At 74.3% G+C, this 54,346-nt stretch carries 55 protein-coding genes and 1 pseudogene (1 of these 56 cut by a window edge); 38 read left to right on the top strand and 18 right to left on the bottom strand.

What is annotated here, in order from left to right; translation table 11 throughout:
* A protein-coding gene (gene fbaA, locus ACZDWJ_RS12950; protein WP_463521377.1) for a class II fructose-bisphosphate aldolase crosses the window boundary here: on the top strand, window positions 1–882 show its 3' portion. It extends 153 nt beyond the left edge of the window; only the last 882 of its 1,035 coding nucleotides appear in the window; its start codon lies beyond the left edge, outside the window; the stop codon is at window positions 880–882.
* Between the two features lie 86 nt (window positions 883–968).
* Here fbaA and ACZDWJ_RS12945 read toward each other — a convergent pair whose 3' ends face one another.
* Window positions 969–2,462: a DHA2 family efflux MFS transporter permease subunit gene (locus ACZDWJ_RS12945; protein WP_463521376.1), complete on the bottom strand. Its 1,494-nt coding sequence runs from the start codon at window positions 2,460–2,462 to the stop codon at window positions 969–971.
* Between the two features lie 87 nt (window positions 2,463–2,549).
* Between ACZDWJ_RS12945 and ACZDWJ_RS12940 the strand changes: the two genes are divergently transcribed.
* Window positions 2,550–2,975, top strand: coding sequence for a DUF3151 domain-containing protein (locus ACZDWJ_RS12940; protein ID WP_463521375.1), 426 nt, complete (start codon window positions 2,550–2,552; stop codon window positions 2,973–2,975).
* On the opposite strand, the gene ACZDWJ_RS12935 is transcribed toward ACZDWJ_RS12940, so the two are convergent.
* Window positions 2,942–3,862: a LysR family transcriptional regulator gene (locus ACZDWJ_RS12935; RefSeq protein ID WP_463521374.1), complete on the bottom strand. Its 921-nt coding sequence runs from the start codon at window positions 3,860–3,862 to the stop codon at window positions 2,942–2,944. The genes ACZDWJ_RS12940 and ACZDWJ_RS12935 overlap by 34 nt on opposite strands.
* Before the next feature lie 101 nt (window positions 3,863–3,963).
* Here ACZDWJ_RS12935 and ACZDWJ_RS12930 point away from each other — a divergent pair, with 101 nt between their 5' ends.
* Window positions 3,964–4,968 (top strand): YeiH family protein, encoded by a 1,005-nt coding sequence (locus tag ACZDWJ_RS12930; RefSeq protein WP_463521373.1) that lies wholly within the window; start codon window positions 3,964–3,966, stop codon window positions 4,966–4,968.
* Window positions 4,969–4,980: 12 nt separating this feature from the next.
* Here the strand turns inward: ACZDWJ_RS12930 and lysS are convergent, their stop codons facing one another.
* Window positions 4,981–6,789, bottom strand: coding sequence for a lysine--tRNA ligase (gene lysS, locus ACZDWJ_RS12925; protein ID WP_463521372.1), 1,809 nt, complete (start codon window positions 6,787–6,789; stop codon window positions 4,981–4,983).
* 57 nt (window positions 6,790–6,846) lie between these two features.
* On the opposite strand from lysS, the gene ACZDWJ_RS12920 reads away from it, so the two are divergent.
* The gene (locus ACZDWJ_RS12920) at window positions 6,847–7,839 is read left to right on the top strand and encodes a helix-turn-helix transcriptional regulator (protein ID WP_463521371.1); all 993 of its coding nucleotides are present in this window, start codon (window positions 6,847–6,849) and stop codon (window positions 7,837–7,839) included.
* Between the two features lie 3 nt (window positions 7,840–7,842).
* Here the strand turns inward: ACZDWJ_RS12920 and ACZDWJ_RS12915 are convergent, their stop codons facing one another.
* Entirely contained in the window at window positions 7,843–8,763 is a 921-nt protein-coding gene (locus ACZDWJ_RS12915) for a diacylglycerol/lipid kinase family protein (protein WP_463521370.1), read from the bottom strand.
* Window positions 8,764–8,949: 186 nt separating this feature from the next.
* Here ACZDWJ_RS12915 and ACZDWJ_RS12910 point away from each other — a divergent pair, with 186 nt between their 5' ends.
* The 3 genes from ACZDWJ_RS12910 to purB are packed head-to-tail and all read left to right on the top strand — an operon-like array spanning window position 8,950 to window position 13,025.
* On the top strand, window positions 8,950–10,248 hold the full coding sequence (locus ACZDWJ_RS12910) for an adenylosuccinate synthase (protein WP_463521369.1): 1,299 nt from the start codon (window positions 8,950–8,952) through the stop codon (window positions 10,246–10,248).
* Between the two features lie 46 nt (window positions 10,249–10,294).
* On the top strand, window positions 10,295–11,554 hold the full coding sequence (gene purD / locus ACZDWJ_RS12905; RefSeq protein WP_463521368.1) for a phosphoribosylamine--glycine ligase: 1,260 nt from the start codon (window positions 10,295–10,297) through the stop codon (window positions 11,552–11,554).
* Between the two features lie 52 nt (window positions 11,555–11,606).
* A complete protein-coding gene (gene purB, locus ACZDWJ_RS12900; protein WP_463521367.1) occupies window positions 11,607–13,025 on the top strand; it encodes an adenylosuccinate lyase in 1,419 nt (472 codons plus the stop codon).
* A gap of 7 nt (window positions 13,026–13,032) precedes the next feature.
* Here purB and ACZDWJ_RS12895 read toward each other — a convergent pair whose 3' ends face one another.
* The 3 genes from ACZDWJ_RS12895 to ACZDWJ_RS12885 all read right to left on the bottom strand — a co-directional run bounded on the left by ACZDWJ_RS12895 (window position 13,033) and on the right by ACZDWJ_RS12885 (window position 15,928).
* Window positions 13,033–13,803, bottom strand: a complete 771-nt coding sequence (locus ACZDWJ_RS12895) for a class I SAM-dependent DNA methyltransferase (protein ID WP_463521366.1) — start codon at window positions 13,801–13,803, stop codon at window positions 13,033–13,035.
* A 47-nt stretch (window positions 13,804–13,850) separates the two neighbouring features.
* The gene (locus ACZDWJ_RS12890) at window positions 13,851–14,234 is read right to left on the bottom strand and encodes a hypothetical protein (protein WP_463521365.1); all 384 of its coding nucleotides are present in this window, start codon (window positions 14,232–14,234) and stop codon (window positions 13,851–13,853) included.
* A 242-nt stretch (window positions 14,235–14,476) separates the two neighbouring features.
* Complete coding sequence (locus ACZDWJ_RS12885; RefSeq protein ID WP_463521364.1) at window positions 14,477–15,928, bottom strand: MFS transporter; 1,452 nt, start codon at window positions 15,926–15,928, stop codon at window positions 14,477–14,479.
* Window positions 15,929–16,048: 120 nt separating this feature from the next.
* Between ACZDWJ_RS12885 and ACZDWJ_RS12880 the strand changes: the two genes are divergently transcribed.
* The 4 genes from ACZDWJ_RS12880 to ACZDWJ_RS12865 are packed head-to-tail and all read left to right on the top strand — an operon-like array spanning window position 16,049 to window position 18,858.
* The gene (locus ACZDWJ_RS12880; RefSeq protein WP_463521363.1) at window positions 16,049–16,603 is read left to right on the top strand and encodes an RNA polymerase sigma factor; all 555 of its coding nucleotides are present in this window, start codon (window positions 16,049–16,051) and stop codon (window positions 16,601–16,603) included.
* Window positions 16,600–17,277: a hypothetical protein gene (locus ACZDWJ_RS12875; protein WP_463521362.1), complete on the top strand. Its 678-nt coding sequence runs from the start codon at window positions 16,600–16,602 to the stop codon at window positions 17,275–17,277. Before ACZDWJ_RS12880 ends, ACZDWJ_RS12875 begins: the two co-directional genes overlap by 4 nt.
* 41 nt (window positions 17,278–17,318) lie before the next feature.
* A complete protein-coding gene (locus ACZDWJ_RS12870; protein WP_463521361.1) occupies window positions 17,319–17,939 on the top strand; it encodes an antibiotic biosynthesis monooxygenase in 621 nt (206 codons plus the stop codon).
* Between the two features lie 10 nt (window positions 17,940–17,949).
* Window positions 17,950–18,858: a glycoside hydrolase family protein gene (locus tag ACZDWJ_RS12865; RefSeq protein ID WP_463521360.1), complete on the top strand. Its 909-nt coding sequence runs from the start codon at window positions 17,950–17,952 to the stop codon at window positions 18,856–18,858.
* On the opposite strand, the gene ACZDWJ_RS12860 is transcribed toward ACZDWJ_RS12865, so the two are convergent.
* Window positions 18,848–19,813, bottom strand: a complete 966-nt coding sequence (locus ACZDWJ_RS12860) for a sulfotransferase family protein (protein ID WP_463521359.1) — start codon at window positions 19,811–19,813, stop codon at window positions 18,848–18,850. The two genes, ACZDWJ_RS12865 and ACZDWJ_RS12860, sit on opposite strands and share 11 nt — an antisense overlap.
* An 81-nt stretch (window positions 19,814–19,894) precedes the next feature.
* On the bottom strand, window positions 19,895–20,473 hold the full coding sequence (locus tag ACZDWJ_RS12855; RefSeq protein ID WP_463521358.1) for a dienelactone hydrolase family protein: 579 nt from the start codon (window positions 20,471–20,473) through the stop codon (window positions 19,895–19,897).
* 78 nt (window positions 20,474–20,551) lie between these two features.
* On the opposite strand from ACZDWJ_RS12855, the gene ACZDWJ_RS12850 reads away from it, so the two are divergent.
* The 3 genes from ACZDWJ_RS12850 to ACZDWJ_RS12840 are packed head-to-tail and all read left to right on the top strand — an operon-like array spanning window position 20,552 to window position 23,480.
* Entirely contained in the window at window positions 20,552–21,448 is an 897-nt protein-coding gene (locus ACZDWJ_RS12850) for a phosphoribosylaminoimidazolesuccinocarboxamide synthase (protein ID WP_463521357.1), read from the top strand.
* Window positions 21,445–21,858 carry an SRPBCC family protein gene (locus ACZDWJ_RS12845; protein WP_463521356.1) on the top strand — a complete coding sequence of 138 codons (414 nt, stop codon included), beginning with the start codon at window positions 21,445–21,447 and terminating at the stop codon, window positions 21,856–21,858. Before ACZDWJ_RS12850 ends, ACZDWJ_RS12845 begins: the two co-directional genes overlap by 4 nt.
* 35 nt (window positions 21,859–21,893) lie before the next feature.
* Window positions 21,894–23,480: a long-chain-fatty-acid--CoA ligase gene (locus ACZDWJ_RS12840; protein ID WP_463521355.1), complete on the top strand. Its 1,587-nt coding sequence runs from the start codon at window positions 21,894–21,896 to the stop codon at window positions 23,478–23,480.
* A gap of 81 nt (window positions 23,481–23,561) precedes the next feature.
* On the opposite strand, the gene ACZDWJ_RS12835 is transcribed toward ACZDWJ_RS12840, so the two are convergent.
* On the bottom strand, window positions 23,562–24,062 hold the full coding sequence (locus ACZDWJ_RS12835; RefSeq protein WP_463521413.1) for a YflT domain-containing protein: 501 nt from the start codon (window positions 24,060–24,062) through the stop codon (window positions 23,562–23,564).
* A gap of 160 nt (window positions 24,063–24,222) precedes the next feature.
* Here ACZDWJ_RS12835 and ACZDWJ_RS12830 point away from each other — a divergent pair, with 160 nt between their 5' ends.
* The 4 genes from ACZDWJ_RS12830 to ACZDWJ_RS12815 are packed head-to-tail and all read left to right on the top strand — an operon-like array spanning window position 24,223 to window position 25,889.
* Entirely contained in the window at window positions 24,223–24,438 is a 216-nt protein-coding gene (locus ACZDWJ_RS12830) for a hypothetical protein (protein ID WP_463521354.1), read from the top strand.
* Between the two features lie 58 nt (window positions 24,439–24,496).
* Window positions 24,497–24,739, top strand: a complete 243-nt coding sequence (purS, locus tag ACZDWJ_RS12825) for a phosphoribosylformylglycinamidine synthase subunit PurS (protein WP_463521353.1) — start codon at window positions 24,497–24,499, stop codon at window positions 24,737–24,739.
* Window positions 24,736–25,404, top strand: coding sequence for a phosphoribosylformylglycinamidine synthase subunit PurQ (gene purQ, locus ACZDWJ_RS12820; RefSeq protein ID WP_463521352.1), 669 nt, complete (start codon window positions 24,736–24,738; stop codon window positions 25,402–25,404). The genes purS and purQ overlap by 4 nt, the downstream gene beginning before the upstream one ends.
* Window positions 25,401–25,889 (top strand): DUF3817 domain-containing protein, encoded by a 489-nt coding sequence (locus tag ACZDWJ_RS12815; protein WP_463521351.1) that lies wholly within the window; start codon window positions 25,401–25,403, stop codon window positions 25,887–25,889. The genes purQ and ACZDWJ_RS12815 overlap by 4 nt, the downstream gene beginning before the upstream one ends.
* A gap of 103 nt (window positions 25,890–25,992) precedes the next feature.
* Here the strand turns inward: ACZDWJ_RS12815 and ACZDWJ_RS12810 are convergent, their stop codons facing one another.
* Window positions 25,993–27,411: a glycoside hydrolase domain-containing protein gene (locus tag ACZDWJ_RS12810; RefSeq protein WP_463521350.1), complete on the bottom strand. Its 1,419-nt coding sequence runs from the start codon at window positions 27,409–27,411 to the stop codon at window positions 25,993–25,995.
* A gap of 110 nt (window positions 27,412–27,521) precedes the next feature.
* Window positions 27,522–28,988 (bottom strand): MFS transporter, encoded by a 1,467-nt coding sequence (locus ACZDWJ_RS12805; RefSeq protein WP_463521349.1) that lies wholly within the window; start codon window positions 28,986–28,988, stop codon window positions 27,522–27,524.
* 127 nt (window positions 28,989–29,115) lie between these two features.
* On the opposite strand from ACZDWJ_RS12805, the gene ACZDWJ_RS12800 reads away from it, so the two are divergent.
* From ACZDWJ_RS12800 to ACZDWJ_RS12790, 3 genes are all read left to right on the top strand, one after another.
* Complete coding sequence (locus ACZDWJ_RS12800; protein WP_463521348.1) at window positions 29,116–29,667, top strand: TetR/AcrR family transcriptional regulator; 552 nt, start codon at window positions 29,116–29,118, stop codon at window positions 29,665–29,667.
* Between the two features lie 79 nt (window positions 29,668–29,746).
* On the top strand, window positions 29,747–32,014 hold the full coding sequence (purL, locus tag ACZDWJ_RS12795; RefSeq protein WP_463521347.1) for a phosphoribosylformylglycinamidine synthase subunit PurL: 2,268 nt from the start codon (window positions 29,747–29,749) through the stop codon (window positions 32,012–32,014).
* Between the two features lie 17 nt (window positions 32,015–32,031).
* A complete protein-coding gene (locus ACZDWJ_RS12790; protein WP_463521346.1) occupies window positions 32,032–32,838 on the top strand; it encodes an alpha/beta hydrolase family protein in 807 nt (268 codons plus the stop codon).
* A 174-nt stretch (window positions 32,839–33,012) separates the two neighbouring features.
* Here ACZDWJ_RS12790 and ACZDWJ_RS12785 read toward each other — a convergent pair.
* Window positions 33,013–34,050 (bottom strand): annotated as a pseudogene (locus tag ACZDWJ_RS12785) (MFS transporter); the annotation flags it as partial.
* Between the two features lie 82 nt (window positions 34,051–34,132).
* Here ACZDWJ_RS12785 and ACZDWJ_RS12780 point away from each other — a divergent pair.
* Window positions 34,133–34,720, top strand: coding sequence for a helix-turn-helix domain-containing protein (locus ACZDWJ_RS12780; protein ID WP_463521345.1), 588 nt, complete (start codon window positions 34,133–34,135; stop codon window positions 34,718–34,720).
* On the top strand, window positions 34,720–35,088 hold the full coding sequence (locus tag ACZDWJ_RS12775) for a sterol carrier family protein (protein ID WP_463521344.1): 369 nt from the start codon (window positions 34,720–34,722) through the stop codon (window positions 35,086–35,088). Before ACZDWJ_RS12780 ends, ACZDWJ_RS12775 begins: the two co-directional genes overlap by 1 nt.
* A gap of 11 nt (window positions 35,089–35,099) precedes the next feature.
* On the opposite strand, the gene ACZDWJ_RS12770 is transcribed toward ACZDWJ_RS12775, so the two are convergent.
* The gene (locus ACZDWJ_RS12770) at window positions 35,100–35,657 is read right to left on the bottom strand and encodes a TetR family transcriptional regulator (protein WP_463521343.1); all 558 of its coding nucleotides are present in this window, start codon (window positions 35,655–35,657) and stop codon (window positions 35,100–35,102) included.
* A gap of 67 nt (window positions 35,658–35,724) precedes the next feature.
* Complete coding sequence (locus ACZDWJ_RS12765; protein ID WP_463521342.1) at window positions 35,725–36,357, bottom strand: TetR/AcrR family transcriptional regulator; 633 nt, start codon at window positions 36,355–36,357, stop codon at window positions 35,725–35,727.
* Window positions 36,358–36,418: 61 nt separating this feature from the next.
* Between ACZDWJ_RS12765 and ACZDWJ_RS12760 the strand changes: the two genes are divergently transcribed.
* From ACZDWJ_RS12760 to ACZDWJ_RS12740, 5 genes are read left to right on the top strand one after another with little or no spacing between them, the layout of a single operon-like run.
* Window positions 36,419–37,444, top strand: a complete 1,026-nt coding sequence (locus ACZDWJ_RS12760) for an alpha/beta hydrolase (protein WP_463521341.1) — start codon at window positions 36,419–36,421, stop codon at window positions 37,442–37,444.
* Complete coding sequence (locus tag ACZDWJ_RS12755; RefSeq protein WP_463521340.1) at window positions 37,444–38,274, top strand: SDR family NAD(P)-dependent oxidoreductase; 831 nt, start codon at window positions 37,444–37,446, stop codon at window positions 38,272–38,274. Before ACZDWJ_RS12760 ends, ACZDWJ_RS12755 begins: the two co-directional genes overlap by 1 nt.
* Window positions 38,271–39,239 carry a ferritin-like domain-containing protein gene (locus ACZDWJ_RS12750; protein ID WP_463521339.1) on the top strand — a complete coding sequence of 323 codons (969 nt, stop codon included), beginning with the start codon at window positions 38,271–38,273 and terminating at the stop codon, window positions 39,237–39,239. The genes ACZDWJ_RS12755 and ACZDWJ_RS12750 overlap by 4 nt, the downstream gene beginning before the upstream one ends.
* Window positions 39,236–39,877, top strand: coding sequence for an NAD(P)/FAD-dependent oxidoreductase (locus tag ACZDWJ_RS12745; RefSeq protein WP_463521338.1), 642 nt, complete (start codon window positions 39,236–39,238; stop codon window positions 39,875–39,877). The genes ACZDWJ_RS12750 and ACZDWJ_RS12745 overlap by 4 nt, the downstream gene beginning before the upstream one ends.
* Window positions 39,874–41,469 carry a flavin-containing monooxygenase gene (locus ACZDWJ_RS12740; RefSeq protein WP_463521337.1) on the top strand — a complete coding sequence of 532 codons (1,596 nt, stop codon included), beginning with the start codon at window positions 39,874–39,876 and terminating at the stop codon, window positions 41,467–41,469. The genes ACZDWJ_RS12745 and ACZDWJ_RS12740 overlap by 4 nt, the downstream gene beginning before the upstream one ends.
* Here the strand turns inward: ACZDWJ_RS12740 and ACZDWJ_RS12735 are convergent.
* On the bottom strand, window positions 41,391–42,056 hold the full coding sequence (locus ACZDWJ_RS12735; protein WP_463521336.1) for a TetR/AcrR family transcriptional regulator: 666 nt from the start codon (window positions 42,054–42,056) through the stop codon (window positions 41,391–41,393). The two genes, ACZDWJ_RS12740 and ACZDWJ_RS12735, sit on opposite strands and share 79 nt — an antisense overlap.
* Window positions 42,057–42,132: 76 nt before the next feature.
* Between ACZDWJ_RS12735 and ACZDWJ_RS12730 the strand changes: the two genes are divergently transcribed.
* Both ACZDWJ_RS12730 and ACZDWJ_RS12725 read left to right on the top strand, forming a co-directional pair.
* Entirely contained in the window at window positions 42,133–43,395 is a 1,263-nt protein-coding gene (locus ACZDWJ_RS12730) for an oxygenase MpaB family protein (protein WP_463521335.1), read from the top strand.
* Between the two features lie 95 nt (window positions 43,396–43,490).
* Complete coding sequence (locus ACZDWJ_RS12725; RefSeq protein ID WP_463521334.1) at window positions 43,491–43,868, top strand: STAS domain-containing protein; 378 nt, start codon at window positions 43,491–43,493, stop codon at window positions 43,866–43,868.
* A gap of 28 nt (window positions 43,869–43,896) precedes the next feature.
* Here ACZDWJ_RS12725 and ACZDWJ_RS12720 read toward each other — a convergent pair whose 3' ends face one another.
* Entirely contained in the window at window positions 43,897–44,259 is a 363-nt protein-coding gene (locus ACZDWJ_RS12720) for a response regulator transcription factor (RefSeq protein WP_463521333.1), read from the bottom strand.
* 406 nt (window positions 44,260–44,665) lie between these two features.
* On the opposite strand from ACZDWJ_RS12720, the gene ACZDWJ_RS12715 reads away from it, so the two are divergent.
* From ACZDWJ_RS12715 to ACZDWJ_RS12695, 5 genes are all read left to right on the top strand, one after another.
* The gene (locus ACZDWJ_RS12715) at window positions 44,666–45,313 is read left to right on the top strand and encodes a response regulator transcription factor (protein WP_463521332.1); all 648 of its coding nucleotides are present in this window, start codon (window positions 44,666–44,668) and stop codon (window positions 45,311–45,313) included.
* 55 nt (window positions 45,314–45,368) lie between these two features.
* Window positions 45,369–46,463: an NAD(P)H-dependent amine dehydrogenase family protein gene (locus tag ACZDWJ_RS12710; RefSeq protein ID WP_463521331.1), complete on the top strand. Its 1,095-nt coding sequence runs from the start codon at window positions 45,369–45,371 to the stop codon at window positions 46,461–46,463.
* 117 nt (window positions 46,464–46,580) lie between these two features.
* The gene (locus tag ACZDWJ_RS12705; protein WP_463521330.1) at window positions 46,581–47,666 is read left to right on the top strand and encodes a thiamine ABC transporter substrate-binding protein; all 1,086 of its coding nucleotides are present in this window, start codon (window positions 46,581–46,583) and stop codon (window positions 47,664–47,666) included.
* Window positions 47,666–49,300 carry an ABC transporter permease gene (locus tag ACZDWJ_RS12700; RefSeq protein WP_463521329.1) on the top strand — a complete coding sequence of 545 codons (1,635 nt, stop codon included), beginning with the start codon at window positions 47,666–47,668 and terminating at the stop codon, window positions 49,298–49,300. Before ACZDWJ_RS12705 ends, ACZDWJ_RS12700 begins: the two co-directional genes overlap by 1 nt.
* Window positions 49,300–50,286: an ABC transporter ATP-binding protein gene (locus tag ACZDWJ_RS12695; protein ID WP_463521328.1), complete on the top strand. Its 987-nt coding sequence runs from the start codon at window positions 49,300–49,302 to the stop codon at window positions 50,284–50,286. Before ACZDWJ_RS12700 ends, ACZDWJ_RS12695 begins: the two co-directional genes overlap by 1 nt.
* Here ACZDWJ_RS12695 and ACZDWJ_RS12690 read toward each other — a convergent pair.
* Window positions 50,283–50,852: a 2'-5' RNA ligase family protein gene (locus ACZDWJ_RS12690; RefSeq protein ID WP_463521327.1), complete on the bottom strand. Its 570-nt coding sequence runs from the start codon at window positions 50,850–50,852 to the stop codon at window positions 50,283–50,285. The two genes, ACZDWJ_RS12695 and ACZDWJ_RS12690, sit on opposite strands and share 4 nt — an antisense overlap.
* 69 nt (window positions 50,853–50,921) lie before the next feature.
* Here ACZDWJ_RS12690 and ACZDWJ_RS12685 point away from each other — a divergent pair, with 69 nt between their 5' ends.
* From ACZDWJ_RS12685 to ACZDWJ_RS12675, 3 genes are all read left to right on the top strand, one after another.
* Entirely contained in the window at window positions 50,922–52,058 is a 1,137-nt protein-coding gene (locus ACZDWJ_RS12685) for a phosphatase PAP2 family protein (RefSeq protein WP_463521326.1), read from the top strand.
* Window positions 52,059–52,261: 203 nt separating this feature from the next.
* A complete protein-coding gene (locus ACZDWJ_RS12680) occupies window positions 52,262–53,566 on the top strand; it encodes a C40 family peptidase (RefSeq protein WP_463521325.1) in 1,305 nt (434 codons plus the stop codon).
* Between the two features lie 76 nt (window positions 53,567–53,642).
* Window positions 53,643–54,314 carry a class I SAM-dependent methyltransferase gene (locus tag ACZDWJ_RS12675; protein WP_463521324.1) on the top strand — a complete coding sequence of 224 codons (672 nt, stop codon included), beginning with the start codon at window positions 53,643–53,645 and terminating at the stop codon, window positions 54,312–54,314.
* The last annotated feature ends 32 nt before the right edge of the window (window positions 54,315–54,346 follow it).

Raw genomic sequence — 54,346 nt, 5'->3', positions numbered from 1 at the left:
ATCTCCACCGGTGGCGCGGAGTACCTGTCCGGCCCGTCGGTCAAGGACATGGTCACCGGCTCGGTCGCCTTCGCGGCCTACGCCGCCGAGGTCGCCAAGAGCTACCCGGTCAACATCGCGCTGCACACCGACCACTGCCCCAAGGACAAGCTCGACGGCTTCGTGCGTCCGCTGCTGGCCCTCTCCGCCGAGCGCGTCCAGCGCGGCGAGGCCCCGCTGTTCCAGTCGCACATGTGGGACGGCTCCGCGGTGCCGCTGGAGGAGAACCTGCTCATCGCCGAGGAGCTCCTCGAGAAGTCGATCGCCGCGAAGATCATCCTCGAGATCGAGGTGGGCGTCGTCGGCGGCGAGGAGGACGGCGTCGAGAACGAGATCAACGAGAAGCTCTACTCCACCCCCGAGGACGCCATCGCCACCGCGAAGGCGCTCGGCCACGGCGACCGCGGCTACTACATGACCGCGCTGACCTTCGGCAACGTGCACGGCGTCTACAAGCCCGGCGGCGTGAAGCTGCGTCCCTCGGTGCTCAAGGCCGCCCAGGAGGCCGTCGTCTCCGAGTTCGGCCTCGAGGCCGGCAGCAAGCCCTTCCACCTCGTCTTCCACGGCGGCTCGGGCTCCTCGGCCGAGGAGATCGCGGAGGCCGTGAGCTACGGCGTCGTGAAGATGAACATCGACACCGACACCCAGTACGCCTTCACCCGCCCGGTGGCCGCGCACATGTTCAGCAACTACGACGGCGTCCTCAAGGTCGACGGCGAGGTCGGCAACAAGAAGGCCTACGACCCCCGCGCCTGGGGCAAGGCCGCCGAGGCCGGCATGGCCGAGCGCATCGTCGAGGCCTGCCAGCACCTCAGCTCGGCGGGTCGCACGCTCTCGGCCTGATCACCCCCCGCGTCACGCGAACGCCGCCCCGGTCCTCCACGGACCGGGGCGGCGTTCGTCGTACGAGTGCGCTGGCGTCGGGCGGGTCAGCCGCCGTAGCCGGCGTGACGCGGGCGCTCGAAGAGCAGCGCCGCGGCGAGACCGGCGATCAGCACGACGGCCGGGAGCAGCATGGCCTGCGACATCGCGGTGGAGAAGCCCGAGGCGACGGCGTCGGGGAGCGCGACCCCGCCACCGGCGGCGTCCGGGCCGCGACCCTGGAAGGCGCCCAGGCCCTCGGCGGCCAGACGGGCGTCGATGAGCACGGCGATGGCCGCCGAGCCGAGCACCGCACCGACCTGACGGGTCGCGTTGTAGACGCCCGCTCCCGCGCCGGCCTGGTGGATGGGCAGGTTGCGGGTGGCGGTGGCGCTGTTGGGGGCCCAGATGAAGGCGTTGCCGATGCCGAGCAGGACCATCGGCGGCACCAGCCACCACAGGGAGTCCTCGGGCTTCATCTCCTGGGAGAGCCAGGCGATCGCGACGATGGCCGCGGCGAAGCCGAAGCCGGCGATGCGGCGCGGGTGGACGCGGTCGGTGAGACCGCCCACGAAGCGCGCCAGGACGATGGACATGATCGCCATCGGCACCAGCAGCAGCGCCGCGCGGGTGGGGCTCAGGCCGCGCACGACCTGCGCCCAGAGCATGAGCGGGAAGGCCAGCGCGGTGATCGCGAAGCCCATCGCGGTGATGGCGACGTTGGCCAGCGAGAAGTTGCGGTCGCGGAAGAGGCCCAGCGGCACGAGCGGCTCGCGGGTGTTGCGCGACTGCCAGTAGACGAACAGCGCGAAGACGATCAGGCCGGCGCCGATCATCGCCCAGATCCAGGCCGCCCAGCTCTTCTGCTGGCCCTCCTGGATGCCGAAGACGAGCAGGAACATGCCCGCGCCGCTGAGCACGACGCCGAGCCAGTCGAAGCGGTGCTGGCGGGTCTCCAGCGTCGGGACCAGGCGCCAGGCCAGCGCGAAGCCGACCATGCCGACGGGGATGTTGATGAAGAAGATCCACTCCCAGCCCAGCGCGTCGACCAGGACGCCGCCGAGGATCGGGCCCACGAGCGTGGCGACGCCGGCGGTGGCGCCCCACAGCGCCATCGCCTTGCCGCGGCGCTCGGCGGGGAAGATGCGGGTGATGATGGCCATCGTCTGCGGCGTGATCATCGCCGCGCCCAGGCCCTGGACCACGCGAGCGATGATCAGGCCCTCGACCGTGGTGGTGAGGCCGCACCACAGCGAGGCGAGGGTGAAGACCGTGAGCCCGATGAGGTAGAGGCGCTTGGGGCCGAAGCGGTCGCCGAGGCGTCCGGTGATGAGCACCGGGACGGCGTAGGCCAGCAGGTAGGCGCTGGTGACCCAGACGACGCTGTTCACGTCGGCGTCGAGGTCCTCGATGATCGCCGGGGTGGCCACCGAGACGATGGTGGAGTCGACGAGGATCATGAAGAAGCCCAGGCAGAGCGCGAACAGCGCCGGCCATGGGTCCTTCGTCGCAGGCTGCTCGGCGCCGCGGGCGGCGGCCGGTGCGGTGAGGTCCGAGGTCATGGCTGGACCCAACCACCGGGCGCCGACATTCCTTCCCCGGCTCACCCTCGCGGACAGCGCGGTGGGCCCGCGGAGCACAATGACGCCATGAGCCCTGTGGACCTGATGGCCGGCCCCCCGCCCACCCACCTCCCCGAGGACCCCGCCGCCGCCGAGCTGGCCGGTGGCGCCGCGCCGCGCACCGTCGTCCGGGCGCACCCGGAGTCGCCCTTCGCCTGGGCCGCCCTGGCCCAGGAGGCCGTCGACGCCGGGGCCGACGCCGTCGACGTCTACGCCTTCGCGCGCGTCGGCTACCACCGCTCGCTGGACTCCCTGCGCCGCAACGGCTGGAAGGGCCACGGCCCCGTCCCGTGGTCGCACGAGCCCAACCGCGGCTTCCTCACCTGCCTGGCCCTGCTCGCCAAGGCCGCCCGCGCCATCGGCGAGAGCGCCGAGCACGAGCGCTGCGCCGACTTCCTGGCCGACTCCAGCGCCGAGGCCTATGACGTGCTGATGGGCGGTCGCGGGGCCTGACGCGCCAGCCGCAGGAGGTCGGCTGCGATGCCCTCGGGTCGGCGGGCGGCAGGCCACACCGCCCGGAGCGCGCGGTCGAGGTCCAGGCCCTGCGTCGGCACCGCGACCAGCGTGCCGGCGGCGATCTCGGAGGCGACCGCGAGCTCGCTGAGCACCGCGACCGCCCCCTGTGCCGCGGCGGCCTTCACCGCTGCGGTGCTCGCCAGCTCCAGGTGCGAGGCTCCGAGCTCGAGACCGTGCAGCGCCAGTGCCCGCACCAGCGTCTCCCGCGTGCCGGAGCCTGCCTCGCGCAGCACGAGGTCGATGCCGACGAGGTCCGGAGCGCCCACCGGGCCCCGACGGCGCGCCCACGGATGCCCTGGCCCGGCGACCACCACGAGCGCGTCCCGCGCGACGATCGTGGAGTCGACCTCCCGCCCGGGCGGCGTCGGGCCCTCCACGAAGCCCAGCGGCACGCGTCCGGAGCGCACGGCGTCGACGACCTCGGCGGAGTTCGCGACCTCCAGGCGCACGTGGGCGTCAGGACGCAGGCGCCGCAGCCGAGCCAGCCACCCCGGTGCCAGGTGCTCGGCGACGGTGAGGCTCGCGACCACGTCGAGTCCACCGGCCTGCTCGCCGGCGAGAGCGGCGGCCCCCAGCGCGATCCGGTCCAGTGCGTCCAGGGCCTCGCGCGCCCAGGCGACGACGACCTCGCCCTGCGGCGTCAGTCGTGAGCCGCGGGGCCCGCGGGCGAGCAGGGTGAGGCCGAGGCGGCGTTCGAGGCGGGCGATCGCGCGGCTCGCCTGAGGCTGGGTGATCCCGACCACGCGAGCGGCGGCTCCCACCGAGCCGCCCTCGGCCGCGCGGACCACGAGCTCGAGGGCCAGCGGATCGGGTCGCTCGGTCATGATCACAGCGTATGACCACGTGGCCGGGCATGCGCTCTGCGCATGGGCTCAGGCTTGATGGCGGGGTACCGCGATCCCTGCGCTCGGCAGACCCTGGAGGCATGTCCGACGTGCTGCCTCGTTCCCTTCCCGGTCTCGGCCTCGCCCTGGGCGGAGGCGCTGTGGCGCTGCTCGTCCAAGCGCTGGTGCCGGGGCTGGGGGCCACGCTCGTCGCCGTGGTGCTCGGCCTGGCGATGGCGCTGGGGCCGACTCCTCCGGGGGCTCGACTGCGGCCGGGGCTCACGCTCGCCTCGCGGCGGGTGCTGCGGGTCGGTGTGGCGCTGCTCGGCCTGCAGCTCATGCTGGGCGACGTGCTGGCCCTCGGCTGGCCGATGCTGCTCGTCGTCCTGCTCGTGGTCGGAGGCGGGATCGCGGGGACGCTCGCGCTCGCCCGGGTCCTGCGGGTGCCGGACGACCTCGCCCTCCTGGTCGCGTGCGGGTTCTCGATCTGCGGTGCCGCGGCCGTCGGCGCGGTCGACGGCGTGCGGGGTGAGCGAGCCGATCGGGCGCGCGACACCGGCACCGCCGTGGCCCTCGTGGTGCTGCTCGGCAGCGTGTCGATGGTGGTGCTTCCGCTCCTCGCGCGCCTCGCCGGGCTCGACGAGGTCGCCGCCGGCGCCTGGGCGGGCGCGTCGGTCCAGGAGGTCGGTCAGGTGGTCGTCGCCGGTGGGCTGCTCGGCAGCGCGGCGGTGCCCGTCGCGCTCGCGGTCAAGCTCGCGCGTGTGGTGCTGCTGGCCCCGGTGCTCGCGGTCCTGACCGCTCGGCAGCGGCTCGATCGGTCCTCCGTCGCCGACGACGATGCCGCCCGCCGGCCGCCGCTGCTGCCCGGCTTCGTCGCCGTCTTCCTCGCGCTCGCCCTGACGCGGACCCTGCTGGACGTCCCCGCCGGCGTCCTGCACGCCTCCGGCACGGTCCAGGCGCTCGCCCTCGCCGCCGGCATGTTCGCCCTGGGCACCGGGCTCGACCGCGAGGCCCTGCGCCGCGCGGGTCGCCGTCCGATGCTGCTGGCCGCGCTCGCGACGGGCTGGGTGACCCTGCTGGCGCTCCCGGCCGTGGTGCTGGCCTGAGGGGCGCCCGCCTCAGGCCGGCGTGAGCAGACGCCGCACGGTGTCGGCGCCGAGGGCGACGAACAGCGTGGGCAGGCGCGGGCCACGCTCGGCGTCGACGAGCAGGTGGTAGAGGAGCGTGAAGAACCGCTTCTGGTCGGCCTTCACCTCCTCGGTGGGGGCGTCGTCGAGGCCCAGACCGCGGCCGAGCTTCGGGACTCCGTAGATCAGCGTGGTGACCTCGTCGAGGTCGAGCCGGTCGGGGAGCCGGTCGAGCAGGTTGCGCAGCCACAGCTCCTCGTCCTCGTCGAGCGCGGCCAGGCGCGCGGCGTCGGGCTCGGCGCGGACGGTGGTGCGCTCGTCCTCGGGGACGTACTCGCTCATCCAGGTCATCGCCCGACCCAGGCGCGGCTCGAGGTCGGCGACGTCGTCGTGCGGGTGCCCGACGTCGGCGACGATGCGGCCGATGAGCTCGGCGGAGCCGGCGGTGACGTCGGCGACCGACGACAGCAGGCGGAACGGGACGACGACCTTCGGCGTCGGCAGGGTGCCGGCGGCCGCGGTGGCCGAGGCCCGCTCCCAGGCGAGCACCTGGGCGTCACGGCGCGCGGGGTCGGCGGCCTTGCGGCCCAGGGAGTCCCACTCGTCGTAGAGCCGCACGACCTCGGGGCCGAAGTCGACGGTGAAGGCCTGCTTGGGCGCGCGCCGCACGTAGAGCCAGCGCAGCACCGGCGCCTCGAGGATCTGCAGGGCGTCGGCCGCGGTGGGGACGCCGCCGCGCGAGGACGACATCTTCACCTGGCCGCCCGCGCCGACGAAGGAGTAGCCGACGAACGACGGCGCGCGACCGCCGTAGAGCCGCACGAGGTCCTTGCCCACGGTGTAGGAGGAGCCGGGGCTGGCGTGGTCGACGCCGCCGGGCTCGAAGTCGACGCCCTCGAAGGCCCAGCGCATCGGCCAGTCGACCTTCCACACCAGCTTGCCCTCGTCCTGGGTGCGCAGGTTCGTGACGCCCTCGAAGCCGCACGCAGAGCAGGCGTAGGCGAGGTCGGTGGTGGCGTCGTCGTAGGAGACGGCGCGGGTGGTGTCGCGGCCGCACTGGCGGCAGTAGGGCTTGAAGGGGAACCGGGCGAGGTCGCCGGCCGACGCCCCGGAGCCCCCGGGCTCCTCGGGCGCCTCGGACTCCTCGGGCTCGTCGTCCTCGGCGGTCGACTCCTGCTCGGTGGCGCCGAGGTCGGCGGGCGCGGCCTCGGGCGCGGTCTTCTTGGTGCGGTAGCGGGAGAGCACCGCCTCGATCTCGGCGCGCCGCTCGACGGCCAGCAGGATCTGCTCGCGGTAGGCGCCCGCGCGGTACATCTCGGTCTGGGAGACCTCCTCCATCTCCACGCCCATCTCCGCGAGCGAGCGCTGGAGCGGCTCCTTGAAGTGCTCGGCCCAGGACTCGTGGCAGTCCCACGGGTCGGGGACGGCGGAGAGCGGGCGCCCGATGTGCTCGCTCCAGGACGGGTCGACGCCGGCAGGCACCTTGCGGAACCGGTCGTAGTCGTCCCAGCTGTGGAGGTGGCGGACGGGCAGCCCGCGGCGGCGGATCTCCTCGGCGACGAAGTGCACGGTGAGGAACTCCCGCAGGTTGCCCAGGTGCACCGGCCCGGACGGGCTGGCGCCGGACGCGCAGGTGATCACCTGGCCGGGCGCGAGCTCGCCGGCGTGGCGGATGGCGTCGTCGGCGGCGCGGGTGACCCAGTCGCTCGGCTCCTGCCTCGACCTCTGCTTCGGCTTCCGCTCGACCCCCGGCTGCGGCTGGTCGGGGGGAGCGGGGCGGTCGGCGGATCCGTCGGACATGCCGAGAACGCTAGCCGAGCGGCTCCGCCGTCACGAACGCACCGCTACCCTGCGGGCATGCCCGCACAGGCACACTCCGTGATCTCGGCCCTGGGGTTCCCCCGCGCGGTCGCGCGCCTCTACGAGCAGGTCCGCCACCTCTCCGGGCGTCCGGTCGACGCCATCGCCACGGTGCTTCTGCGCACGCCCGAGGAGCTGCGCCGCGACCTCGCGGCCCTCGTCGACGGCGGCCTGGCCTCCATCGACGACGACGACGTCGTGCGGGTGCTGCCCCCGGCCGAGGCGGTGTCGGTGGTGCTGCGCGACGCCGCCGGCAGCGCCGCGTCGGCCCATCGGCGCCTCGAGGACGTCGTCCGCGCCATCCCGTTCCTGAGCACCGCGCCGGTGCGTCCGGCCAACCAGGACGCCGGCGACCTCGTGCCCCTCGACGGCGAGATCAGCAGCGGCGGCGACACCGTCGCGCTGCTGCGTCGTCTGCTGCTGGAGGCCAGCGGCGACGTCCTGTGGCTGCGGCCCGACCAGTTCCGGCTGCCGCACGAGGACGCGATGGCCCAGATCGTCTCCGAGATCGTCGCGACGGGACGCCGCTCGCGGGCGCTCTACCCGGTGCGGGCGATCACCGAGGCCCCGGCCACGATCGAGCACCGGGTCGCGGTCGGCGAGGAGGTCCGCCTGCTGCCCTCGCTGCCGACGCGGATGATCGTCGTCGGCACCAGCCACGTCGTGCTGCCCGAGCCGCTCGGCTTCGAGGCCGAGCCCCGCTCGCTGATCCGCCAGCGCGGCCTGGTGCAGGCCATGACGCTGTGGTTCGAGGCGCTGTGGGAGCGCGCCACCCCGCTGCCGGGCCCCTCGGAGAGCGGCGAGCGCCACGACCTGCGGGTCTTCATCCTCCAGCAGCTGGCCGCCGGCGCCCAGGACGAGCAGATCGCGCGCCTGCTGGGCATCAGCCTGCGCACGGTGCGCCGCCGCGTCGCCGACGTCATGGCCGACCTCGGCGCGGAGTCGCGGTTCCAGGCCGGCGTCGAGGCGGTCCGGCGCGGCTGGCTCTGACCGCTACGGGGCCGGCGGCAGCAGCATCGAGTAGGCGCCCGGCTCGACCCGCCAGGAGCGGTGCCGCTCGGGGCCGTAGATCTCGCCGTCGGCGCTGCACCAGAACTGCTCGCCGGAGACGCTGACCGCGCGGGCGCGGCCGGTCCACACGTCGTCACGCTCGGGGTGGCGGCCCAGCACCAGCCCGGCGACGTAGCCGACGCGGGCGGCGGGGCCGGTGGCGAAGGAGACGAGGACGTCGAGGCGGCCGTCCTCGGGGTCGGCGCCCGGCGTGAGCGCCGTGCCGCCGCCGACGTTCGGGGCGTTGGCCACCGACACCATCAGCACCGGCCGGTCGAGGTCGGCGACGACGACGCCGTCGACCTCCACCCGCAGCCGCACCTGCGGCTCGTCGAGGGCGGTCATCAGCGCGCCGATCGGGTAGCCGAGCCTCTTCAGGCTCACCGGCCCCAGCCGCACCTGGCCGAGGCGGTCCTTCCAGCGGGCGCCGCGCCGGCTGGCCTGCGCCCCGGCCCCGGCGTGCACCTGGTTGACGACGACCTCGCCGACCTCGTCGACGATGAGGTCGACGGGGCGCACCTCGCCGTCGAGCACGACGCGCGCCGCGCCCTCGGGGTCCAGCGGCAGGCCCTGCCCGCGGGCGAAGTCGTTGCCGGTGCCCAGCGGCAGCAGGCCCAGGACGCGGTCGGCGAGCTCGTGGCGCCGGTGCAGCGCGGCCACCACGGCGTGCAGGCTGCCGTCGCCGCCGGCCACGACGATGCGCCGCGAGCCTGCCCGGTGCAGGACGCCGTTGAGCTCGCCGGCGTCGCTGGTGGCGGCCACCTCCACCGAGGTCCCCTCGCGCAGGACCGCGAGGGCGCGGTCGAGCACGACGTCGTCGCCGCTGCCGGCGTCGGCGTTCTTGATGACGAGGAGGGGCTCCACGGGCGGAGACTACCGAGCCCGTGCCGGTCCGTCCCTCGTCCGCTCAGGGGGCCCGGGCCGCGACCTTGGTATCCTCGGGCCGCAAGAGGCCCCGACGCGCTTGCGCCCGGGGTCTCCTGCGTTCTCCGGCCCCGTGCGTCCGCCATCCCCGGCAGGGGCCGACCGCTGTCGAACGAGGAGTGATCCATGCCTGCCATCGCCATCATCGGAGCCCAGTGGGGCGACGAGGGGAAGGGCAAGGCCACCGACCTGCTCGGCTCCAGCGTCGACTACGTGGTGAAGTTCAACGGCGGCAACAACGCGGGCCACACCGTGGTCATCGGGCAGCCCGACGGCAGCCAGGAGAAGTACGCGCTGCACCTGCTGCCCAGCGGCATCCTCACCCCCGGCTGCACGCCGGTCATCGGCAACGGCGTCGTCGTCGACCTCCGGGTGCTGTTCGAGGAGATCGAGGGCCTCGAGGCGCGCGGCGTCGACACCTCCAAGCTCGTCGTGAGCGCCAGCGCCCACGTCATCGCCGACTACAACCGCACCCTCGACAAGATCACCGAGCGGTTCCTCGGCTCGCGTCGTCTCGGCACGACCGGCCGGGGCATCGGCCCCACCTACGCCGACAAGATGAACCGCATCGGCATCCGCGTGCAGGACATCTTCGACGAGTCGATCCTGCGTCAGAAGGTCGAGGGCGCCCTCGAGCTCAAGGGCCAGGTGCTGGCCAAGATCTACAACCGGCGCGCGCCCTCGGTCGACGACACCGTCGCCGAGCTGCTGCAGTACGCCGACCGCCTGCGTCCGATGGTGGCCGACACCGGCCTGCTGCTGAACCAGGCGCTGGACCGCCAGGAGACCGTCCTCCTCGAGGCCGGCCAGGCGACCCTCCTCGACGTCGACCACGGCACCTACCCGTTCGTGACGTCGTCCTCGGCCACCGCGGGCGGCGCCTGCACCGGCTCGGGCATCCCGCCGACGCGCCTGGACCAGGTCATCGGCATCGTCAAGGCCTACACCACCCGCGTCGGCGAGGGCCCGTTCCCCACGGAGCTCTTCGACGACGCCGGCGAGCACCTGCGCAAGGTCGGCGCCGAGTACGGCACCACCACGGGCCGGCCGCGTCGCTGCGGCTGGTACGACGCCGTCATCGCCCGCTACGCCGCGCGGGTCAACGGCGTCACCGACTTCGTGCTCACCAAGCTCGACGTCCTCACCGGCCTGGAGCAGGTGCCGGTCTGCGTGGCCTACGACGTCGGCGGCGTGCGCCACGACGAGATGCCGGTCAACCAGTCCGACTTCCACCACGCCACCCCGATCTTCGAGTACCTCCCCGGCTGGTGGGAGGACATCTCCGAGGCGCGCACCTTCGAGGACCTCCCGAAGAACGCGCAGGACTACGTGCTGGCCGTCGAGCAGCTCTCCGGCGCGCGGATCTCCGCGATCGGCGTCGGCCCCTCGCGCGCCGCCACCGTGGTCCGCCACCCGCTCATCTGATCCCGACCCGCCTGTTCCCGATCCGCCTGAACCGCAGGAGCCCCGCGTGAAGATCCTCGTCCTCGGCACCGGCGGGCGCGAGCACGCCCTGGCGCTGGCGCTCTCCCGCGACCCCGGCGTCACCGAGCTCCACGCGGCGCCGGGCAACCCCGGCATCGGCGCGCTCGCCACGCTGCACGACGTCGACCCGATGGATGGCGCCGCCGTGGCCGCGCTCGCCGCCGACCTCGGCGTCGACCTCGTCGTCGTGGGCCCCGAGGCCCCGCTGGTGGCCGGCGTCGCCGACGCCGTGCGCGCTGCGGGCGTCGCGGTGTTCGGCCCGTCGGGCGAGGCGGCGCGGCTCGAGGGCTCGAAGGCGTTCGCCAAGGACGTCATGGCCGCCGCCGGCGTGCCCACCGCCGGCGCGCGGATCTGCACCACGCCCGAGGAGGTCGCCGCCGCGTTCGACGCCTTCGGCGCCCCGCACGTCGTCAAGGACGACGCCCTGGCCGCGGGCAAGGGCGTCGTGGTCACCAACGACCGCGACGAGGCGCTGGCGCACGCCGCGTCCTGCGCGCGGGTGGTGGTCGAGGAGTTCCTCGACGGTCCCGAGGTCTCGCTGTTCGTCGTCTGCGACGGCGAGCGCGGGCGTCCGCTGCAGCCGGCCCAGGACTTCAAGCGCATCCTCGACGGCGGCCGCGGCCCCAACACCGGCGGCATGGGCTCCTACACGCCGCTCACCTGGACCGATCCCGACCTCACCGCCACGGTGATGGCGCAGGTCGTCGAGCCCACGCTGGCCGAGATGGCGCGCCGCGGCGTGCCGTTCGTCGGCTGCCTCTACGTCGGCCTCGCGCTGACGGCCTCCGGGCCCCGGGTCATCGAGTTCAACGTCCGCTTCGGCGACCCCGACGTCCAGCCGGTGCTGGCCGTCCTGGAGTCGCCGCTGGGCGCGCTGCTGCACGCCGCTGCCCAGGGCCGCCTCCACGAGGTCGAGGCGCCCCGGTTCGCCGACGCCGCCGCCGTCTCGGTCGTGCTCGCCTCCGCGGGCTACCCCGAGTCGTCGTCGAAGGGCGACGTCATCACCGGCGTCGAGGCCGCGGCCGCCACCGCCGACGTCATCCACGCCGGCACCGCGCTCGTCGACGGCGAGCTCGTCACCGCCGGCGGCCGGGTGCTCGCGGTCCGCGCCGTGGGCGCCGACGTCGCCGAGGCCCGCGCCCGGGCGTACGCCGCCGCCGATCACATCGCCTTCGCCGGCCAGCAGCGCCGCTCCGACATCGCCGCCGAGCCGCTCGGCGTCGTCGAGGGCGCCTCGCTGCGCTGAGCCGCAGCCTCCGATCCCGATACCCACGCGACATCCCGAACCGAGGTACCCCGTGAGCGTCCCCAACGTCCTGGCCACCCGCTACGCCGGCGCCGATCTCGCCGAGATCTGGAGCCCCGAGCACAAGATCCGCCTCGAGCGGCAGCTGTGGATCGCGGTGCTCAAGGCCCAGCGCGACCTCGGCATCGAGGTGCCCGACGGCGTCGTCGAGGCCTACGAGGCCGTCGTCGATCAGGTCGACCTCGCCTCGATCGCCGCGCGCGAGCGGGTCACCCGCCACGACGTGAAGGCCCGCATCGAGGAGTTCTGCGCGCTCGCCGGGCACGAGCACATCCACAAGGGCATGACCTCGCGCGACCTCACCGAGAACGTCGAGCAGCTGCAGGTGCGCCAGTCGCTGGCCCTGCTGCGCGACCGCGGCGTCGCCACCCTCGCCCGCCTCGCCCGCCTGGCCGCCGAGCACGAGACCACCGTCATGGCCGGCCGCTCGCACAACGTCGCCGCGCAGGCCACCACGCTGGGCAAGCGGTTCGCCACGATCGCCGACGAGATGCTCATCGCCCTCGAGCGCGTCGAGGAGCTGCTGGCCCGCTACCCGCTGCGCGGCATCAAGGGCCCCATGGGCACCGCCCAGGACATGCTCGACCTCCTCGACGGCGACGAGGCCCGTCTCGCCGACCTCGAGCAGCGCGTCGCCGCCCACCTCGGGTTCGTCCGGGTGCTCACGAGCGTCGGCCAGGTCTACCCCCGCTCGCTGGACTTCGACGTGCTCTCCGCGCTCGTGCAGCTCGTCGCCGGCCCGTCGAACCTCGCCACCACGGTGCGCCTCATGGCCGGCATCGAGCTGGTCACCGAGGGCTTCAAGGAGGGCCAGGTCGGCTCCTCGGCGATGCCGCACAAGATGAACACCCGCTCCTGCGAGCGCGTCAACGGCCTGGCCGTCGTCGTCCGCGGCTACCTCTCGATGGTCGGCGAGCTCGCCGGCGACCAGTGGAACGAGGGCGACGTCTCCTGCTCGGTCGTGCGCCGCGTCGCGCTGCCCGACGCCTTCTTCGCCGCCGACGGCCTCTTCCAGACCTTCCTCACCGTGCTCGACGAGTTCGGCGCGTTCCCGGCCGTCATCCAGCGCGAGCTCGACCGCTACCTGCCGTTCCTGGCCACCACCAAGGTGCTGATGAGCGCGGTGCGCAACGGCGTCGGACGCGAGTCGGCCCACGAGGCCATCAAGGAGCACGCGGTCGGCGTCGCACTCGAGATGCGCCAGGGCCTGGCCGTCAACGACCTCTTCGAGCGACTCGCCGCCGACGAGCGTCTCGGCCTGACCCGCGCCCAGATCGACGCGCTGGTCGCCGAGCCGATCGCCTTCACCGGTGCCGCCGTCGCCCAGACCCAGGAGGTCTGCCGCCGGGTCGCCGAGCTGGTGTCGCGGCACCCCGAGGCGGCGTCCTACAGCCCCGGCGACATCCTCTAGTCCGGTCTCAGCCGGCCGCTGCGTCGAGCCGCCACACCGAGACGGTGCTGGTGGACGACGCCGTCACCGGCGTGCCGTGCCAGTCGGCGTGGCGCGACTCCAGGGTCATCCCGGCCAGGCGGGCCATCAGGTCCATCTCGGCCGGCCACACGTAGCGGAAGCGGCCGGTGCCGTAGCGGGCGGTGCCGTCGGCCGTGCCCGTGCCGTCCGAGTCGGGGTCGGTGCGGTAGTGGTGGGAGATCACCGACTGCGTGACGACGTCGATCTCGTCGACCACCTGATGTCCGGGGCCGTGGCTCTCGACCACCAGGCCGCCGGAGAGCCGCTGCAGCGACGGGATCCACATCTCGACGACGAACCGCCCGCCCGGACGCAGGTGGCGGGCGGCGTTCGCGAAGGCCGCCACCTGCTCGTCCTGACGTCGGAGGTTGCCGAGGGTGTTGAAGACCAGCACCACCAGCGACGCCGTGCCGGGCTCGCCGACCGTGGCCGAGGCCATGTCGCCGATCGTCACCTCCAGCGCCTCCCCGCCGGGCTTCTCGCGCAGCCGCTCCACCATCGGGGCCGACAGCTCGATGCCGCGCACCGTCAGGCCACGCGCTGCCAGCGGGAGTGCGATGCGGCCGGTGCCGATCGCCAGCTCGACGACCTCGCCGCCCTCGGCGAGCGCCTCGAGACGGTCGATCGTCGGGTCGAGCACGTCCGGCTCGAACATCGGGGCGTGGTCGTCGTCGTAGCGCTGCGCGGTGTCGGCGTCCCAGAGATCGCTGCTGGTCACGCTCCCGAGCCTGCCCTGCGCCAAGCCACCCCGTCGACCGCTTGTCGCTACGCGCTGGCCTCGCGCGGGACGCTGAGGCGCGGGATGCCGCCGAGGCCGAGGCGGTAGCGCAGCCGGTCGCCGTAGGTCTCCAGGGCGTCCCACAGCTCGCGGTGCGCGGCCCAGGGCAGCGGCTCCGAGCCGCGCTGCCAGGTCTCGCCGAAGGCGATCCACACCGGCACGAAGTGGGCGGCGTCGTCCCAGGCGCCGCGCTTGGCGGCCAGCATCCGGCGGCGGATCTGGAACGCGGCACGCGGCCCGTCGACGTGCACCGGCGCGGTGGCCACCGGCCATACCCACAGATCGAGGGAGCCGAGGTGCACCTCGAGGTCGCGCAGCACCGACGGGTCGACCAGGACGGTCGCCACGTTCTCGTGCGGTTCGCGACGCATGGCCCCACGCTCTCCGGCGATCCTCGAGGAGTCAAGGCGCACGTCCAGCCCACGGCCGAGACGGCCGCGGGCTGGGGTGCTGGTGGTGGTTGAGCGAGGTGTCAGGGTGCTGGGGTCTCGACCACCGGCGGCGGCCCACCGACGCGGCGGTCCAGACGACCGCTCTCGTGGCTGCGCCTCTCAGGGCGAGGACGACCCGGAGGCCGCCGCCGGAGAGGGCCCCCCAGCGACCCGCAGGAGGATCACGCCCGCCGCAGGTCCAGCCGCCACGATCGCACCGCCATCGCCCAGGCGAGCAGCAGCAGCCCCGCGCCGACGAGCAGGGCGACGCGGATGGCGGCGTCGGCGGAGTGCGAGCCGAGGACGCCCTCGTAGGCGGTGACGAGCACCGCGGCGCCGATGGAGGCGCCGATGCGCTGGCCGGTCTGCACCGCACCGCCCGCGGCGCCGCCCATGCGCGGCGGCACCTCGGCGAGGGTGAGGGTGAAGTTGGGGGAGACGACCGCGCCGGAGCCGAGGCCCGCGATCAGCAGCAGCGGCGCGAGCCAGGGCCAGAGCGGGTCGCGGCCGATGGCGAGGAACGCAGTGGCGAGGATGCCCAGGATCATCACGGTGAGCGCGATGACCGTGATGACGCGGCCGCGATCGGAGACGAAGCGGGCGGCGAGCGGGGAGCCGGCCGAGGAGCCGACGGCGAACGGCACGATCAGCAGCGCGGCCTGCAGCGGCGTGCGTCCGAGCTCGTTCTGCAGGTAGAGCGAGAGCACGAGCAGCAGTCCGGTGAAGCCGGTGAAGAAGAGGGCCCCGACCGCGAGGCCGTTGAGGTAGCCGGGCAGCCGCCCGAGCAGCTCGAGGTCGAGCAGCGGCGGGTGCCCGCGGCGGGCGGTGCGCCGCTCCCAGGCGACGAAGCCCCAGGCGGCGATCGGCACGCCGATCAGCAGCACCAGCGGCCCGTGGACGCCGGCCTCCAGGCGCACCACGGGGTACAGCAGGCACAGGACGGTGACGCCGAGCAGAGCAGCCCCGACGACGTCGATGCGGGCGTCGGGACGCGAGCCGTCGGCGGCGCGGGGCCGGGCCGGCACCATGACGACGACGGCCACGAGCGCCACGATGCCGATCGGCACGTTGACCAGGAACAGGTACCGCCAGCCGGAGCCCTCCCCGGCGAGCGCGAGGATCAGCCCGCCGATCACCGGCCCGGTGGCCGAGGCGGCCGACACGGTGAAGCCGAACAGGCCGAAGGCGGTCGCGCGCTCGCGGCCGGTGAACAGCTGTTGGATGAGGCCGGAGTTCTGCGGCGTCAGCAGGCCGGCGCTCGCACCCTGCAGCAGCCGGGCGACGACGACGAGCTCGGCGGTGGGCGCCAGGCCGACGGCGGCGCTGGTGAGGACGAACAGCGAGAGGCCCACCAGCATCAGCCGGCGCCGACCGTAGGCGTCGCCCAGCCTGCCGCCGGCGACGAGCACCAGCCCGAACGCCAGCGCATAGCCGGAGACGACCCACTGGATGGTGCCGGTGGTGGTGTCGAGGCCCCGCTGCATCGAGGGGATCGCGACGTTGACGATCGAGACGTCGAGCAGCGCCATGAAGCCGATGACCAGCGAGACGCCGAGGATCCGCCAGCGCCGGGGATGCGGCGCGTCGGGTGCCGGAGCGGGGGCAGGGGCCGGGGTCTCGACGTGCTCGCTCACGTCCACCACTCTGCCTCGCGACGCGCGCGTCCACGCATCCGGAGGGGTTGTCCGGAACCGATCCGCGCCCGATCCGGATCGGGCTGCAACGATGTCGGCGTGGCCGGACACTTCCCGGGTGTGACCACCACCGAGACCCGCGAGCAGCGCTACGAGCGCCTCTACGTGGGCCACTTCGACGCCGTCCTCGGCTTCGCGATCCGCCGCACCCAGCGGCCGGAGGACGCCGCCGACGCCACGGCCGAGACGCTCCTCATCGCCTGGCGACGCCTCGACCACGTGCCCGACGGCCCCGCAGCCCGTCCGTGGCTCTACGGCGTCGCGCGCCGGGTGCTGGCCAACCAGCACCGCGGCGAGCGCCGTCGCACGGCGCTGGGCGAGCGGCTGCGTCGCGATCTCGCCGCGGCCTGGCCCGACATCGCCGACCGCGTCGTCCACGAGCAGACCGTCGTCGACGCCATGCAGCGCCTCAGCGCCCGCGACCAGGAGGTGCTCGCCCTGCACCTGTGGGAGGGGCTGACCGCGCAGGAGATCTGCGAGGTCCTCGGCCTCGCCGGCGCCGTCGTCCGGCCCCGGCTCTCCCGCGCCCGCGCACGACTGCGCGAGCTGCTCGGCGAGGAGCCCCGCCCCACCGCCCACCCCACCGTCCACGTCCTCACCCGGGAGACCCGATGAACCCACTGCTCACCGACGACGCCGTCGCCGACCTGCCCCTGCACGAGGCCCGCGCCGCCCTGCTCGCCGAGATCCTGCGCACGCCCGCGCCCGCCGGCCGCCGCGTCCCGATGGCGGTGGCGTCGGCCGCTGCGGTGGCCGCCGCCGCGGCGGTCGTCGGGCTGGTCGTCACGCTCCCGGGCTCCGACGCCGACCGCGCGTCCGACCGTGGGCCCGACCAGGCCACCACGGGCGTCGCCGCCTCCGGGTCCGCCGCGGCCGAGCCCCGCCCGGTCACCAGCATCCGCGGCGACCTCGTCTCCGCGACCGACTGGACGGTGGTCTACACGCGGCTGACGATCCCCGAGCTCGCCCTCGACGGGCCGCGCACCGACGTGGTGGCCGATGGCGCTGCCACGGTGCGCCTGCGGAGCGCCGGCACCGACCACGACGTCGTCATGCGGCGTCGCCCGGCGGACGCCTACGACGCCGCGCTCCAGCGTCTGCGCGAGCGCGCCGACGCTCCTCCGGCGTCGGTCACCGTCCTGGGTCGCACCGGCCTGCGCTTCGAGATCGACGGCCGCACCGTGCTCGTCGCACCGCCGGTCGACGGACGCTGGTGGCAGGTCGAGGGCGACGACGCCACCACCGCCGAGGTGCTCGCCCTGGCTCGCCGGGTGCGCGAGGTCCGCTGAGGGTTGGCCCGGCGCCGGGCGGGCGTGCCAGCCTTCTCCGCATGGGCACCCCGGTCACCGTCTCGATCACCCGCCACCTCGATCCCGGCCGCGAGGCCGAGATGGTGGCGTGGCTGGAGGCCGGCACCGCGCTGGCCCACCGGTTCCCCGGCTTCCTCGGCTCGGGTTGGGTGCGTCCGGAGGCCGACTCGGAGACCTGGCACATGCTCTACCGCTTCGCCGACGCCGAGTCGCTGGCCGCCTGGGAGGGATCCCATGAGCGGCAGTGGTGGCGCGACTCCGCCTCGGGGCTCGGCCTGGTGGAGTCGCGCGTCGAGCGCCGCACCGGCATCGAGGACTGGTTCGACGACCCCACCACCCGCGACGTCCGCGACCTGCGCCTGGCCAGTCCGCCGCCGCGCTGGAAGCAGGCGTCGGTGATCTTCCTGGTGTTCTACCCGCTCAGCGTGGTGGCCAACTGGGTCTTCAGCCACTCCAGCGTCGTCGGCCTGCCGCTGCCCGTGCGGGTGCTCTGCACCGTGCTGGTGATGACGCCGATCATGACGTACGCAGCCCTGCCCTGGATCACGCGTCGCATGGAGTGGTGGCTGCAGGGACGCCCGGCGCCCTGGCGGCGGACGGCTCCTGCGGACGCGCCAATGTCGAGCGCCTCGCACGACTAAACTCGCGGCCATGACCACCGTCGTCAGCCTTCCCGTCCCGCAGCCCGGGCTGCCGACCGACGTCGTGGTGCCCGCGCCCGCGGCCGGTCCCGGCAACTGGGCGGGCGCGGCGAGCGCGGTGCTCGTCGACGGCGTCTTCTGGCTGACCTACCGGGTGCGTCGCCCGCTCACCGAGGGCCGCGGCGTCAGCGTCGTGGTGGCGCGCTCCGAGGACGGCGTGCGGTTCACCGAGGTCGCCACGGTGCACCGCGACGCCTTCGGCTGCGAGTCCTTCGAGCGCCCCGTGCTGGTGCCGGTCGACGGCGTCGGCTGGCGGCTCTACCTCTCCTGCGCGACCCCCGGCTCGAAGCACTGGTGGGTCGACAGCCTCACCGCCGCCACCCCCGAGGGCCTGCCCGACGGCGAGCGTCGCGTGGTGCTGCCCGGCGACGAGGCGGTCGCCGTCAAGGACCCCGTCGTCGAGCGCACGGCCGAGGGCTGGCGGATGTGGCTGTGCTGCCACCCGCTCACCGAGCCCGGCCACGAGGACCGCATGACCACCCGGCTGCTGACCTCCGCCGACGGCCTGCTCTGGGACGACCACGGCACGGTGCTCGCCGGCCGCCCAGGCGCCTGGGACGAGCGGGGCGCGCGCGTCACCACCGTCGTCTCGCAGGACCCGCTCGTGGTGCTCTACGACGGCCGCCCCGACGCCGCGTCGAACTGGTTCGAGACCACCGGCGTCGCCCGCTTCGACGGCGAGCGCCTGGTGGCCGACGACGCCGCGCCGCTGCGCTCCCCGCACTCCGACGGCGCCTGGCGCTACGCCTCGGCGGTGCCGCTGCCCGACGGCGGCACCCGGGTCTACCTCGAGGCCGCGCGGCCCGACGGCGCCCACGATCTCCTCACCCAGCTGCTGCCGGGGCCGGTCACCCCCTGAGGGCGCGCCGCTGGTCGAAGGAGCCGCGGCTGGCCGTGGAGGTCCAGTCGGAGAAGTCCTCGCCGAGCGTCTCGGCCAGCAGGGCGACGTCCTCGGCGATGCCGGGGACCAGCGCGCCGCGCTCCTCGGGCGTGAGCAGCGGACGATGCGCCTCGCGGCGCCCGCCGAGGTGCGTGATCAGGTGCGGGCTCACGGCCCGCCACACCTCGGGCGGCGCGAACTGGCCGGCCCACGCCCCCGCGCGCACCGCCGGCCCGACCAGGCGGGTGCGCAGCCCCGGCGCCACGTAGTGCCGGGCGTTGTCGCGCGGGATCTCCCGCACCACGCCCTCGGCGACCCCGAGGAACCGGCAGGCGCGATCGACGGCTCCGGCGGGGTCGTCGACCAGCTCGCGGTAGCGCAGCACCAGCACCCGCTCGCGGTCGACGAGGGTGAGCAGATCGGCGAGCTGCTCGCCGTAGCGACCGAGCTCGCGGTAGCGCCAGAACGGGGCGTGGCCGGCGGCGATCCGCTCGGCCTCGCGTGCGTAGGCCGACAGGAAGGAGGGGTCGGGCTCGAGGCCGTCGCACCACAGGTGCATCCAGTTGGAGTACGCGCGGTCGATGGGGTCGCGCACGACCGCGATCAGCCGGACGTCGGGCAGCGCCTCGGCGATCCGACGCCGCGCCGAGCGGCTCCACAGGTAGAAGGGCGTGCTCTCGCCACGGACGGCGTGCTCGGGCGCGGAGGCGAAGAGCGCGGCGTAGTCGTCGCGGCGCCAGATCCACTCCTGCTGGGAGTGGGCGTCGCCCGGGCCGGTCCAGTGCGGCGGCGGGGCGTCGTCGCAGAGCCAGAACTTCGGCTCCTTGGGGTCGGTGACGAAGACCTGCGGGTGCTGGGCCAGCGCCGCGTGCAGCGCGGTGGTGCCGGCCTTGGGCGCGCCGATGATGAGGAAGTCGGGGCGGGGCTCGCGCACGGGGCTCCTCGGGTCGGCGTCATCTGCTCGAAGTCGAGCGACTCACTACCCTATCGGCCTGCGGGCGTGCCGTCCCCGGGATCACAGCGGTGCGAGGAACGCCACCACCCGCTCGAGCAGCAGCGCCGTGGCCGCGGGGTCGTGGTCGGGCAGCGAGGAGTCGAGGAAGAGGTGCTCCTCGCCCGGGTAGACGAACAGCTCGGCGGCGGGGGAGGACGCCGCGAGCTCGCGGGCGGCGGGGAGGTCCTCGTCGAAGAACTCGTCGCGCTCCTTGCCGTGCACCTGCACCGGGACGTCGGCGGGCCAGGCGCCGGCCGAGCCCTCGACCTCCCCGACGGGCAGGCACGAGCAGAGCAGCAGGGCGCCGCGGGCGCCCGGCCGGGTCTGCGCGAGCCGCTGGGCGATGGTGACGCCGAAGGAGATGCCGGCGTGGACGACGTCGGCCGGCAGCGCGTCGACCGCGGCCAGGCCCCGGGCGCGGACGACGTCGAAGCCGGTCTCGCGGGCGTAGGCGAAGCCCTCCTCGATCGTGGCGAAGGTGCGGCCCTCGAAGAGATCGGGCGTGTGCACCTCGTGGCCGGCGGCGCGCAGCGCGTCGGCGAGGGCGAGTACGCCGGGGGTGAGGCCCTGGACGTGGTGGTGGAGCAGAACGGTGGCCATGGCGGTCCTTCCGAGAGGCGGGTCTCGGACGCTAGTCCACGCCGCCGACAGCGCGCACCGTCCGCCTAGGCTGGGGCCGTGGCCGACATCGTCCTCCCGCCCGCGCCGGCGATCCCCGGCACCGCCCACCTCCACTCGGGGAAGGTGCGCGACCTCTACGAGATCACCGAGGGCGAGCACGCCGGCCAGCTGCTGATGGTGGCCAGCGACCGCATCTCGATCTTCGACTTCGTGCTCGACACGACCATCCCCGACAAGGGCGAGATCCTCACCCGCATGTCGCTGTGGTGGTTCGAGCAGCTCGCCGACCTCGTGCCCCACCACGTGCTCTCCACCGACGTGCCCGAGTCCGTGCGCGGCCGCGCCGTGGTGTGCGAGCGGCTGGCGATGTTCCCGGTGGAGTGCGTGGCGCGCGGCTACCTCACCGGCTCGGGCCTGCTCGACTATCGCGACACGGGAGAGGTGTGCGGCATCCCCCTCCCGGCGGGCCTCGTCGACGGCAGCGCGCTCCCCGAGCCGATCTTCACCCCGGCCACGAAGGCCGACCTCGGCGATCACGACGAGAACGTCGACTACGCCGCTGTCGAGGCCACCGTCGGCGCCGGGACCGCCGCCGCGCTGCGCGACCTCACCCTCGCCGTCTACGGCCGCGCCGAGGCGCTGGCCCGCGAGCGCGGCATCATCCTGGCCGACACCAAGCTGGAGTTCGGGGCGCGCGCCGACGGCACGATCGTGGTGGGCGACGAGGTGCTCACCCCCGACTCCTCGCGCTTCTGGCCCGCCGACGACTGGCGCCCCGGCCAGCCGCAGCCGTCCTACGACAAGCAGATCGTGCGCAACTGGGCGCTCTCGCCGGAGTCCGGCTGGGACCGCTCCACCGGCGAAGCCCCGCCGCCGCTCCCTCCGGAGGTCGTCGAGCGCACCCGCAGCCGCTACGTCGAGGCCTACGAGCTGCTGACGGGGGAGCAGTGGTGAGCGGCGTCCGCTTCGAGGTGCCCACCGACGTCGCCTGCGCCTACCTCGCCGACCCCCACAACCGGCCGCGCTGGCAGTCGAGCCTGCGCCGCGTCGACGACGTCACCGGGCCGGTCGGCGTCGGCCAGACCTGGATCGACGTCACCGTCCCCGGCCTGCGTCCGCGCATGGAGACCACCGCGCTCGACGCTCCCGTCGACGGCGGACCGGGCAGCTGGACCGAGATCGGCACGATGGGCCCCTACTCCGCGGAGCTGACGCTCGACTTCGTCCCCGACGGCCCGGGCGCCTGCCTGGTGACGCCGCGGTTCGTCATCCGCGGGCCCGGCGGGTTCCTCCTGAACCGCATCGCGCCGGCCACCGTGCGCAGCGACCTGAGACGTGCAGCCCGTCTCGTGACCGCCGGGTAGGTTGGCGCCACCACCCCTAGAGTGACGGAGGCCACGTGACCGCGTTCAACCTCTCCAGCCTGCTGGAGGACAGCGCCCGCACCCATCCCGAGCGCACCGCCATCGTCTTCGGAGAGACCCGTCTCTCCTACGCCCAGGTCGACGCGCTGTCGAGCCAGGTCGCGAACGCCCTGGTCGAGCGCGGCATCGAGCACGGCGACAAGGTCGCGCTCACCTGTGTGAACATCCCGTGGTTCACGGTCGTCTACTACGGCATCCTCAAGGCCGGCGCCACCGTCGTCCCGCTGAACGTGCTGCTCAAGGGACGCGAGGTGGCCTACCACCTGAAGGACTCCGACGCGAAGGCCTACGTCTGCTTCCAGGGCACCCCCGAGCTCGCCATCGGCGCCGAGGGCTGGGCCGGCTTCAACGAGGTCGAGGGCTGCGAGCACTTCCTGCTCATCACCGCCGACCCCGCCGCCCCCTCGCCCATCGAGGGTGCGCAGACGCTGGGCGCAGCGCTCGCCGGCCAGGCGCCGACCTTCACCTCGGTCGCCACCGACGAGGACGACACCGCGGTCATCCTCTACACCTCCGGCACCACCGGCCAGCCCAAGGGCGCCGAGCTGCGCCACCGCAACATGCGCGACAACGCCCTGGTCAGCGCCGACACCTTCGGCGCGAACGCCGAGCAGCCCGACACGTTCCTGTGCGTGCTGCCGCTGTTCCACTCCTTCGGCCAGACGGTCGTGCAGAACACCGGCTTCGCCTTCGGCGGCACCGTCGTCATGCTGCCCCGCTTCGAGGCCGGCCCGGCGCTGCAGCTGATGCTCAAGGAGTCGGTCACGTTCTTCGCCGGAGTGCCGACGATGTACTGGGGCCTGCTCAACGCGCTCAGCGAGGCCGAGGCGGCCGGCGACTCCAACGTCGACGTCGCCACGATCAAGGCGAACCTGCGCGTCGCCGCGGCCGGCGGCTCGGCGCTCCCCGTCGAGGTGCACAAGAGCTTCGAGAAGCGCTTCGGCGTCACGATCCTCGAGGGCTACGGCCTCTCGGAGACCTCGCCGGTCGCGTCGTTCTCGCCCTTCGGCGAGCCGGTGCGCGTCGGCTCGATCGGCCGCCCGATCCCCGGCGTCGAGATGGAGCTCCTGCAGGCCGACTCCTGGGAGCCGGTGGAGTGGACCGAGGACGCGGTCGGCGAGATCGCGATCAAGGGCCACAACATCATGAAGGGCTACTACGGCCGGCCCGAGGCCACCGCCGAGGTCATCAGCCCTGACGGCTGGTTCCGCTCCGGCGACCTCGGCCGCCGCGACGCCGACGGCTACTACTACATCGTCGACCGGTCCAAGGACATGATCATCCGCGGCGGGTTCAACGTGTACCCGCGCGAGATCGAGGAGGTCCTGCTCACCCACCCCGCCGTCTCGCTGGCCGCCGTCATCGGCGTCCCGCACGAGAGCCACGGCGAGGAGATCAAGGCCTACGTGATCCTCGAGAGCGGCGCCGAGGCCACGCCCGAGGAGATCGTCGCCTGGGGCAAGGAGCAGATGGCGGCCTACAAGTACCCGCGCCTGGTCGAGATCGTGCCGAGCCTGCCGATGACGGCCACCGGCAAGATCCTCAAGCGCGAGCTGTCCTGACGCTCAGGCCTTCACAGCACGACGGCCCCGCACCCGAGGAGGGTGCGGGGCCGTCGTGCTGTGCGTGGAGGGGAGCGCCGCTCAGGCGAACGGGTTCGGCATCGCGCCGGGCAGCTGGCTCAGGGTCTGGCGCGCCTGGGCGGCGACCTTGTGCTCGACGAGCACCTCGTAGCGGGTCGCGACGACCTGGGTGACCGAGGAGAAGTCGCGCTGGCCGCGGGTCATCGCGTAGCCGACCAGGGCGAAGATCGTGCCGAACAGGGCGCCGAGGATCATCGCGGAGATGATCGTGGCGAAGGCGCCGCCGTCGGTGAAGGCGGAGAACAGCACGCCGAGCAGCAGGCCGAACCACAGGCCCGACGCCACGCCGCTCATCGCGACGCGGCCGGTGGTGAGGCGGCCGGTGATGCGCTCGACGCGCTTGAGGTCGGTGCCGACGATCATGCAGTGCTGGACGGGGAAGCGCTGGTCGGAGAGGAAGTCGACCGCTCGCTGGGCCGCGGCGTAGTCGTCGTAGACGGCCAGCGACTGCGGGAACTCCAGCCGGAGCGGGGAGGTGGTGGCGCGTCCGGGGCTCGACATGCTCATGACCCCAGTGTGCCCGGTGCCCGGTGGATCGACGCCCCGCAGGCTGAGAGCGGCCGGGCCAACTCGCTGTGAGATGCCTGAGGGCTCCCTGATTTCACCTGCGACCCGACCTTCGACCCTGGGAAACGGCCCGTCGGTCGGGCACCGTGGAGAGATGGAGAGCCCACCCCCTGACGCGACCGCCCCCCGCCCGCGTCGTCGACGCACCGTCATGGTGACCGCCGGGCTGTGCGCCTCGGCGAGCGTCATGGCCGCGATGCTCGTCACCCAGGACGACTCCGCGCGCGGCGACGACCAGCCCGCCTCGTCCACGTCGGCCGCGGCCGGCGTGCTCGACGCCGACGACGGCCCGGACACCCCGGACGCCTGACCCCGTGCCGGGCCCTAGAATCGGATCCGGCCACCGATCCATCACCCAGGAGCCCTCCGTGCCCCGAGTCGTCGTCGACGTCATGCCCAAGCCCGAGATCCTCGACCCGCAGGGGAAGGCCGTCCTCGGCGCCCTGCCGCGGCTCGGGTTCTCCGGCGTCACCGAGGTCCGTCAGGGCAAGCGGTTCGAGCTGGAGGTCGCCCACGTCGACGACGCCGTGCTCGCCGAGGTCGAGAAGATGGCCGAGACCCTGCTCTCGAACCCGGTCATCGAGAGCTACCGCGTGCGGGTCGAGCAGTGAAGGTCGGCGTCGTCACCTTCCCGGGCTCGCTCGACGACGTCGACGCCCGTCGGGCCGTCCGCCTCGGCGGGCACGAGGCCGTGGCGCTGTGGCACGGCGACCACGACCTGCGCGGCGTCGACGCCGTGGTGCTCCCCGGCGGCTTCTCCTACGGCGACTACCTGCGCTGCGGTGCGATCTCGCGGTTCAGCCCGGTCATGACCGAGGTCATCGCCGCCGCCGAGCGCGGCATGCCGGTGCTCGGCATCTGCAACGGCTTCCAGATCCTCTGCGAGTCCCACCTGCTGCCCGGCGCGCTCATCCGCAACGACCACCGGCACTTCGTGTGCCGCGACCAGCGGCTGCGCATCGAGAGCACCGACACCCCCTGGACCCGCGGCTACGAGCAGGGCCAGGAGATCACGATCGTCCTGAAGAACGGCGAGGGCGGCTTCGTCGCCGACGCCGAGACGCTGGACCGCCTCGAGGGCGAGGGCCAGGTCGTGGCGCGCTACCTCGAGGTCAACCCGAACGGCTCGATGCGCGACATCGCCGGCATCCGCAACGCCCGCGGCAACGTCGTCGGCCTGATGCCGCACCCCGAGCACTCCGTCGAGGAGCTCACCGGCTCGGGCACCGACGGCCTGGCGTTCTTCGCCGGTCTCGCGGAGTCGGTGCTGTCGTGACCGCCGGCACCGAGACCACCTCGGCCGCGCGGACGCTGCCCGGCCCGCTGGTGTGGTTCCGTCGCATCGCCACCGCCGAGGCCATCACCTGGGCGCTGCTGCTCACCGGCATGGTGCTGAAGTACTCCGGCGTCACCGACCTGGGCGTGCGCGTCTTCGGCATGGTGCACGGCGTCGTGTTCATCGGCTTCTGCCTCTCCACGGTGCTCGTGGCCATCGACCAGCGCTGGCCCGCGGGCCGGCTCGTGCTCGGCCTGGCGTCCTCGATCCCGCCGTTCGTCACGATCTGGTTCGACCGCCGCTCCGAGCGCCTGGGCCACCTGGCCGCGTCGTGGCGGCTGCTCGCCGAGGCGCCCGCCTCGGCCCCCGAGCGGCTCGCCGCGTGGCTGCTGCGGCACCCGGTGCGCGGCGTCGTCGTCGGCGTCGTCGCGGTGGCGGTGCTCACCGCCGTCGCGCTCGTCGTCGGTCCGCCGTTCCAGAAGTAGCCTCCGCACCGCACCGCGGCAGGCAGACCGCAGCACACAGAACGGGCGGCGTCCGCATGGACGCCGCCCGTCTGCTGCTCCCCTGGAGGGTGGTCCGGTCGGCTCAGCCGCGCTGGCCCTTCTGCAGGACCCGCCACATCGCCGGGGTGACGATGCCGCTCTGCTTGGCGCCGATCCGCTTCTGGTAGGCCTTGAGCGCCGTCTCGGTGGTCTGGTCGAGGACGCCGGTGATCGGCAGGCTGATCGTCGAGCTCGACGCGTTGAGCGCCCGCTGCACGCGTCGCACGGCCGCGCTGCCGCTGCCGACCTTGAGCAGCCGCTGGGTGCCGCGGGAGAGCAGCGCCATCTGGTCCTCGCGGGTCAGCACCGCCTGCGAGCGGTGGCCGACCGAGCGCTGCCAGGCGTTGAGCGCCTTGGTGAACGTCGCCGACCAGCGGCCGTTGAGGCTGGCCTTGTAGAGCCCGGCCTCGCTGAGCAGGCACTGCGCGGCGCGCATGCGGGTCGGGGACGGCGCGGTCGTGGTGCCGTCGGAGGCGGTGGTGGGCGGCGTCAGGGTCGGGTAGTCGTCGAAGTCGATGCGGGTGCCGCCGCAGTGCGCACGCTCGGCGGCGGCGCGGGCGCCGCGGCCGAGGTCGAGCCAGTTGCGGTCGATGTTGATCCGCACGCCGCCCCAGGTCTCGTCGTGGCCGCCCTGGTACTGCTTGACGCGCTTGCGCGGCGTCCAGCCGTCGCTGCGCAGGTAGGTGCGCTCGACGCTGCTGTTGGCCGCGCCGTCCCAGCGGGCCACCCAGAGCTGGTCGGGCAGGGTGATGAGGCCGGGGCGGTTCGCGCGGACGTCGTCGAGCATCTTGATGCCCGAGCCGGCCGAGGAGTAGAAGCCCGAGACGTAGTCGAGGGCGTGGAGCCGGTCGGTCCAGCCGCCGAGGAAGCGCAGGGCCGACTCGCGGCAGGCGGTCTGGGTGGTGTCGAAGGCCTCGAGGTCGTACCAGAGGGTGCTGCCGGGGACGATGCCCAGCGCCTGCGCCGCCTTGACCGCCTTGGACGCCTCCGCGATGCCCTGGGCGCGAGCCTTCGCGTAAGGCGAGCCGGTGCCCTTCGTCGCGATGATCGTCGGGTCGTCGGAGTAGCGCGGGAACCGCGACGCGCAGGAGGCCTGCGGGCCGAGGGTGATGGCGAGGATGCGCCAGCCGCGGGCCAGCTGGGTGGAGACCCAGGCCGGCGTCAGGTTCGGCTGGCTGCGGCAGGCGCGGGAGTTGCCCGAGACGTAGACGCCGACGGCGGTGAACGGCGAGGAGGCCCACCAGGCGTCCATGGCCTTCTGGCTCGGGGTGAGGCACTGGTCGAAGCCGTAGCCGGTGAGGCTGCCGGGCGTCACCGGGTTGGTGCGGGCGGCGGCCAGGGCGGTGGCGTCCGAGGTCCCGACGACGCCGTCGACGCCGGCGACGCTCAGCGCGCCGACCCCGAGGAGGCCGACGACGAGCAGGCCGGAGAGCCGGCGGACGAGGGTGTTCCGAGCACGCATGCGGGCATCTGATCACACGAGTCACACCCGTCACAGCCAGACGCCGGAACTACAAGGCTGTAGTTCCGGCGTCCGGTGTCGGGGCGGGGTTCGTGCAGGTCAGCGGGCCCTCAGGCCGCCTCGACCGCCAGCTCGGCCTCCGCGGCGATCGGCTCCGGAGCGAGCGCGCCGACGCGGGCGCGGCGCTCGCGCAGCACCAGGGCCAGGGCGGCCAGCACGGCGAGCCCGCCGAGGCTCGCGGCCACCAGGAACGCGCCGGACAGACCGGGCACGATCTCGCCGGGTCGGGCGCCGGCGGCGTACACCGACACGATCGCCGCGACGCCGATGGCACCGCCGAGCTGCTGCATGGTCTGCAGCAGGCCGGAGGCGGCGCCGGCGTGCTCGGGCTCCACGCCGATCAGCACCGTGGTGGTGATCGGCATGAACATCAGGCCCGCGCCGAGGCCGTTGAGCACCATCGGCAGCAGCACGGCCGCCGCATAGGTGGAGCCGACGTCGAGGCGACTGAGCAGCACGTAGCTCGTGGTCACCGAGAGGCTGCCCAGCAGCATCAGCGGCGCCGCGCCGAAGCGCGCCACCAGGCGCGGGGTGATCCGGCTGACGGTGAAGATCGAGAGGCTCAGCGGCAGGAACGCCAGGCCGGTCTCGACCGGGCCGAGCCCGAGCACGCCCTCGTCGAACTGCACGACGAGGAAGAACACCGCCAGCTGGCCGGCCATGAGCATCGCCATCATCGCCAGGGCGGCGACGCGCCGCGGGTCGCGCAGCAGCGCCGGCTGGATGATCGGGTGGGCGATGCGGGTCTCGGTGCGGGCCAGCACGAGCAGCAGCACCGCGCCGACCGCGAGGCCGCCGAGGGTGCGGGCCGAGCCCCAGCCGTGCTCGGGGGCGCCGATGAGCGACCAGACGAGGGCCACGGCGCCGAGGGTGGCGCTGGTGGCGCCGACGACGTCGAAGCGGCCCGGGCGGCGGGGGGTCTCGCTGACGACGACGCCGACGAGGGCGAGCACGGCGAGGCCGATGGGCACGTTGATGAACATCGTCCAGCGCCACGAGCCGAGGTCGGTGACGACGCCGCCGAGCAGCAGCCCGAGCGAGGCTCCGCCGGAGGAGACCGCGGCGAAGAGGGCGAAGGCGCGCGCCCGGGCGGCGTCGTCGGGGGCGCTGGTGGTGAGCAGGGCCAGGACGCTCGGGGCCGCGAGGGCGGCGCCGACGCCCTGGGCGGCGCGGGCGGCGATCAGCTGGTCGGGCGACTGCGCGAGCCCGCCGAGCAGGGAGGACAGGGTGAAGACCGCGAGGCCGAGGGTGAAGAGCCGGCGGCGGCCGAGGACGTCGCCGAGGCGCCCGCCGAGGAGCAGCAGGCCGCCGAAGGCGAGGGTGTAGGCGTTGAGGACCCAGGAGAGGGACGCGGGGCCGAAGCCGAGGTCGGTGCCGATGTGGGGCAGCGCGACGTTCACGACGGTGGCGTCGAGCACCAGCATGAGCTGGGCGACGAGCACGACCGCGATGCCCGCGGCGGCGCGGGTGGCGCCCTCGGGCAGGTCGACCGGGAGGTCGCGGGTGTGAGCAGACATGCGAGGGGTGTCCTGTTCTGGCCGGGTGGGCCGACGTAGACTGAGGGTGAAGCGGAGAAGTTCTCCGCATCGAGAAGAACGATACGGAGACAGTCTCCGTTTAGCAAGTGCCCTGGAGGGACCCCTCATGCGTGCCGACGCACAGCGCAACCGGACGCGGATCATCGACACCGCCCGCGAGGTGTTCCGCGAGCAGGGCTACGACGCCTCCCTCGACGAGATCGCCAAGCGCGCCGGCGTCGGCGCGGGCACGCTCTACCGGCACTTCCCGAACCGCGACGCCCTGCTCGACGCGATCATGCAGAGCTGGGTCGAGCGCGTCGACGAGACCACCGAGAAGACCCTCGCCTTCGAGGGCCCGCCCCGCGAGCTGCTGCTGCGCTGGTTCGACGCCTACGTCGGCCTGATCAGCCTCCACAAGGGCGGCCCGGCCAAGATCACCTCCGCCATCGGCGACCCCGACTCCCCGATCCGCACCAAGTGCGAGGTGCTCACCGGCGCCTTCGAGCAGGTCATGGAGCGGCTGCGCGCCGAGGGCGCGCTGCGCGAGGACGTCGACACCGTCCACGCCGCGCGGCTCGTCGGCGGCGTGGCCACCGTCGCCGACAACGGCGACCTCGACGCCGCCACCGTCGCGCCGCTGCTCGAGGTCGTCGCCGACGGCCTGCTGCGCGCCTGATCCCGGCGCGAGCGCGCGCCGGCGTCCGCGGTCGGCGCCCGGGTGCCGCCCCGGGCCGTGCCGCCGGTAGATTGACGCCGTGCTGGACACCGTCGCCGTCGCCGCCACCGATCCCGACCGCGAGCAGCCCTGGGCCGATCTCGGCCTCAAGGCCGACGAGTACGAGCGGATCCGCGAGATCCTCGGGCGCCGGCCCACGAGCTCCGAGCTCGCGATGTACTCGGTCATGTGGAGCGAGCACTGCTCCTACAAGTCCTCCAAGGTGCACCTCAAGCAGTTCTCCGAGATCCCGCAGGAGACCCCGATCGGCCCGATGCTGGCCGGCATCGGCGAGAACGCCGGCGTCATCGACGTCGGCCAGGGCTACGCCGTGAGCTTCAAGGTGGAGTCGCACAACCACCCCAGCTACGTCGAGCCGTACCAGGGCGCCGCCACCGGCGTCGGCGGCATCGTCCGCGACATCATCGCGATGGGCGCGCGCCCGGTGGCGGTCATGGACCCCCTCCGCTTCGGTCCGCTCGACGCCCCCGACACCCACCGCGTGCTGCCCGGGATCGTCGCCGGCGTCGGCGGCTACGGCAACTGCCTCGGCCTGCCCAACATCGGCGGCGAGGCCGTCTTCGACCCCACCTACCTCGGCAACCCGCTCGTCAACGCCCTGTGCGTCGGCGTCCTGCGCCACGAGGACCTCCACCTGGCCAAGGCCAGCGGCGTCGGCAACCAGGTGATCCTCTACGGCGCCAAGACCGGCGGCGACGGCATCGGCGGCGTCTCGGTGCTCGCCTCGGAGACCTTCTCCGAGGACGGCCCGGCCAAGCGTCCGTCGGTGCAGGTCGGCGACCCGTTCATGGAGAAGCTGCTCATCGAGTGCACCCTCGAGATCTTCGCCGCGGGCCTCGTCGCCGGCATCCAGGACCTCGGCGGCGCGGGGCTCTCCTGCGCCACCTCGGAGCTGGCGTCGGCCGGCGACGGCGGCATGCGCGTCGAGCTCGACCGCGTCCCGCTGCGCGACTCCACCCTGGCGCCGGAGGAGATCCTCATGAGCGAGAGCCAGGAGCGGATGATGGCGGTCGTCGAGCCCGACGACGTCGCCGCGTTCCTGGCCATCTGCGCCAAGTGGGAGGTCGACGCCGTCGTCATCGGCGAGGTCACCGACACCGGCCGCCTCGAGATCGACTGGCACGGCGAGCGCGTCGTCGACGTCCCGCCCCGCTCGGTGGCCCACGACGGCCCCACCTACCACCGGCCCTTCGCCCGCCCGGACTCCCAGGACGTCCTGCAGGCCGACGGGGCCGAGGCGCTGCCGCGTCCGGCCTCCGGCGCCGAGCTCGAGCAGACCCTGCTGACGCTCGTCGCCTCGCCGAACCTGTGCGACAAGTCCTGGATCACCGACCAGTACGACCGCTACGTGCGCGGCAACACGGTGCTCTCCCAGCCCAGCGACTCCGGCATGATCCGCATCGACGAGGACACCAACCTCGGCGTCGCGATCTCCACCGACTGCAACGGCCGCTTCGCGCGGCTCGACCCCTACGCCGGCGCCCGTCTGGCGCTCGCGGAGTCCTACCGCAACGTCGCCACCGGCGGCGCCCTGCCGCTGGCCATCTCCGACTGCCTCAACTTCGGCTCGCCGGAGGACCCCGCCGTCATGTGGCAGTTCTCCGAGGCCTGTCGCGGCCTCAAGGACGGCTGCCTCGAGCTCGGCGTCCCGGTCACCGGCGGCAACGTCTCGCTGTACAACCAGACCGGCGAGACCGCGATCCTCCCGACGCCGGTCGTCGCCGTGCTCGGCGTCATCGACGACGTCACCCGCCGCACCCCGTCGGCGTGGAGCGAGGCGGGGGAGACCCTCGTCCTGCTCGGCGAGACCCGCGAGGAGCTGTCGGGCTCGGAGTGGGCCCACGTCGTCCACGGCCACCTCGGCGGCCTGCCGCCGCGCGTCGACCTCGCCGCCGAGAAGGCCCTCGCGGAGCTGCTGCGCGAGGCCGGGCCCCAGCAGGGCCTGCTCACCGCCGCCCACGACCTCTCCGACGGCGGTCTCGCGCAGACCCTCGCCGAGGCCGGGCTGCGGCACATGGTCGGCGCCACCGTCGACCTCTCCGGCGTGGCCGGCGGCGACGCCTTCCTCGCGCTGTTCGCGGAGTCGGCCGGCCGCGTGCTGGTCTCCACCCGCGACGCCGACGCCGTGCTCGCGGCCGCCGAGCGTCACGGCGTCCCGGCCGCCGTCGTCGGCACCACCGGCGGCGACTCCCTGGTGGTCTCCGGTGTCGACGGCGACCTGTTCTCGACCCCGTTGCTGGAGATCCGCTCGCGCTGGATGGCGACGCTGCCCGCCGCCCTCGCCTGATCGCGACCGCTCACCCCATGCGCCGACGCAGCCTGCTCGCCGTCCCGGCCCTCGCCGGGCTGCTGGCCGCCTGCGGCCTCGGCTCGGACCCGGAGGACTCCGACGCCATGCCCGATGGACAGAAGCCCCGCCGCATCACCTACGGCGACGACCCCAGCCAGTTCGGCGAGCTGCACCTGCCCGACTCCGACCCGGTGGGCCTGGCCGTCATCGTCCACGGCGGGTTCTGGCGCGCGCAGTACGGGCTCGACCTCGGCACCCCGCTGGCCCGCTCGCTGGTCTCCCGCGGCTGGGCGGCGTGGAACATCGAGTACCGCCGGGTCGGCAACGGCGGCGGCGTGCCCGCCACGCTCGACGACGTCACGGCCGCGCTGGCGAAGACCGCCGACCTCGACCTCGGCGTCGAGACGATCGTCGGCATCGGCCACTCCGCGGGCGGCCACCTCGTCACCTGGGCCGGCGCCGGCGGCGTCCTGACGCACGTGATCTCGCAGGCCGGCGTCGTCGACCTCGCCACGGCCGCCCAGGAGAACCTCGGCTCAGGGGCGGTCGACGCCTTCCTCGGCCACCCCTACGGCCCGGCCGACGCCGACGTCGATCCGACCGCGATGGTCCCGCTGAAGGTCCCCGTCTGGTGCGTGCACGGGAACGAGGACGCCACCGTCCCGATCAGCCAGTCGGAGGCGTACGTCCGCGCGGCCACCGCCGCCGGCGCCACCGCCGAGCTCGTGCGCGTCGACGGCGACCACTTCGTCGTCATCGACACCGGCTCCGCGGCCTGGAAGCGCACCCTCCAGATCCTCGACGGCATCCTCGCCGGCTGAGTTCGCCCGCCGTGCGGTCCGCCCCGGCCACTGGTCGGGCCGCGGCACGGCCCACACCTGCCGGCTCAGCGTCGGCACCAGGGCGCTGACGCCGCACGCCGCCGCGGCGGCCAGGGTGCCGCCCGTGCCGCCGAGGGTGTGCAGCAGCAGTCCCGCCAGCGCCGGGGCGAGGGGCAGCGAGAGCATCGAGACGAACTGCGTCGAGGACTGGAGCCGGCCGACCATCTCCGGCGGCGTGACGGTGAGGCGGTAGCTGCCCATGCCGGCGTTGCCCGCCGGGTTGAGCGCCAGCACGCCCATGACGGCCAGCGCGATGACGGCCGGGTGCGGCCAGATCGCCATCGGCACGGCCAGCGGCAGCGGGCTCCAGGCGATCGCGATCGTGAGCCGGCCGGTCCGCGTGCGGGCGATCAGGCGCGGTGCCAGCAGGGCGCCCAGGACGCCCGCGACGGCGGAGGCCGTCTCGATGAGGCCGATGTGCAGGGGCGGCACGCCGTCCTCGACCAGCCGCAGCACCACGAGCAGGAACAGGCAGTTCATCGTCAGGTTCGTGAGGCACGACCAGCCCGAGAGCAGGCGGAACAGCGGGTGCCGCGCGAGGTAGACCAGCCCCTCGCGCAGGTCGGCGCGCGCGGACCGGCCGGTCGGGGTGGGGGCCGAGAGGTCGGCCCGCAGGCCCCGCAGCAGCAGGCAGGCGGCGAGGTAGGAGAGCGCGTCGGCGAGCAGCGGCAGCCAGCGGGTGAGGGAGTAGAGGACGCCGCCGATCGGCGCGCCGACCAGGCCGGCGACGTGCTGGCGGCCCTGGTTGAGGCTCAGCGCCCACGGCAGCCGCTCGGCCGGGACGACGGCGCGGACCGCGGAGGTCTCCGCGGGCGAGAGCAGGCCCGCGGCCACGCCGGAGGCCAGTGCCGTCAGCAGCAGCTGGGGGAAGGTGAGCACGCCGAGGATCCCGGCCAGCGCCGCGGCCCCGTAGGCGAGTGCGCCGAGGAGGGCCGCGCCGCGCATGAGCCGGCCGCGGTCGACGCGGTCGGCCAGCACGCCCGCCGGCAGCAGGCAGGCCACGAGGCCGAGCAGGTGGACGGCCTCGACGAGCGCGGCCAGCGCCACCGAGCCGGTGAGCGCGTAGCCGAGGAGCGGGTAGACGAACGTGCTCATCCGCGAGCCGAGCTCGTTGACGGTCTGGCTGATCCAGAGGATCCGGAAGTCGCGCATGTCCCGCACGCTACGGTGCGCAACATCTATTGCGCAATATGTGTTGCGCACTGAGTCATGCGCATCCCGGTAGGGTGCGCGCGTGGCCACCCCCGTCGACGACGTCCGGATCCTGCGCGCCATCGCGCACCCCGTGCGCAACCAGATCCTCGGCGAGCTCGAGGCGGTCGGCTCCCTGCGCGCGGCCGACGTCGCGGCGCGCCTGGGCATCCCGGCCAACCAGGCCTCCTTCCACCTGCGCCAGCTCGCGAAGTACGGCCTGGTCGAGGAGGACGCCGAGGCCGCCCGCGACCGGCGCGACCGCGTCTGGCGCGCGACCGGCGGGGGTCTGGAGGTCGACACCGGCAGCATGGACGCCGAGCCCGGGGGAGCCGCCGCAGCGCGGGTCTACCTCGGTGCGGCCGCGGCCGAGGCGCACCGCCTCGTCGACCTCGCCTACGCCCCGGCCGACGCCGCCTGGGCGCTGGCCGGCGTCCACCGCTCCAGCAGCGACGACCGCCTGCTGCTCACCCCCGAGCAGGCCCGCGCCATGCGTGCCGAGCTCACCGAGCTCGTCGACCGCTGGCGCGAGCAGGGCCGGGCCGGAGGGGAGGGCGGGGACGGCGAGGCAGCGCTCACCTACGTCCTGCTGACGATGCTGCTGCCGCGCCCGACCCTGGGCGACGCCTGATGCCGGCCCGTCTGCGTCCCGCCGACCCGGCCGACGTCGCGGCCGCCCTCGCCCGGCACCGCGCCGGCGCCGCCGAGCGCGCCGACCTCAAGCTGCTGGTCAAGCACGTGCTCGCCGTGCTCGAGACCCGCGCCCCCGGCCGCTCGGTCGAGGTGCGCGTGCCCCCGTTCGCCGCCGTCCAGATCATCGAGGGCGTGCGGCACACCCGCGGCACCCCGCCGGCCGTCGTCGAGACCGACGCGGCCACCCTCATCGCCCTCGCCGCGGGCGAGATCTCCTGGGCCGAGGCGGAGGAGTCGCGCGCAGTGCGCGCCAGCGGGGAGCGCGCCGACCTCGCCCCCTACCTCCCCGTCCTGCCGCCGCCCTGAGCATGTGACGGTCAGGCCGACTCCGGGCGCTCCCGCGCGGCGTAGATCATCCGCTCGTAGTGCTCCATCAGCCGCGCGAGCTCGGCGGAGTCGGCGGTGTCGCGCGCCTGCTGGAAGCCGACGAGGATCGTCATGCCGAGGACGGCGAGGTCGGCGGCGTCGTCGGGTCCGACCATCGCGCCGATGGCGTGGGTGAGGACGGCCACCCGCTCGGCGTCGACGCGGGTCTGCACCGCGGCGACCTCCGGGTCGCGCAGCGCCCACGCCCGCACGCGGGCCTCGAAGGCGTGGGGCAGGGTGATCGAGGTGTGCTTGAGCACGGCGATGGCGTCGTCGGCCTCCGCGATCCGGGCGACGGCCTCGCCGACGACCCGCGTGCTGGCCTCCTCCCAGGCCGCCAGCACGGCCTCGACGAGCGCGCCGAGGCCGTCGAAGTGGTGGTAGAACGAGCCGGTCGTGACGCCGAGGCGCTGGCACAGGGGGCCGACCTTGAGCGCGGCGGCGCCCTGCTCGGTGATCAGCTCGACGGCGGCCTGCACGAAGTGGTCGCGGCGGGTGGGGGTCGCCACGGGAGGCTCCTCGGGTGGGGGACGAGTGAGCCGACTCTAGCCCTCCGGGGTGACCGGCGGCGGGGGCTCACTCGAGGAAGCGCGCCGCCAGCGAGGCCGCGACGCCGTCGAGCTGCTCGAGGAGATCGTCGAGGGTGATGTCGAGGGTGCTGTTGCGCCAGGCGAGCACGACCTCGACGAAGCCGCCGATGCCGAGCAGGGTGTTGATGCGCAGCGAGCGCTCGTCGACGCCGCTGCGCAGGTAGGGCCGGGCCAGCTCGATCATCAGCTCGGTGGCCAGCGCGATCGCCTCGCGGCGCCGCTGCTCGAGGACGGCGCTGCCGGCGTGGTCGCCGAAGAGGATCTGCGCCGGGGCGGGGTCGTCGGTGAGCTCGTGGAGGATCGCGGCCATCGCGGCGCGCACGTGCACCAGCGGCGGCTGGTCGACGACGGCGAGGATCGCCGCGCCCATGCGGTCGAGGGTGGCGTCGCGGACGCGGTCGAAGAGCACGCCGAGGAGGTCGTCGCGGTCGCGGAAGCTCTCGTAGAAGTAGCGGTCGGTGAGCCCGGCCCGCGCGCAGACGCCGCGCATGGTGACCGCGGCCCAGCCCTGCTCGAGCCAGATCTCCCGACCCGCGCCGAGCAGGGTCTCGCGTCGCTCGGCGCGTCGCTCCTCGGCGCTCTTGCCGCCGTAGCGGCGCCGGGCGGTCGAGGTGGTCACGGGCCACATCCTTCCACGCCGCCTATTGACGGCAGGTGCCATCAGATCACATTCTGAGGGCATGCGCCCCCAGATCGACCGACGACGACGTCCGTCGCACCGCAGCCGGGTCCTCGCCACCGCCACCGCCACGACGCTGCGGCCCCTCGCGGTGTCCCTCCCGTCCTCCCGCGCCGGGGTGCTCCTCTCGCGCCGCATCGCCGCCGGCGGTCTGGCCGCCCTCGGCCCGGTGCTGCGCGGCACCCGCGTCGAGCCGCTGCGGCCGGCACCCCGCGCCCACCCCGACGAGCCCGAGGTCCGCGGCGAGTGGGTGCGCGCGGTCGCCGCGGCCGGCACGACGCCGCCCGCCGTCGTGCTCTACCTGCACGGCTCGGGCTTCGCGATCTGCTCCGCCCGCACCCACCGCGGGATCACCTCGCGGATCGCGGCGCTCACCGGCCTGCCGGTGCTCGCCGTCGACTACCGCCTCGCGCCGCGTCACCGCTTCCCGGCCGCCGCAGACGACGTCCGCGCCGCCTGGGACCACCTGCGCGCCGAGGGGCACGAGCGCATCGTCGTGGCCGGCGACTCCGCGGGCGGCCACCTCGCGCTCGACCTCGCGCTGGCCCTGCAGGCCGAGGGACGGCCGGGGCCGACCGCCCTCTGGCTGCTCTCGCCCGTGCTCGACCTCTCCTTCGGCCTGGCCGCGCGCCGCGAGCGCGTGCAGCCCGACCCGATGATCAGCGCCGCGGCCGCCGCCCGCCTCGTCGGCCTCTACGCCGGGGGCGCCGACCCCGCCCACCCGCGGCTGCGTCTTCCGCTGGCCGACGCTGGCCCCGACTTCCCGCCCGTGCTCGTCCAAGCGGGCGGCGCGGAGATGCTGGCCGCCGACGCCGTCGAGTGCGCTCGCCGGCTGAGCGGAGCGGGCGTCGACGTCCGGCTCGACGTCTGGCCCGGCCAGATGCACGTCTTCCAGGCCTTCGCCGGGGTGCTGCCCGAGGCGCGGCGCGCGCTCGAGGACGGCGCCCGGTTCGTCGTCGAGCACGCCGGAGTGGCAGCGTTCGACGCTGCACCGGTCGCCCCCGTCGCGCTGGCCGAGGGCGCCTGATGGCCCGCCGGACGCGTCGTGCCGACGCCGTCGTCACCGGGGCCGGCAGCGGCATCGGACGCGCGCTGGCCCTCGAGCTCGCCGACCGCGGCGGCCGGGTGGTCTGCGCCGACCTCCACGAGGCCACCGCCAAGGAGACCGCCGCGCTCGTCGAGGCCCGTGGCGGGCAGGCGCTCGCCGTCGCCTGCGACGTCTCCTCGCTGCCCGAGGTCGAGGACCTCGCCGCACAGGCCGCGGCCTGGCACGGCGGCGCGCCGACGCTGGTGTGCAACAACGCCGGCATCGGCGCCGGCGGCCGTCTGGTCGGCGACACCCCGTTCGAGGACTGGGAGCGCACGCTGGGCGTCAACCTCTGGGGCGTCATCCACGGCTGTCACGTCTTCGCGCCCCGGCTGCGCGAGGCCGGACGCGGCGGCATCGTCAACGTCGCCTCGGCGGCCGGCTTCACCGCCGCGCCGCGGATGGCGGCCTACAACGTCTCCAAGGCCGGCGTCGTCAGCCTCTCGGAGACGCTGGCCGCCGAGCTCTCCGGCTCCGGCGTCGCCGTCACGGTGCTCTGCCCCACCTTCGTGCGCACCGGCATCTTCGACGGCGAGCTCATCGACTCCCGCGCCGCCGACCTCGCCGCGCGCCTGGCCCGCGTCGTCGGCTTCTCCGCCGAGCGGGTCGCCCGCACCACCCTCGACGCCCACGATTGCGGCCGGCTCTACGTCGTCCCGCAGCTCGACGCCCGTGCCCTCTGGCACGCCAAGCGCCACCTGCCCGTCACCTACACCCGCGTCTCCGGCCTGCTCGGCCGGCTCGCGCCCACCCCGGAGGAGACCCGATGACCACCCGCACCCGCGACGAGGCCCGCGAGGGCGGCGCCGCCTACGACTTCGAGGCGATGCTGCAGACGATCAAGGACAAGCAGTGGTCGCTCGCCGACATCGACTGGGACGCCCCCGGCGCCGAGACGATGACCGACGAGCTGCGCGCGAAGATGACCCCGTTCATGGCCGACCTGGTGTGGATCGAGCACGTCGGCGCCCGCGGCTTCGCCTCCCTGGCCACGAAGGCCCCGACGCCGACGATCGCCGAGATCTACCGCTACTTCCACGCCGAGGAGCAGAAGCACGCCAACGCCGAGCTCGCGCTGATGAGGCGCTGGGGGATGCTCGACGAGGACGGCTCGGTGCCCGAGCCGAACATCAACGTGCGGCTGGCCATCAAGACCCTCGACGACTTCGGCGACTCCCTGCCGCTCTCGGGCCTGGCGACGCTGATCCCGCTGCTGGAGTGCGCGCTGGACGGCGCGCTGGTGAAGTTCCTGCTCGACGAGGTGCAGGATCCCATCTGCCACGACGTCTTCCGGCACATCAACTCCGACGAGGCCCGCCACATCGCCGTCGACTTCCAGGTGCTCGACCTCATCGGCGCCGGGCCCCTGCACACGCTGCTCATCGAGAGCCTGGGCAACCTCAAGCCGCAGGTGGTGCTCGGCCTGATCATCGTGTTCGTCCCGCTCATCAACAAGATGCGCGACAACATCGTGGCGATGGGCCTGCCCGAGCAGCGGCTCTACCACGCGGTCAAGCGCTTCGGCTCGATCGGCGGACGCGGTCCGCACACCCACCGCATCCCGGCCTTCCACGTGCTCAAGGCGCAGGCCGCGATGATCGTCGACCGCAGCTCGCCCTACCACCGCCTGCTCGCCGACCCGCTGGTGAAGGCGACGTCGTTCGTGCCCGCGCGCCTGCTGGGCAAGCCCCAGAGCTGGACCGAGGAGCTCACCCACGAGCCGGTGGCCTCGTGAGCGCCGAGCCCGCGGCGCGTCCGTCCCGGCCCGGACGCACGGCCTCGCGGCCGGGTCGTCGTCCCCGGGTCGCGACGCCGTCCGGCGGCTTCGCCGGGGCCCTCGTGCTCGACGACGGCTGGCGTCGCCTCGACCTCAGCGGCCGTCGTGTCGCGGTGATCGGTCCGGGCCGCGAGGCCGCGCTGGTCACCGCCGCCGTGCTGCGCAGCGCGGCCGCGGTGAAGGTCTTCCAGGAGGAGCCGGACTGGCTGCTGCCGGCGCCCGACGGCCTCGTCGGCTCGGCCGTGGGCGCGACGCTGGCCCGGCTGGGCCGCGCGCCCGCCCTCGACCGGCTGCTGACGCGTCCGGTCGCCCGGGCGCACCTGCGCCGCCACGTCGCCGACCCGTGGATCCGTCGTCTGCTCACCCCCGACCGTCACGGCCATCGCCGGCCCGGCGCCGACCTCGCCTTCCTCGACGCGCTCGCCGACCCGCGCTGCACGCTGGTGGCCTGGCCCGTCTACGCGCTGGTGCCGCAGGGCGTGCGCAGCGCCGAGGGCATCGAGCACCACGTCGACGTGGTCGTCCTCACCCCGGGCTCGCGGATGCGTGCGAGCCTGGCCCCGGCAGCGAGCCCGATCCCCGAGGAGCCCGCATGAGCGCCCGTCCCGCCCCGTCCGCCGAGCGGCCCGAGCAGCCCGAGCAGCCCGAGCACGGCGTCGACCATGAGGTCGCCATCATCGGCGGCGGCTTCTCCGGCATCGGCGCCGCGATCCTGCTCGACCGCGCCGGCTTCGGCGACTACATCGTGCTCGAGGCCGGCGACGGCGTGGGCGGCGCCTGGCACTGGAACACCTACCCCGGCGTCGCGGTCGACATCCCCTCCTTCAGCTACCAGTTCTCCTTCGAGCAGCGCACCGGCTGGTCGCGGGTCTACGCGCCGGGCCAGGAGCTCAAGGCCTACGCCGAGCACTGCGTCGACGCCTACGACGTGCGCCGCCGCATCCGGCTGAACGCGGCCGTCGAGCGGGCCGACTTCGACGACCTCCACGACCGCTGGACGCTCAGCCTCGCCGACGGCTCGCAGGTCACCGCGCGCCACGTCGTGGGCGCCACGGGCGTGCTCACCCAGCCCAAGCCGCCGGCCATCCCGGGCCTGGAGGACTTCGCCGGCACCACCATGCACACCGCGCGGTGGGACCACGACGTCGACCTCGCCGGGCGTCGCGTGGCCGTCATCGGCACCGGCGCCTCCGCGGTGCAGGTGATCCCGGCGATCGCGCCCGACGTCGCCGAGCTCACCGTCTTCCAGCGCACGCCCATCTGGTGCCTGCCCAAGCCGGACCTCCCGCTGGCCGCGCCGGCCCGCCTGGCGCTGCGCGCGCCGGGCGCCCGCCGGGCCGCCCGCCTGGCCAGCCAGGCGTTCGTCGAGGTCACCTTCCCGCTGGCCGCGCACTTCCACGGCCTGGTGCCGACGGCGGCCGTCGGAGAGCGGCTCGGACGCGCGCACCTGCGCCGCGTCGTCCGCGATCCCGAGACCCGCGACCGCCTGACGCCGCGCTACGCGCTGGGCTGCAAGCGGCCGAGCTTCTCCAACGCCTACCTGCAGGCCTTCAACCGCGACAACGTGCACCTGGAGACCTCCGGCATCGAGGCGATCACCCCCACCGGCGTGCGCACCGCCGACGGCGTCGAGCACGAGGTCGACGTGCTCGTCCTCGCCACGGGCTTCCAGGTCTTCGAGCGCGGCAACATGCCGACCTTCGCCGTGCGCGGCGCGGGTGGCGTCGAGCTCGAGGAGTGGTGGGCCGAGCATCGGTTCCAGGCCTACCAGGGCGTCTCGGTGCCCGGCTTCCCGAACCTGTTCACGGTGCTGGGGCCCTACGGCTACAACGGCTCGTCGTACTTCAACCTCATCGAGACGCAGATGGCCCACGTGGTGCGCTGCCTGAAGCGGGCGCGGCGCACCGGCGCCACCCGCGTCGAGGTGACGCCGGAGGCCAACGAGCGGTTCTGGCGCTCGATGCTGGCCCGCCGCGACCACCAGGTCTTCTACGCCGGCGGCTGCGGCGAGGCCCGCAGCTACTACTTCGACGAGCACGGTGACGTGCCCTTCCGGGCCTCCCCGACGCTCGAGACGATGTGGACCAGCCGGCGCTTCGCCCTCGACGACTACCGGTTCTCGACCGCGGCGTCCGGTGCTGCGTCCCCGTCCCCGTCGCCGAGGTCGACGGTGGGCGCGGCCAGGTAGCCCACGCAGAGCGTCGTCATCTCCGCCAGCACGCGACGGCGGAGATCGGCCCGCTCCTCCGCGCCGCGCGCCGGGGGCGGCTCGAGCACCCACTGGGTGGCGAGCGCCTCGACGGCGCCGACGAGCACCCAGGCGCGGGTGAGCGGGTCGATGCCCGGCTGCGCGGCGAGCGTGGCGGCGGTGACGTCGGTGATCCGGCGACGCAGCGCGCTGCGCCGCTCGCGGAACCGGGACGCCGGCAGCTCGGTCATGACCACCCGCAGCACCTCGGGGTCGGCCTCCAGCGCCGCGAGGAGGGCGTCGAGCACGTCGTGCACGGCCGTGGGGCCGCGGCGTCCGAGCCGATCGACGAGGCTGGCGGCGACCCGCTCGGAGACGTCGTCGGCCCAGCGGTCTGTGACGGCCTCGATGATCGACTGCTTGTCGGAGAAGTACTGGTAGAGCGAGCCCGGGCTGATCGCGGCCCGAGTGGCGACGCGGTTGGTGGTGAAGGCGTCGTAGCCGTCGTCGACGAGCACCGCGCGTCCGGCGGCGACGATCCGCTCGACCATCTGACGCGAGCGGGCCTGCCGCGGCTCGCGTCTCACGCCGGCACCTGAGGCGTCCTCGCGGTCATGGATCGCGAGTTTTATGCGAGCAAACACTCGTGTCAACCTGCGAGGCATGACCACAGCCCCCGCTGCCGCCCCGCTCTCCACCGCCGCGCCGCGCCGCCACCGTGTCGCCGAGGCGCGCGGCCGGGCGATGGGACGTCCCCTGCGGGCGATCGCCGGCGTCACCGAGGTCGACGAGGCGCTCATGGACCGCATCGGGGCGGCCTACCTGGCGTGCGACCCGCTCGGCGCGGACGTCGCCGACGCGATGCGCGCCCGACCCGACGACCCCGGCCGGGTCACCCGCGCGGCGATCCGCCACGCCCTCGAGCACGGCGTCGACGACACCACGCCGCCGGCGCTGCGCACCCTCGTCGCGACCGCCAGCGTCGACCCGCCCTGGCTCGACCGCGCCCTGCTCGCCCGCGGCGCCCGGGCCTCGCGCTCCTGGGGCCGCGCGGCCGGCGACGTGCTCCTCCAGCTCGCCCTCATCGGCGGCTACCGGTTCGGCGGCCCCACCGACCTGCTGGTCGCCACCGGCGGCCTCACCGGCGACCGCACCCGCCAGCGCCTCGCCGAGACGCAGGCCTGGGCGGCGGGCCTGAGCGAGCCCGGCGCCCTCGACGTCGGCGGCGAGGCCTGGCGCGCCACCCTCCACGTCCGCGTCATGCACGCCGTGGTCAACCGCGAGCTGCGCGAGCGCTGGGACGTCGCGCAGTGGGGATTGCCGATCAACGACGCCGATCAGGCCGCCACCCTCGGCCTCTTTGACGGCGTCCTCCTGCTCGGCGTCCGCGCCCTCGGGGTGCCGGTGGGTCGCGAGGAGTCCCGGGCCGTGATGCACCTGTGGCGCTACGTCGGGTGGCTGATGGGCGTGCACGAGGACTTCCTCGTGGCCACCGAGCGCGAGCGCCACCGGCTGAACTACCACGTCCTGCTCAGCCAGGCCGACGTCACCGAGGCCGGCTCGCTGCTCTCGCGGGCCATCGTCGAGGCCCAGCGCGAGCTCGACTTCGGACTCCCACGACCCCTGGGCGTCCTCGCGCCCCTGCGCGGCGCGTACGAGCGCGAGCGGCTGCTGAGCATGCTCACCCTCTTCCTGGGCTCGCGCTCGATGCGCGAGCTCGGCCTGCCGCTGCGTCCCCCGTGGGCCACCGCGGTCGCGGTGACGCGCAACGTCCTCGCCCATCGCGTCGTCGCCCGGCTCCCCGGAGGCCGTCGGCTCGTCGAGGCCGCTGCGCAGCGGCAGGTCGACGCGCTCCTGGCCCGCTACGGCGGCCGGGGCCGCGGCCGCGCTCCGGTGGCGCCCATCCCCGACCCCTCGCCCCGCTGACGGCCCGGTCGGCGGACCAGCCGACGGTCCGGTCGACGTCTCAGCCGCCGCCCAACGGGTGAGGCGCCTGCGGCAGGAGCCGATAGCCTTCGCCCATGTTCGCGATCTCTGTCCTCGAGGCCGACGGTCGCACCGTCGTCGTGTGCCGCGGCGAGGTCGATCTCGTCAGCACCGCCGAGTTCCGCACGGTGATCGGCGAGCAGATCGTCGAGGGGCGCGTCCACCTGGTCATCGACCTCAGCGACGTCTCCTTCCTCGACTCCTCCGGCCTGGGCGCCCTCGTGGCCGCCCGGCGCAAGGCGCGGGCCTTCAAGGGCAGTCTGGTGCTCGTCGCCACGCACCCCACCGTGCTGCGCCTGCTGCGGGTCACCGCGCTCGATCGCGTCTTCGCCGTGCACCCCACGCGCGAGGCCGCGCTCGCCGCGCCGACCCCGCCGCCCTCGGCCGAGGTCGACGTCCCCGAGCCGGCCTGAGTCCCGGCCCTCGACCCGGCCCGGGCGGCTAGGCGAGGAGCGCCGTCACCTGCGCGGTGAGGTCCTGCAGGCTGAACGGCTTGGTCATGTAGTGGTCCGCGCCCGCGGCGAGGCCCTCCTGGACGTCCTGCGCCTGCACGAACGCGGTGACCATGAGGATCCGCAGGCCCGCGAGGCTCGGCTCGGCGCGGCAGCGCGCGGCCACCTCGACGCCGGTGAGCGCCGGCATCGAGTTGTCGAGGATCGCGAGGTCGAACGCCTCGTGCGCCAGGGCGTCCCACGCGGCCTGGCCGTCGGTGACCGGCACGATCTCGTGGCCGTCGCGGCGCAGGCGCATCTCGATGAGCGCGCGGATGTCCTCGTCGTCGTCGGCAACGAGGATCCTGGCCACGCGCCCAGGCTAGTGCGCGGTGAACCGCCTGCGGGCGTGGGTCCCCGCGCTGGTCACGACGCCGGATCGCCTGCGGCCCGGCCGCCACCCCGAGGGGTGGTCGAGGAAGAGATTGGAACGTTCGACTTCCCTGACGCCCGACCTCTGGCTATGGTCTTCCTCGTTCTTGCCGAACACCTCCTGCGGGTGACTCTCACCAGCGCCGGGTGATCCTCAGAGAACCTGCTCCGATGGGTGCCTACCCGACTGTGAGCGACGAGGCGGCGGGATTCTTCCCGCCGCCTCGTTCTTCTCTCGGGCCTCGTGAGCCACAGCGGCCCCGTCCGTCGCCCGAGGCAGAGGAACAGACGTCCACTGGGGCGTTGTGGGATCGGCAAATGCCTGATCGTCCGGTAGGTTTCTTCGGGTGAGCCCCGTGCGCCCCGTGCGCGCCACCTTGGTGGACAACTACGAGCTGGCTGCAGCAGGACTTCAGTCCGTGCTGCGGCCCTTCTCGGGACGGGTGAACCTCGTCGACCTCGACCTCGCGCTGCGCGACCCGGCCTCCCTCGACGTCATCCTCTACGAGCCGGTGCACCAGACCCCGGCCAGCCAGGAGGTCCTCCGCCGGCTGATCAGCGGCTCCCAGCGCCGTGCGGTCATCTACTCCTGGCGCGATCGCTCCGACGGCGCCTCCTTCGGCTCCTTCGCCGGCCACCTTTCCAAGGCCCTGCCGGTCGAGGAGCTCGTCACGGCCGTCGAGGCGCTGGCCGCGGGCGAGGCGATCCTCAGCGTGCGGGTGCCCGTCGACCGCGGTCCGCTCAAGGCGGTCGCGGCCTCCAGCCCCTCGGACTTCGACCTCACCCCGCGCGAGGCCGAGATCCTCTCGCTGGTCACCCAGGGCCTCACCAACGCCGAGATCGGCGGGCGGCTCTACCTCTCGATCAACTCGGTGAAGACCTACATCCGCACCGCCTACCGCAAGATCGACGTCAGCCGTCGTGCGCAGGCGGTCGCGTGGGGCATGGCGCACGGCCTGGCCCCGCTGGCCGACGCCGACGGCCAGGCCGGCTGAGCCCGCCCGCTCCGGAGCCTTCCCCCGCGGCGTGAGCGCCGCCACACTGACGCCCATGGTGATCAGGGTCGTGCAGTGGGCCACGGGCGGCGTCGGCGTCGCCGCGATCGAGGGGATCCTCGCGCGCCCCGACCTCGAGCTCGTCGGCGCCTGGGTGCACAGCCCCGCCAAGCACGGGCGCGACGTCGGCGAGCTGATCGGCCGCGAGCCGATCGGGGTGCGCGCCACCACCGACGTCGAGGAGGTCCTCGCCCTCGCGCCCGACTGCGTCGTCTACGCGCCCCTGGTGCCCGACGAGGCCCAGGTGGTGCGCCTGCTGGCCGCCGGCATCGACGTCGTGACGCCGGTCGGCTGGATCTACCCGCGGCCCGACGCCGTCGAGGCGATCGCCGCCGCCTGCGCCGCGGGCGGCAGCACCCTCCACGGCACCGGCATCCACCCCGGCGGCATCACCGAGCGCTTCCCGCTGATGATCTCCGCGGTCAGCGCCGAGATCACCCACGTGCGCGCCGAGGAGTTCTCCGACCTGCGCACCTACGGCGCCCCCGACGTCGTGCGTCACGTGATGGGCTTCGGCGCCCCGCCCGAGGAGGCGCTGGCCAGCCCGATGGCCGGCCTGCTCGGCGCCGGGTTCAAGGCGTCGGTGCGGATGGTCGTCGACCGGCTCGGGTTCGACGCCGAGCCCCGCATCGAGACGCTCCAGGAGGTCGCCGTGGCGACCGCGCCCATCCCGTCGCCGATCGGCGACATCGAGCCGGGGCAGGTGGCCGCGCGCCGCTTCCACTGGCGCGCGCTCGTCGACGGCGAGCCGGTCGTCACCGCCACCGTGAACTGGCTCATGGGCGAGGAGCACCTCGACCCGCCGTGGGTCTTCGGACCGGAGGGGGAGCGGTTCGAGGTCGAGGTCACCGGCGACCCGAGCGTCGCCGTCGTCATCCGCGGCCTGCAGCCCGAGAGCGTCGAGGCCGGCCTGATGCGCAACCCGGGCATCGTCTCGACGGCCAACCACTGCGTGAGCGCCATCCCGGCCGTCGTGGCCGCGGAGCCGGGCATCGCGACCTACCTCGACCTGCCGCTGGTGGCCGGTCATGCGGCGGCCCGCCTGGCCCGGGGCCGGACCGCCGCGTCGGCCTCCTCGGCCGCGCACTAGCATCGGGGCCACGACAGGGGAGCACCCGAGCCGCGTCATGCGGGCGGTGCTGAGAGTGCGGGCCAGCCGCAGACCCTCTGAACCTGCTCCGGCTAGCACCGGCGAAGGGAGCTCCCGATGACCTCTGCCCCCACCCTCCGACGTGGCCGCGCACGCGGCACCGTCCTGCTCGCGCTCGGCCTCGCGGCCTGCTCGGCGCTGACGGCCTGCTCGCTCGGCGCCGGCGGCGACGACTCCGCCTCGGACTCCGCGCGGGTCGTGCTCGTCACCCACGACTCCTTCAGCCTCCCCAAGCCGCTGATCGCGCAGTTCGAGAAGGACACCGGCTACGACCTGCAGGTGCGCTCCTCCGGCGATGTCGGCACCCTCACCAGCCAGCTCGTGCTCAACGCCGACGACCCGGTCGCCGACGTCGCCTACGGCGTCGACAACACCTTCGCCAGCCGCGCGCTGGAGGCGAAGGTGTTCACGCCGGTCGACGTCACCCAGCCCGACGGCGCCTCGGCCTTCGACCTGCCCGGCGACGACGACCACGCCCTGCGTCCGGTCGACGACGCCAGCGTGTGCGTCAACGTCGACGACACCTGGTTCGCGAAGAAGGGCATCCCCGCGCCCACGAGCCTCGACGACCTCGTGAAGCCGGCCTACCGCGACCTCCTCGTCACCCCCGGCGCCTCGACGAGCTCGCCCGGCCTGGCCTTCCTGCTCACCACGATCGCCCGCTACGGCGAGGACGGCTGGCAGGCCTACTGGAAGCGCCTGCTCGCCAACGGCGCCAAGGTCGTCAACGGCTGGTCGGACGCCTACGAGGTCGACTTCACCCAGGGCGGCGGCAAGGGCGGTCGTCCGATCGTCGTGTCCTACGACTCCTCGCCGGCCTTCACCGTCGACGGCCAGGGCGGCACCACCACCTCGGCGCTGCTCGACACCTGCTTCCGTCAGGTCGAGTACGTCGGCGCGCTGAGCGGCGCGTCGAACCCGGCGGGGGCGAAGGCCGTCGTCGAGTGGCTGCAGAGCCCGGCGGTGCAGAAGGCGCTGCCGGAGTCGATGTACGTCTTCCCGGTCGCCGAGGGCACCGCGCTCCCGGCCGACTGGGCGCGGTTCGCCAAGCAGCCCACCGACCCCGCCACCGTGGCGCCGGCGACGATCACCGCCAACCGCGACACCTGGCTGCGCCAGTGGAGCGACCTGGTCGGCGGCTGATGCGTCGCGCGGCGAGCCTGCTCGGGCTGGCGGCCCTGCCGGTGGCCGTGCTCGCCGTGTTCTTCGTCCTGCCCGTCTCCGGGATGGTCGGCCGCGGCCTGGTCGTCGACGGCCGGGCCGACCCCGGCGCCGTCCTCGACGTGCTCGCGCGGCCGCGCGTCCACCGGGTGCTGTGGTTCACCGTCTGGTCCTCCACGCTCGCCACGGTGATCGCGCTGGTGCTCGGCCTGCCGGCGGCCTTCGCCCTGCACCGCCTGCGGTTCCCGGGCCGCACGGTGCTGCGCGCGCTGCTGCTGGTGCCGTTCGTGCTGCCCACCGTGGTGGTGGGCGTGGCGTTCCGCGAGCTGCTCGGCGAGTCCGGTCCCCTCGGCGGCCTGGGCCTCGACGGCAGCGCCGCCGGCATCGTCGCGGGCCTGGTGTTCTTCAACGCCTCGGTGGTCATCCGCACCGTCGGCGCCGCGTGGGAGGGCCTCGACGCCCGGCCCGCGCAGGCCGCGGCGGCGCTGGGCGCCTCGCCGCTGCAGGTGCTGCGCACCGTGACGCTGCCCGCGCTGCGCCCCGCGATCGTCTCGGCGGCCAGCGTCGTGTTCCTCTTCTGCGCCACCGCCTTCGGCATCGTGCTGACCCTCGGCGGGCTGCGCTACTCCTCGGTCGAGACCGAGATCTACCTGCTCACCACCCAGCTCCTCGACCTCCAGGCGGCCGCCGCGCTCTCGCTGCTGCAGCTGGCCGCCGTCGTCGTGCTCCTGTTGGTCGCCGGCCGGCTGCGGGCCGTCCCGGATCCCACCCGCCAGCGGGTTCCGGTGCGGCCGCGACGCCCGACGCCGGCCGACCTGCCGGCGATCGGCGTCACCGGCCTGCTGGTGGTGCTCGTCGGCGGACCGCTGGCGGCCCTCGTCGTCGGCTCGCTGCGGGTCGACGGCCACTGGTCGCTGGCGGCGTACCGCGCCCTGCAGAGCACCGGCGGCGGCAACGCGCTGGTCGTGCCGGTCACCGAGGCGCTGCAGATCTCGCTGCGCACGGCCGTCGACGCCACCTGGATGGCGCTGCTGCTGGGCGTCCTGGTGTCCACCGTCGTCACCCGCCGCTCGCGCGGGCGCGCCGAGCGACGGGTGCGGACGCTGCTCGACGGCTTCTTCATGCTGCCGCTCGGGGTCTCGGCGGTGACGCTCGGCTTCGGCCTGCTCATCACCTTGAACCGACCGCCGCTGGACCTGCGCGACTCCCCGCTGCTGGTGCCGCTGGCCCAGGCGCTCGTCGCGCTGCCGATCGTCGTGCGCACGCTGGTGCCGGTGCTGGCCAGCGTCGACGAGCGTCAGCGGCAGGCCGCGGCGTCCCTCGGCGCCGGCCCGTGGCGCACGTGGGCCACCGTCGAGCTGCCCGTGGTGTGGCGTCCGCTGCTGGCGGTGGCCGGCTTCGCGTTCGCGGTGTCGCTCGGCGAGTTCGGAGCCACGTCCTTCCTCGCTCGCGACGCCAGCCCGACGATGCCCGTCGTGATCGTGCGGCTCATCGGCCGGCCGGGCGGGCTCAACTACGAGATGGCGCTGGCGGCGTCGGTGGTGCTCGCGGCCACCACCGCCGTCGTCATGCTGCTGGTGGAACGACTGCGGGTGCGCTCGCTGGGGGTGGTCTGATGCTGCGACTCGAGGGCGTGGGGGTCGACTACGAGGGCGTCCCCGCGCTGCACGACGTCGACCTCGAGGTGCCCGACGGCCAGGTGCTGGCGGTGCTGGGCCCCTCGGGCTGCGGGAAGTCGACGCTGCTGCGCGCCGTCGCGGGCCTGGAGTCCGCCCGCGGGAGGGTGCTGTGGGACGAACGCGACCTCACCTCCGTGCCGACGCACCGGCGCGGCTTCGCGCTGATGTTCCAGGATGGCCAGCTCTTCGCCCACCTCACGGTCGGCCGCAACGTCGGCTACCCGCTGCGGCTGCGCCGCCGACCGCGCGCCGAGGTGGCCGCGCGGGTGGGCGAGCTGCTCGCGCTCGTGGGCCTCGCCGGCTACGAGGACCGGCTGCCGACCACGCTCTCCGGCGGCGAGCGCCAGCGCGTCGCCCTGGCGCGCTCGCTGGCCGTCGAGCCGCGGCTGCTGCTCCTCGACGAGCCCCTCTCCGCGCTCGACGCCGGCCTGCGCGAGCGGCTGGCCGCCGACCTGCGCGGCATCCTCACCGCCGCCCGCACGACCGGCCTCCTGGTCACCCACGATCACGAGGAGGCCTTCGCCGTCGCCGACCGCCTGGCCGTCATGCGCGAGGGCGCGGTGGTGCAGCAGGGTCCGATCGACGCCGTCTGGCGCGCGCCGGCAGACCCCGACACCGCGCTGTTCCTCGGCTACGCCCGCGTGCTCGCCGGCCCGGCCGCCCGGCGGCTCGCGGACGTCGGGGGCGCCGAGGCCGGTGCGGCCGGACTCGCGCTGCGCCGCTCGGCCCTGCAGGTGCGCGAGGCCGGCCCGCTCGCCGCCCGCGTCGTCGCGGTGCGGCCCACGCCCGAGCAGACGCGCCTGGTCGTCGAGGTCGACGGCCTCGGCACGCTCGACGCCGTCGCGCCGCTGGCCGCGCGGCTGGCGGTCGGAGACGACGTCCGGCTCGCGGTCGACGCCGGTCGCTGCGCGCCGGTCGGCTAGCCCGCGGCCCCCAGCGGCCACCGGCGCAGCACCCGGCAGGCGTCGTTGCCGTACCAGTGCAGCTCGAGGGCCTCGGGGCGCCAGCGCGCCGGCAGCAGGGGGCCGAGGGCGGCCCTGGTCGAGGCCAGGTCGACGTCGGGTCCGAGGCGATCGACCGTCACGTGCGGCACCGGGTCGGCGACGGCCCCGTCGTAGGGGCGCACCTGGGGCAGCAGGGCACGCACGGCGTCGTGCAGCCCACGGAGCGCGGCGAGCGCGGCCTCCGGCTCCGGCACCAGGTGCAGGACGCCGTCGGGGAAGGCCGCCACCCGCTCGAGGACGACCTCGGGCAGGTGCGTCCGCGCCGCGAGGTCGGCGAGGGCGTCGTCGAGGCCGTCGGGCAGCGGCCAGGGCACGGGCACGAGCACGGTGAGGTGGGCGTGCGTGAAGGCGGGGTCGGCGGAGAGGAACGAGGGGTCGTAGTGGGCGGTGCGCGCCCGCACGAACGGCTCCAGCGGCTCCACCGGCAGCACGAGCACGGCGTGCCCGGACCAGGCGGGGGTCGGCGTCGCGGGTGCGGGATCCACGGTGGGGGAGTGTGGCAGGTCGCGTCGCGCGGACGGGCCTGACGCCGTCGCGTTGCCTAGACTGCCCGCGTGCCCCGCCGCGTCTACGTCCTCCCGATCCTGCTCGCCGTCGGCATGGGCGCCTGGGCGCTGCTGACCGCACAGCACCTCGGGCGCAGCCTGGTCGACCCCGAGGGCAGCTTCCTGGGCCCGTCGAGCATCCGCCTGCCGCTGCTCCTGCTCGCCGCGCTGATGCTCGACCTGCTGCCGCGCACCCTGTGGCTCTCGCGGCTCGACCCGCGGCGGATGCCGGGCATCGCGCGCGACCGCCTGCGCACCCACTGGAACCGTCCGCGGCTCACGCTCGTGGCGCTGGGCATCATCAGCTTCTACATCGTCTACGTCTGCTACCGGAACCTGAAGTCGTTCCTGCCGTTCGTGCGCCCTGATCCCCGCGCCGAGCCGGGCGCGGTGCGCGCGCTGTCCTACGACCGCGAGCTGCACCTGCTCGACCGCGCGCTGTTCTTCGGCCACGATCCCGCCGTCGTGCTGCACGACCTGCTGGGCACCGACATCGCCGCGCACGGCCTGAGCTACATCTACCTGTGGTTCCTGCCGCTCGTGCCGCTCGCGGTCACGGCGTGGGTGGTGTGGTCGCGCAACCTGGCCTACGGCTACTGGTTCGTCTCCTCGCAGTGCATCGCGTGGACGCTCGGCACCATCTCCTACTACGCGCTGCCGACGCTCGGCCCGGGCCTGGAGTACGCCTTCATCTACTCCGACCTCGCCAAGACGCCCACCACCGACCTCATGAACTCGCTGGTCTACGCGCGGCAGGGCGTGCTGCTCACCGGCGTCGAGGGTCAGGTGCAGTCGGTGGCGGGCTTCGCCAGCCTGCACACCGGCATCACGCTGCTGGTCGCGCTGATGGTGCAGTACACCGTCCGCAACCGGATCATGCGCGTGGTGTTCTGGGTGAACTTCGCCCTCACCGTCGTCGCCACGCTCTACTTCGGCTGGCACTACGTCGCCGACGACCTCGCCGGCATCATGATCGCCCTCGTCTCCTTCTACGTGGCGGGCGTCTTCAGCGGTCAGCGCTTCGACAAGGCCTCGCTGCGCAGCGGCGCCGATCGGCCGGTCGAGGACGACCCGCGCGTCCAGCATGTGGACCTCGGCGGATCCGGTGAGGACCCGGCCCGTCCGGCGCCCGAGCCGGTCGGCTGACGCCGGGCCGCCGACGTCGTCGCAGGTCATCTCGGAATGACACGCGTGTCATTCGGCGAATTACACTGATGTAGTGCGTCAAGCCGACACGCCGGTGACGCGTGATTCTTTTGGTGAAGATGTTTCTGGTGTGACGAAAGTTGTCTAGCGTGACGACGTCAGCTGCCACTCGGGCGGCCGGCGTCGGATGAGAGGCAGCCCCGATGGCGACCATGCCCCGCAGGCGCACCAGCACCCTGATCGCAGGGCTGTCGGTGGCCGTCATGGCCTGCGGAGCGAGCACCGCCGTCGCCGCCGACCACGACCGCACGCCCACCCGGCACGAGGTGCGCCACGCGCAGTACCTCGCCAAGCACCAGCAGCGCGACGTCGCCGCGATCCGCGCCGAGCTCGCCTCCGCCGAGGCCCGCCTCCACCGGGCCGCCGACGCCGCCGGCGCCGCGGCCGAGGCCTACAACGGCGCGCGCTACCACCTGCAGCTGGCCCAGCGCGCCGCCGCCAAGGCCGAGCGCGAGGCCCGCAGCGCCCGCTGGCAGGTCACCCGGCTGCGCTCGAGCGTCGTCGACACCGTCACCTCCTCCTACGAGCAGTCGCCCTCGCTCGTCGCGATGTCGGCGGTCACCGACGCCGACGGCATCGACGCGGTCATGGACTCCATGACCACCATGGCCAACGCCCAGCAGGCCCTGAGCCAGCGCTACGGCGACTTCCAGGACGCCCGTGAGAGCGCCGAGCAGGCCTCGGCCAAGGCCGAGCGGACGCGTCAGGGCGCCGCCGCGGCCGCCACCCGTGCCGCCGCGGCCCGCGACGCCGCGGGTCGTGCCGCGAAGGCCGCCCAGGACGAGGCCGCGACCATCGCCCAGCGCAAGAGCGTCCTGGTCGCCGAGCTCGCCCGCCTCGAGGGCGTCAGCGTGCGGCTGGCCACCCAGCGTCAGGCCGGCCTCGAGGAGCGCGCCCGTCGCCTGGCGCAGGAGAAGGCCGAGCGCGAGGCCCGGGCCGCTGCGGCCGCCGCCGCCGCGCAGGCCGCCGCCGCTGCCGCGGCGAACCAGTCCTCGGGCTCGAACGGCTCGGGCTCCTCGGGCGGCTCGGGCTCCTCGGGTGGCTCCGGCGGCTCGGCGCCCTCGAACCCCGCGCCCCCGTCGGCCGGCGGCGTCTCGGCCGCCCTGGCCTTCGCCCGGGCCCAGATCGGCGAGCCCTACGTGTGGGGCGCCGCCGGACCGAGCTCCTGGGACTGCTCGGGTCTCACCATGGCCGCCTGGCGCCAGGGCGGGAAGTACCTGCCGCACTACAGCGTCGCGCAGTACGAGCAGTCGACCCCGATCTCCCTCTCCCAGCTCCAGCCGGGCGACCTGGTGTTCTGGGCGACCACCTCGAGCCCGTCGTCGATCCACCACGTCGCGCTCTACGCCGGCGACGGGATGATCATCCAGGCGCCGCGCACCGGCCGGAACGTCGACGAGGAGTCGATGTACGCCTGGGAGCCGCCGTCGTTCTTCGCGCGTCCCTGACCCGCGCGTCCCCGAGGCGTCTGCGGGCCGGTCGCCGCCCTGTTGCGGCGCCCTCGGCCGCCGTACGTTGGGGGGCATGACCGGCCTCCCGATCCCGCGCGTGCTCGGCTCCTGGGGCGAGGACCCCCTGTGGGGCGTCATCTACGACTGGACCGTCGAGCACCGCACCGTCGGCGGCGCGCTGTGGCTGGCCTGGATGCAGTCCGACCTCGGCCGCCTCTACGCCGCCACCGAGGAGATCGGCCGCGTCGCGCCCGGCTCGCGGGTGCTCGACGTGCCCTGCGGCGGCGGCGTCGCCCTGCGCGGCCTCTCGCCGGACCAGGACGTCTCCTACGTCGCCGCCGACCTCGACCCGCGGATGCTCGAGCGCACCCAGGCCGCGGCCCGGCGTCGCGGGCTCGGACACCTGGTGCGCACCGAGCGTGCCGACGTCGGCGACCTGCCCTTCGACGACGACTCCTTCGACCTCGTCGTCACCTTCACCGGCCTGCACTGCTTCCCCGACCCGCACCGCGCGATCGAGGAGATGGCCCGGGTGCTGCGGCCCGGGGGCCGGCTCATCGGCAGCTCGCTGCTGGAGGACTCCGGCCTGCGCTTCGCCGGGATGCGCGCCACCGGACGCCTCTCCGGCCTGCTCGGCCCGGGCGTCACCAGCCGACAGGTGCGGGAGTGGTTCGCCGACGGCGACGTCGAGGTCGACGTCGAGCGCACCGGCGCGCTGGGCTACTTCCGCGGCGTCAAGGCCTGAGCGCGAGCCCGCAGACGAGCGCGGGCCGGACG

The sequence above is a fragment of the Nocardioides sp. B129/18 genome (genome assembly GCF_055282735.1).
Note: the sequence above shows the minus strand (reverse complement) of the source record. Positions and strands in the feature narration are given on the sequence as shown.

What these genes read in the sequence shown, in the direction of transcription:
- ACZDWJ_RS12945 (WP_463521376.1), bottom strand. Translation starts at nt 2,462, where the DNA reads ATGACCTCGGACCTCACCGCACCGGCCGCCGCCCGCGGCGCCGAGCAG.
- ACZDWJ_RS12940 (WP_463521375.1), top strand. Translation starts at nt 2,550, where the DNA reads ATGAGCCCTGTGGACCTGATGGCCGGCCCCCCGCCCACCCACCTCCCC.
- ACZDWJ_RS12935 (WP_463521374.1), bottom strand. Translation starts at nt 3,862, where the DNA reads ATGACCGAGCGACCCGATCCGCTGGCCCTCGAGCTCGTGGTCCGCGCG.
- ACZDWJ_RS12930 (WP_463521373.1), top strand. Translation starts at nt 3,964, where the DNA reads ATGTCCGACGTGCTGCCTCGTTCCCTTCCCGGTCTCGGCCTCGCCCTG.
- lysS (WP_463521372.1), bottom strand. Translation starts at nt 6,789, where the DNA reads ATGTCCGACGGATCCGCCGACCGCCCCGCTCCCCCCGACCAGCCGCAG.
- ACZDWJ_RS12920 (WP_463521371.1), top strand. Translation starts at nt 6,847, where the DNA reads ATGCCCGCACAGGCACACTCCGTGATCTCGGCCCTGGGGTTCCCCCGC.
- ACZDWJ_RS12910 (WP_463521369.1), top strand. Translation starts at nt 8,950, where the DNA reads ATGCCTGCCATCGCCATCATCGGAGCCCAGTGGGGCGACGAGGGGAAG.
- ACZDWJ_RS12890 (WP_463521365.1), bottom strand. Translation starts at nt 14,234, where the DNA reads ATGCGTCGCGAACCGCACGAGAACGTGGCGACCGTCCTGGTCGACCCG.
- ACZDWJ_RS12875 (WP_463521362.1), top strand. Translation starts at nt 16,600, where the DNA reads ATGAACCCACTGCTCACCGACGACGCCGTCGCCGACCTGCCCCTGCAC.
- ACZDWJ_RS12870 (WP_463521361.1), top strand. Translation starts at nt 17,319, where the DNA reads ATGGGCACCCCGGTCACCGTCTCGATCACCCGCCACCTCGATCCCGGC.
- ACZDWJ_RS12865 (WP_463521360.1), top strand. Translation starts at nt 17,950, where the DNA reads ATGACCACCGTCGTCAGCCTTCCCGTCCCGCAGCCCGGGCTGCCGACC.
- ACZDWJ_RS12855 (WP_463521358.1), bottom strand. Translation starts at nt 20,473, where the DNA reads ATGGCCACCGTTCTGCTCCACCACCACGTCCAGGGCCTCACCCCCGGC.
- ACZDWJ_RS12835 (WP_463521413.1), bottom strand. Translation starts at nt 24,062, where the DNA reads ATGTCGAGCCCCGGACGCGCCACCACCTCCCCGCTCCGGCTGGAGTTC.
- ACZDWJ_RS12830 (WP_463521354.1), top strand. Translation starts at nt 24,223, where the DNA reads ATGGAGAGCCCACCCCCTGACGCGACCGCCCCCCGCCCGCGTCGTCGA.
- ACZDWJ_RS12810 (WP_463521350.1), bottom strand. Translation starts at nt 27,411, where the DNA reads ATGCGTGCTCGGAACACCCTCGTCCGCCGGCTCTCCGGCCTGCTCGTC.
- ACZDWJ_RS12805 (WP_463521349.1), bottom strand. Translation starts at nt 28,988, where the DNA reads ATGTCTGCTCACACCCGCGACCTCCCGGTCGACCTGCCCGAGGGCGCC.
- ACZDWJ_RS12800 (WP_463521348.1), top strand. Translation starts at nt 29,116, where the DNA reads ATGCGTGCCGACGCACAGCGCAACCGGACGCGGATCATCGACACCGCC.
- ACZDWJ_RS12790 (WP_463521346.1), top strand. Translation starts at nt 32,032, where the DNA reads ATGCGCCGACGCAGCCTGCTCGCCGTCCCGGCCCTCGCCGGGCTGCTG.
- ACZDWJ_RS12775 (WP_463521344.1), top strand. Translation starts at nt 34,720, where the DNA reads ATGCCGGCCCGTCTGCGTCCCGCCGACCCGGCCGACGTCGCGGCCGCC.
- ACZDWJ_RS12760 (WP_463521341.1), top strand. Translation starts at nt 36,419, where the DNA reads ATGCGCCCCCAGATCGACCGACGACGACGTCCGTCGCACCGCAGCCGG.
- ACZDWJ_RS12755 (WP_463521340.1), top strand. Translation starts at nt 37,444, where the DNA reads ATGGCCCGCCGGACGCGTCGTGCCGACGCCGTCGTCACCGGGGCCGGC.
- ACZDWJ_RS12750 (WP_463521339.1), top strand. Translation starts at nt 38,271, where the DNA reads ATGACCACCCGCACCCGCGACGAGGCCCGCGAGGGCGGCGCCGCCTAC.
- ACZDWJ_RS12740 (WP_463521337.1), top strand. Translation starts at nt 39,874, where the DNA reads ATGAGCGCCCGTCCCGCCCCGTCCGCCGAGCGGCCCGAGCAGCCCGAG.
- ACZDWJ_RS12730 (WP_463521335.1), top strand. Translation starts at nt 42,133, where the DNA reads ATGACCACAGCCCCCGCTGCCGCCCCGCTCTCCACCGCCGCGCCGCGC.
- ACZDWJ_RS12725 (WP_463521334.1), top strand. Translation starts at nt 43,491, where the DNA reads ATGTTCGCGATCTCTGTCCTCGAGGCCGACGGTCGCACCGTCGTCGTG.
- ACZDWJ_RS12710 (WP_463521331.1), top strand. Translation starts at nt 45,369, where the DNA reads ATGGTGATCAGGGTCGTGCAGTGGGCCACGGGCGGCGTCGGCGTCGCC.
- ACZDWJ_RS12705 (WP_463521330.1), top strand. Translation starts at nt 46,581, where the DNA reads ATGACCTCTGCCCCCACCCTCCGACGTGGCCGCGCACGCGGCACCGTC.
- ACZDWJ_RS12700 (WP_463521329.1), top strand. Translation starts at nt 47,666, where the DNA reads ATGCGTCGCGCGGCGAGCCTGCTCGGGCTGGCGGCCCTGCCGGTGGCC.
- ACZDWJ_RS12695 (WP_463521328.1), top strand. Translation starts at nt 49,300, where the DNA reads ATGCTGCGACTCGAGGGCGTGGGGGTCGACTACGAGGGCGTCCCCGCG.
- ACZDWJ_RS12680 (WP_463521325.1), top strand. Translation starts at nt 52,262, where the DNA reads ATGGCGACCATGCCCCGCAGGCGCACCAGCACCCTGATCGCAGGGCTG.
- ACZDWJ_RS12675 (WP_463521324.1), top strand. Translation starts at nt 53,643, where the DNA reads ATGACCGGCCTCCCGATCCCGCGCGTGCTCGGCTCCTGGGGCGAGGAC.